The 55,781-nt window shown below is 66.2% G+C and carries 52 protein-coding genes and 2 riboswitches (1 of these 54 cut by a window edge); of the genes, 28 read left to right on the top strand and 24 right to left on the bottom strand.

Annotated features, from left to right (window positions below; translation table 11 throughout):
- Positions 1-122: 122 nt before the first annotated feature.
- The 6 genes from GPJ75_RS08680 to GPJ75_RS08655 form a co-directional block, all read right to left on the bottom strand.
- Positions 123-1,262, bottom strand: coding sequence for an anhydro-N-acetylmuramic acid kinase (locus tag GPJ75_RS08680; protein ID WP_163267177.1), 1,140 nt, complete (start codon positions 1,260-1,262; stop codon positions 123-125).
- An 88-nt stretch (positions 1,263-1,350) separates the two neighbouring features.
- Positions 1,351-2,448 (bottom strand): ABC transporter ATP-binding protein, encoded by a 1,098-nt coding sequence (locus GPJ75_RS08675; protein WP_163267175.1) that lies wholly within the window; start codon positions 2,446-2,448, stop codon positions 1,351-1,353.
- Positions 2,449-2,458: 10 nt separating this feature from the next.
- Positions 2,459-3,511 (bottom strand): carbohydrate ABC transporter permease, encoded by a 1,053-nt coding sequence (locus GPJ75_RS08670; protein ID WP_163267173.1) that lies wholly within the window; start codon positions 3,509-3,511, stop codon positions 2,459-2,461.
- The gene (locus GPJ75_RS08665; protein ID WP_163267171.1) at positions 3,508-4,539 is read right to left on the bottom strand and encodes a carbohydrate ABC transporter permease; all 1,032 of its coding nucleotides are present in this window, start codon (positions 4,537-4,539) and stop codon (positions 3,508-3,510) included. Before GPJ75_RS08665 ends, GPJ75_RS08670 begins: the two co-directional genes overlap by 4 nt.
- 77 nt (positions 4,540-4,616) lie before the next feature.
- Positions 4,617-5,894: an ABC transporter substrate-binding protein gene (locus GPJ75_RS08660; RefSeq protein WP_163267169.1), complete on the bottom strand. Its 1,278-nt coding sequence runs from the start codon at positions 5,892-5,894 to the stop codon at positions 4,617-4,619.
- A gap of 179 nt (positions 5,895-6,073) precedes the next feature.
- Positions 6,074-6,652, bottom strand: coding sequence for a transglycosylase SLT domain-containing protein (locus GPJ75_RS08655; protein ID WP_163267738.1), 579 nt, complete (start codon positions 6,650-6,652; stop codon positions 6,074-6,076).
- A gap of 242 nt (positions 6,653-6,894) precedes the next feature.
- Here GPJ75_RS08655 and GPJ75_RS08650 point away from each other — a divergent pair, with 242 nt between their 5' ends.
- Positions 6,895-7,587 carry a TetR/AcrR family transcriptional regulator gene (locus GPJ75_RS08650; RefSeq protein WP_163267167.1) on the top strand — a complete coding sequence of 231 codons (693 nt, stop codon included), beginning with the start codon at positions 6,895-6,897 and terminating at the stop codon, positions 7,585-7,587.
- 51 nt (positions 7,588-7,638) lie between these two features.
- Here GPJ75_RS08650 and GPJ75_RS08645 read toward each other — a convergent pair whose 3' ends face one another.
- Both GPJ75_RS08645 and cobD read right to left on the bottom strand, forming a co-directional pair.
- A complete protein-coding gene (locus GPJ75_RS08645) occupies positions 7,639-8,145 on the bottom strand; it encodes a tyrosine phosphatase family protein (protein ID WP_163267164.1) in 507 nt (168 codons plus the stop codon).
- A complete protein-coding gene (gene cobD, locus GPJ75_RS08640) occupies positions 8,142-9,188 on the bottom strand; it encodes a threonine-phosphate decarboxylase CobD (RefSeq protein ID WP_163267162.1) in 1,047 nt (348 codons plus the stop codon). Before cobD ends, GPJ75_RS08645 begins: the two co-directional genes overlap by 4 nt.
- Between cobD and cbiB the strand changes: the two genes are divergently transcribed.
- Positions 9,187-10,155: an adenosylcobinamide-phosphate synthase CbiB gene (cbiB, locus tag GPJ75_RS08635; protein WP_163267160.1), complete on the top strand. Its 969-nt coding sequence runs from the start codon at positions 9,187-9,189 to the stop codon at positions 10,153-10,155. The two genes, cobD and cbiB, sit on opposite strands and share 2 nt — an antisense overlap.
- Before the next feature lie 17 nt (positions 10,156-10,172).
- Here cbiB and cobO read toward each other — a convergent pair whose 3' ends face one another.
- The 4 genes from cobO to GPJ75_RS08615 all read right to left on the bottom strand — a co-directional run bounded on the left by cobO (position 10,173) and on the right by GPJ75_RS08615 (position 12,327).
- A complete protein-coding gene (gene cobO, locus GPJ75_RS08630) occupies positions 10,173-10,787 on the bottom strand; it encodes a cob(I)yrinic acid a,c-diamide adenosyltransferase (protein WP_163267158.1) in 615 nt (204 codons plus the stop codon).
- A gap of 1 nt (position 10,788) precedes the next feature.
- Positions 10,789-11,304 (bottom strand): bifunctional adenosylcobinamide kinase/adenosylcobinamide-phosphate guanylyltransferase, encoded by a 516-nt coding sequence (cobU, locus tag GPJ75_RS08625; protein WP_163267156.1) that lies wholly within the window; start codon positions 11,302-11,304, stop codon positions 10,789-10,791.
- Positions 11,297-12,031: a CbtA family protein gene (locus tag GPJ75_RS08620; RefSeq protein ID WP_163267154.1), complete on the bottom strand. Its 735-nt coding sequence runs from the start codon at positions 12,029-12,031 to the stop codon at positions 11,297-11,299. Before GPJ75_RS08620 ends, cobU begins: the two co-directional genes overlap by 8 nt.
- A gap of 119 nt (positions 12,032-12,150) precedes the next feature.
- A complete protein-coding gene (locus tag GPJ75_RS08615) occupies positions 12,151-12,327 on the bottom strand; it encodes a CbtB domain-containing protein (RefSeq protein ID WP_159588644.1) in 177 nt (58 codons plus the stop codon).
- A 36-nt stretch (positions 12,328-12,363) separates the two neighbouring features.
- A riboswitch (cobalamin riboswitch) is annotated at positions 12,364-12,563 on the bottom strand.
- 61 nt (positions 12,564-12,624) lie between these two features.
- Positions 12,625-12,829: riboswitch (cobalamin riboswitch) on the top strand.
- A 38-nt stretch (positions 12,830-12,867) separates the two neighbouring features.
- Here GPJ75_RS08615 and GPJ75_RS08610 point away from each other — a divergent pair.
- From GPJ75_RS08610 to GPJ75_RS08580, 7 genes are read left to right on the top strand one after another with little or no spacing between them, the layout of a single operon-like run.
- Positions 12,868-13,305, top strand: coding sequence for a DUF1636 family protein (locus GPJ75_RS08610; protein ID WP_163267152.1), 438 nt, complete (start codon positions 12,868-12,870; stop codon positions 13,303-13,305).
- The gene (gene cobW, locus GPJ75_RS08605; protein WP_163267150.1) at positions 13,302-14,339 is read left to right on the top strand and encodes a cobalamin biosynthesis protein CobW; all 1,038 of its coding nucleotides are present in this window, start codon (positions 13,302-13,304) and stop codon (positions 14,337-14,339) included. Before GPJ75_RS08610 ends, cobW begins: the two co-directional genes overlap by 4 nt.
- A gap of 4 nt (positions 14,340-14,343) precedes the next feature.
- Entirely contained in the window at positions 14,344-17,685 is a 3,342-nt protein-coding gene (cobN, locus tag GPJ75_RS08600) for a cobaltochelatase subunit CobN (protein WP_163267148.1), read from the top strand.
- Positions 17,682-18,935, top strand: coding sequence for a precorrin-3B synthase (gene cobG / locus GPJ75_RS08595; RefSeq protein WP_163267146.1), 1,254 nt, complete (start codon positions 17,682-17,684; stop codon positions 18,933-18,935). Before cobN ends, cobG begins: the two co-directional genes overlap by 4 nt.
- Positions 18,932-19,561, top strand: coding sequence for a precorrin-8X methylmutase (locus tag GPJ75_RS08590; RefSeq protein ID WP_163267144.1), 630 nt, complete (start codon positions 18,932-18,934; stop codon positions 19,559-19,561). The genes cobG and GPJ75_RS08590 overlap by 4 nt, the downstream gene beginning before the upstream one ends.
- Complete coding sequence (locus GPJ75_RS08585; RefSeq protein WP_163267142.1) at positions 19,558-20,283, top strand: precorrin-2 C(20)-methyltransferase; 726 nt, start codon at positions 19,558-19,560, stop codon at positions 20,281-20,283. Before GPJ75_RS08590 ends, GPJ75_RS08585 begins: the two co-directional genes overlap by 4 nt.
- Positions 20,280-21,044, top strand: coding sequence for a precorrin-3B C(17)-methyltransferase (locus GPJ75_RS08580; RefSeq protein WP_163267140.1), 765 nt, complete (start codon positions 20,280-20,282; stop codon positions 21,042-21,044). Before GPJ75_RS08585 ends, GPJ75_RS08580 begins: the two co-directional genes overlap by 4 nt.
- Here the strand turns inward: GPJ75_RS08580 and GPJ75_RS08575 are convergent.
- Complete coding sequence (locus tag GPJ75_RS08575; protein WP_163267138.1) at positions 21,008-21,778, bottom strand: cobalt-precorrin-6A reductase; 771 nt, start codon at positions 21,776-21,778, stop codon at positions 21,008-21,010. The two genes, GPJ75_RS08580 and GPJ75_RS08575, sit on opposite strands and share 37 nt — an antisense overlap.
- A gap of 1 nt (position 21,779) precedes the next feature.
- Here GPJ75_RS08575 and cbiE point away from each other — a divergent pair, with 1 nt between their 5' ends.
- The 10 genes from cbiE to GPJ75_RS08525 all read left to right on the top strand — a co-directional run bounded on the left by cbiE (position 21,780) and on the right by GPJ75_RS08525 (position 29,823).
- On the top strand, positions 21,780-23,021 hold the full coding sequence (gene cbiE, locus GPJ75_RS08570; protein ID WP_163267136.1) for a precorrin-6y C5,15-methyltransferase (decarboxylating) subunit CbiE: 1,242 nt from the start codon (positions 21,780-21,782) through the stop codon (positions 23,019-23,021).
- Complete coding sequence (locus GPJ75_RS08565; protein ID WP_163267134.1) at positions 23,018-23,422, top strand: cobalamin biosynthesis protein; 405 nt, start codon at positions 23,018-23,020, stop codon at positions 23,420-23,422. Before cbiE ends, GPJ75_RS08565 begins: the two co-directional genes overlap by 4 nt.
- A complete protein-coding gene (cobM, locus tag GPJ75_RS08560; protein WP_163267132.1) occupies positions 23,419-24,183 on the top strand; it encodes a precorrin-4 C(11)-methyltransferase in 765 nt (254 codons plus the stop codon). Before GPJ75_RS08565 ends, cobM begins: the two co-directional genes overlap by 4 nt.
- Positions 24,180-24,983: a uroporphyrinogen-III C-methyltransferase gene (cobA, locus tag GPJ75_RS08555; RefSeq protein WP_163267130.1), complete on the top strand. Its 804-nt coding sequence runs from the start codon at positions 24,180-24,182 to the stop codon at positions 24,981-24,983. The genes cobM and cobA overlap by 4 nt, the downstream gene beginning before the upstream one ends.
- Positions 24,980-26,299 carry a cobyrinic acid a,c-diamide synthase CobB gene (locus GPJ75_RS08550; protein WP_163267128.1) on the top strand — a complete coding sequence of 440 codons (1,320 nt, stop codon included), beginning with the start codon at positions 24,980-24,982 and terminating at the stop codon, positions 26,297-26,299. Before cobA ends, GPJ75_RS08550 begins: the two co-directional genes overlap by 4 nt.
- On the top strand, positions 26,296-27,063 hold the full coding sequence (gene cobS, locus GPJ75_RS08545; protein WP_163267126.1) for an adenosylcobinamide-GDP ribazoletransferase: 768 nt from the start codon (positions 26,296-26,298) through the stop codon (positions 27,061-27,063). Before GPJ75_RS08550 ends, cobS begins: the two co-directional genes overlap by 4 nt.
- Before the next feature lie 10 nt (positions 27,064-27,073).
- Positions 27,074-28,087, top strand: a complete 1,014-nt coding sequence (cobT, locus tag GPJ75_RS08540; protein WP_163267124.1) for a nicotinate-nucleotide--dimethylbenzimidazole phosphoribosyltransferase — start codon at positions 27,074-27,076, stop codon at positions 28,085-28,087.
- 11 nt (positions 28,088-28,098) lie between these two features.
- Positions 28,099-28,857: a precorrin-6A synthase (deacetylating) gene (gene cobF, locus GPJ75_RS08535; RefSeq protein WP_163267122.1), complete on the top strand. Its 759-nt coding sequence runs from the start codon at positions 28,099-28,101 to the stop codon at positions 28,855-28,857.
- Positions 28,858-28,958: 101 nt separating this feature from the next.
- On the top strand, positions 28,959-29,162 hold the full coding sequence (locus GPJ75_RS08530) for a dodecin family protein (RefSeq protein ID WP_163267120.1): 204 nt from the start codon (positions 28,959-28,961) through the stop codon (positions 29,160-29,162).
- A 214-nt stretch (positions 29,163-29,376) separates the two neighbouring features.
- Entirely contained in the window at positions 29,377-29,823 is a 447-nt protein-coding gene (locus tag GPJ75_RS08525; protein ID WP_163267118.1) for a hypothetical protein, read from the top strand.
- A 110-nt stretch (positions 29,824-29,933) separates the two neighbouring features.
- On the opposite strand, the gene GPJ75_RS08520 is transcribed toward GPJ75_RS08525, so the two are convergent.
- The 3 genes from GPJ75_RS08520 to GPJ75_RS08510 are packed head-to-tail and all read right to left on the bottom strand — an operon-like array spanning position 29,934 to position 34,727.
- The gene (locus GPJ75_RS08520; protein ID WP_163267116.1) at positions 29,934-33,029 is read right to left on the bottom strand and encodes an efflux RND transporter permease subunit; all 3,096 of its coding nucleotides are present in this window, start codon (positions 33,027-33,029) and stop codon (positions 29,934-29,936) included.
- A 47-nt stretch (positions 33,030-33,076) separates the two neighbouring features.
- A complete protein-coding gene (locus GPJ75_RS08515) occupies positions 33,077-34,135 on the bottom strand; it encodes an efflux RND transporter periplasmic adaptor subunit (protein WP_163267114.1) in 1,059 nt (352 codons plus the stop codon).
- 10 nt (positions 34,136-34,145) lie between these two features.
- Positions 34,146-34,727 carry a TetR/AcrR family transcriptional regulator gene (locus tag GPJ75_RS08510; RefSeq protein ID WP_163267112.1) on the bottom strand — a complete coding sequence of 194 codons (582 nt, stop codon included), beginning with the start codon at positions 34,725-34,727 and terminating at the stop codon, positions 34,146-34,148.
- Between the two features lie 339 nt (positions 34,728-35,066).
- Here GPJ75_RS08510 and GPJ75_RS08505 point away from each other — a divergent pair, with 339 nt between their 5' ends.
- From GPJ75_RS08505 to GPJ75_RS08495, 3 genes are all read left to right on the top strand, one after another.
- Positions 35,067-36,140, top strand: coding sequence for a C4-dicarboxylate TRAP transporter substrate-binding protein (locus GPJ75_RS08505; protein ID WP_163267110.1), 1,074 nt, complete (start codon positions 35,067-35,069; stop codon positions 36,138-36,140).
- 78 nt (positions 36,141-36,218) lie between these two features.
- The gene (locus tag GPJ75_RS08500) at positions 36,219-38,171 is read left to right on the top strand and encodes a TRAP transporter large permease subunit (protein ID WP_246248985.1); all 1,953 of its coding nucleotides are present in this window, start codon (positions 36,219-36,221) and stop codon (positions 38,169-38,171) included.
- Positions 38,172-38,185: 14 nt separating this feature from the next.
- On the top strand, positions 38,186-39,541 hold the full coding sequence (locus GPJ75_RS08495; RefSeq protein WP_163267108.1) for an amidohydrolase family protein: 1,356 nt from the start codon (positions 38,186-38,188) through the stop codon (positions 39,539-39,541).
- 33 nt (positions 39,542-39,574) lie between these two features.
- On the opposite strand, the gene GPJ75_RS08490 is transcribed toward GPJ75_RS08495, so the two are convergent.
- Together GPJ75_RS08490 and GPJ75_RS08485 are read right to left on the bottom strand one after the other, a co-directional pair.
- Positions 39,575-40,633, bottom strand: a complete 1,059-nt coding sequence (locus GPJ75_RS08490; RefSeq protein ID WP_163267106.1) for an alpha/beta hydrolase family protein — start codon at positions 40,631-40,633, stop codon at positions 39,575-39,577.
- A gap of 242 nt (positions 40,634-40,875) precedes the next feature.
- The gene (locus GPJ75_RS08485; RefSeq protein ID WP_163267104.1) at positions 40,876-41,967 is read right to left on the bottom strand and encodes a LacI family DNA-binding transcriptional regulator; all 1,092 of its coding nucleotides are present in this window, start codon (positions 41,965-41,967) and stop codon (positions 40,876-40,878) included.
- 299 nt (positions 41,968-42,266) lie between these two features.
- Here GPJ75_RS08485 and GPJ75_RS08480 point away from each other — a divergent pair, with 299 nt between their 5' ends.
- From GPJ75_RS08480 to GPJ75_RS08455, 6 genes are read left to right on the top strand one after another with little or no spacing between them, the layout of a single operon-like run.
- Positions 42,267-43,583 carry a M24 family metallopeptidase gene (locus GPJ75_RS08480; protein WP_163267102.1) on the top strand — a complete coding sequence of 439 codons (1,317 nt, stop codon included), beginning with the start codon at positions 42,267-42,269 and terminating at the stop codon, positions 43,581-43,583.
- A 39-nt stretch (positions 43,584-43,622) separates the two neighbouring features.
- Positions 43,623-44,648 carry a thiamine pyrophosphate-dependent dehydrogenase E1 component subunit alpha gene (locus tag GPJ75_RS08475; protein WP_163267100.1) on the top strand — a complete coding sequence of 342 codons (1,026 nt, stop codon included), beginning with the start codon at positions 43,623-43,625 and terminating at the stop codon, positions 44,646-44,648.
- Entirely contained in the window at positions 44,636-45,613 is a 978-nt protein-coding gene (locus GPJ75_RS08470) for an alpha-ketoacid dehydrogenase subunit beta (RefSeq protein WP_163267098.1), read from the top strand. Before GPJ75_RS08475 ends, GPJ75_RS08470 begins: the two co-directional genes overlap by 13 nt.
- Positions 45,614-45,631: 18 nt before the next feature.
- On the top strand, positions 45,632-47,080 hold the full coding sequence (locus GPJ75_RS08465) for an NAD-dependent succinate-semialdehyde dehydrogenase (RefSeq protein WP_163267096.1): 1,449 nt from the start codon (positions 45,632-45,634) through the stop codon (positions 47,078-47,080).
- A 9-nt stretch (positions 47,081-47,089) separates the two neighbouring features.
- Positions 47,090-48,418 (top strand): dihydrolipoamide acetyltransferase family protein, encoded by a 1,329-nt coding sequence (locus tag GPJ75_RS08460; RefSeq protein WP_163267094.1) that lies wholly within the window; start codon positions 47,090-47,092, stop codon positions 48,416-48,418.
- Positions 48,419-48,427: 9 nt separating this feature from the next.
- Complete coding sequence (locus GPJ75_RS08455; protein ID WP_163267092.1) at positions 48,428-49,444, top strand: NAD(P)-dependent oxidoreductase; 1,017 nt, start codon at positions 48,428-48,430, stop codon at positions 49,442-49,444.
- A 664-nt stretch (positions 49,445-50,108) separates the two neighbouring features.
- Here GPJ75_RS08455 and GPJ75_RS08450 read toward each other — a convergent pair.
- The 6 genes from GPJ75_RS08450 to GPJ75_RS08425 all read right to left on the bottom strand — a co-directional run.
- Positions 50,109-50,882: a glutathione S-transferase family protein gene (locus GPJ75_RS08450; protein ID WP_163267090.1), complete on the bottom strand. Its 774-nt coding sequence runs from the start codon at positions 50,880-50,882 to the stop codon at positions 50,109-50,111.
- Positions 50,883-50,946: 64 nt separating this feature from the next.
- Positions 50,947-51,981, bottom strand: a complete 1,035-nt coding sequence (locus tag GPJ75_RS08445) for a branched-chain amino acid ABC transporter permease (RefSeq protein ID WP_163267088.1) — start codon at positions 51,979-51,981, stop codon at positions 50,947-50,949.
- A gap of 2 nt (positions 51,982-51,983) precedes the next feature.
- Positions 51,984-52,865 carry a branched-chain amino acid ABC transporter permease gene (locus GPJ75_RS08440; RefSeq protein WP_163267086.1) on the bottom strand — a complete coding sequence of 294 codons (882 nt, stop codon included), beginning with the start codon at positions 52,863-52,865 and terminating at the stop codon, positions 51,984-51,986.
- A gap of 16 nt (positions 52,866-52,881) precedes the next feature.
- Positions 52,882-53,607: an ABC transporter ATP-binding protein gene (locus GPJ75_RS08435; protein WP_163267084.1), complete on the bottom strand. Its 726-nt coding sequence runs from the start codon at positions 53,605-53,607 to the stop codon at positions 52,882-52,884.
- Positions 53,600-54,349, bottom strand: a complete 750-nt coding sequence (locus GPJ75_RS08430; protein ID WP_163267082.1) for an ABC transporter ATP-binding protein — start codon at positions 54,347-54,349, stop codon at positions 53,600-53,602. Before GPJ75_RS08430 ends, GPJ75_RS08435 begins: the two co-directional genes overlap by 8 nt.
- Before the next feature lie 86 nt (positions 54,350-54,435).
- On the bottom strand, positions 54,436-55,781 hold the 3' portion of the coding sequence (locus tag GPJ75_RS08425; RefSeq protein ID WP_163267080.1) for an amino acid ABC transporter substrate-binding protein. The gene runs 1 nt beyond the window's last position; the window shows 1,346 of its 1,347 coding nt (coding positions 2-1,347); only part of the start codon is in view: it crosses the right edge, with 2 bases visible at positions 55,780-55,781; it ends in the stop codon at positions 54,436-54,438.

The raw sequence follows: 55,781 nt of genomic DNA, 5'->3' as shown, positions 1-55,781 counted from the left end.
AATTAGGAAAACCTTTTCCTTTTATGAAGGTGGCATGAGACAAGGCCGATTGCAAGGGACCTGGCGAGGCTTTTCCGGAAGTGTTTCCACAAGGGCTGGGAGGCCCCTTGAAAGGGGACTGTTCAGGTGGAGCCGGTGCTGACTGGCGCCGCCGGCGCCAGAACGCCGCCGGACTGCGGCGCGCGCACGCCGGTCGTCTGTGGAAAACTGTATGGCAGCCCGCGCAGGGAGCGGACCGCCAGATAGGCAAAGCACTCCGCCTCCACCGCGTCGCCGCGCAGGCCAACGCTCTCCGCTGGGAGCGCCTCCACGCCGGCCCGCCTGCCGATCTCCCGCATCATGAGCGGGTTCCTGCGGCCGCCGCCGCAAACGACGAGCCGCTCGGGCCTCCGCGGCAACAGGTCGAGCGCCTTGCCGACGGCGCCGGCGGTGAAGGCCGTCAGCGTTGCCGCGCCATCGGCAAGCGTGAGCCCGTCGGCCATCGCGGCTGGAAAGTCGAACCGGTCAAGCGACTTCGGAAAGGGGGCGGCAAGGAACGGATGCTCCAGGAGCGCCCGCAGCCGCTCCTCGTCCACCGTGCCGCCGGCGGCGATTTTTCCGTCCCGGTCCATGGCGCCTGCATCGTGCCGGGCGATCCAGTCGTTGAGCGGGGCGCTGGCCGGTCCGGTGTCGAAGGCGACCAGCCGCTCGCCGTCGCACCAGGTGATGTTCGCCACGCCGCCGAGGTTGAGGATGGCGGTATCGGGCCCCGCGCCGATCTTCTCGAGCATTGCCTTGTGGTAGATCGGCGCAAGCGGTGCCCCATGGCCGCCGACCGCCACGTCGGCGGAGCGGAAATCGTAGACCACGTCGGTGCCGACGATCGCCGCCATCCGCGCGCCGTCCCCCAATTGCCGTGTCCGCCCGGGCCTGCCGCCCTCCGGCGCAACATGCAGAACGGTCTGCCCGTGAAAGCCCACCGCCGCGATGTCGGCGGGCTGAAAGCCGTGCTCTTCCAGAAACGCCTTCACTGCATGAGCCTGCGCCTCGCTGAGCACGATCTCCGCCTCGCGGAAGATCGCCGGCTCCGGTCCCTCGAAGCCCCACGCACGGGCGGCTTGCAGCGTTTCGGCCAGCAATTCGCGCATTCCGGCGGGGTAGGGCGCGAGCGCCCACGGCCCGAACGCCTCGATCCGTTCGCCATCCGTCTTGATCGCCGCGATGTCGATGTTGCCGTCGAGAACGGTTCCGGTCATCAGGCCGATGGCCCACACTGGCTGCATCTGTCCGTTTCTCCTTTTGTGCGAGATTTTGGCGAGGAGCTTAGCGGCTTTCCCTATCGGGAGCGATGCGGTGGTGGGGGTAACCCACTCACATCTCTTCAGCCACCTCACCCTCCGTCACACGCCTGCCATCGGCATCGAAGGCATGAAGAAACCGCTCGTCGAGGGCAAGCGAAACCGTGTCGCCGCTGGTGATCGCCCGCTGCCCCGCAAGCGCTGCGACGATGCGCGGCTGGCCTTCCGCCTCGGCATGGATGACGGTCTCCGGGCCGAGGGCCTCGACCAGGGTCACCGTGGCGGGGATGCGTGCCTGCCCGCCTTGCGTCTCTATGTGGTGCGGCCGTACGCCGATGGTGATGGGCTCGCCCTCGGGGCGCACCGGAATGCGCAGCGACAGCATGTGCCCGCCGTCGAGCTCGATGCGGGCGGCGCCCGCTTCGCCGCCCGCAAAGCGGCCTTCCAGGAAGTTCATGTGCGGGGCGCCGATGAAGCCGGCGACGAAACGGTTGGCCGGGCGGTTGTAGAGTTCGAGCGGTGTGCCGATCTGCTCCACCCGCCCGTCGCGCAGGACGACGATGCGGTCTGCCAGGGTCATGGCTTCCGTCTGGTCGTGGGTAACGTAGATCATGGTGGCGTCGAGCCGCTTGTGGAGCGCGGCGAGCTCGGCGCGCATCGTCACGCGCAGCTCTGCGTCGAGGTTCGACAAAGGCTCGTCTAGCAGGAAGACGCCCGGCCGGCGCACCATGGCACGGCCGATGGCCACGCGCTGGCGCTGGCCGCCGGAGAGCTGCCGCGGCTTGCGCTCCAGAAGCTCCTCGATCCTCAGCATGCGGGCGATTTCGGCGACGCGCGCCTCGATCTTGTCCCGCGGCGTCTTCGTGTTCTCCAGCCCGAAGGAGAGGTTCTGGCGCACGCTCATATGCGGATAGAGCGCGTAGGACTGGAACACCATGGCAAGCCCGCGGTCGGCGGCCGCCAGATGGTTCACCACCTCGCCGTCGAGCACCACGTCGCCCGAGGTCGCCTTCTCCAGGCCGGCGATGATGCGCAGCAGCGTGGACTTGCCACAGCCGGACGGGCCGACGAAGACGACGAACTCCCTATCCTTCACCTCGATGTCGACGTGGTGGAGCACGCCGACCGGGCCGAAGGACTTGCTGACGTTTTTCAGTTCGAGATGGCTCATGTGCCGCGGCCTATTTGATGCCCGTCGATGCGATACCGGAGGTGATGAAGCGCTGCAGGAAGGCGAAGATCACCACGACCGGCAGCATGCTGACCACCGTCATCGCCAGGACGTAGTGCCATTGCACGTTAAGTTCGCCCTGGAAGGAGTTGAGGCCCACCTGCAGGGTGTAGAGCTCCTGGTCGGACAGCACGATCAGCGGCCAGAGAAAGTCGTTCCACCGCCACATGACCGAGAAGATGGCAAGCACGGCCACCGCCGGCATGGCGAGCGGCAGGACGATGCGCCAGTAGATCTTCCATTCGGAGGCATGATCCATGCGAGCGGCCTCCAATAGCTCATCGGGGATGGTCAGCATGTATTGGCGCAGAAGGAAGACGCCGGTGGGGGTGGCCACCGTGGGCAGGATCACGCCCCACAGGCTGTTGAAGAGGTTGAGCCCGTTGATGACCGAGAACAGCGGGATGATGATCACCGAAAGCGGCACCATCAGCGTGGCAAGGATGATGGCGAGCACGGCCGTGCGGCCCTTGAACTCGTATTTGGACAGCGCGAAGGCGGCCATGGAGTTGAAGATGAGCGTGATGATCGTCGCCACCACCGTCACGAAGACGGAGTTGTAGAAATAGCGCAGGAAGTTGTAGCGCTTGAACGGGGTCGAATAGTTTTCCGTCGCAAGCTTGATCTCGCGCACCGGCTGGCGGGCGGCAAGCGGCACGCGGATGATCTCCTCGGGCGCTTCCGGATCCGCCATTTGCGCCACCGTGCCGATGCGGCGGACCTGAACCAGCAGGCGCTCCTCGCCGTCCTCCATCATCACCCGGTAGAGCGGCAGCGGCTCGTCGAAGCCTTCGACGTGCACCATCGCCGTCTCGTAGGGCAGCAGCGTCGGCGGGAACTCGCTCAAGGCCGCGCGGGTCTTGAAGGAGGAAAGGCCGAGCCAGACGACCGGCCCGAACATCAGCAGAAGCCCGGCCACAAGCCAGATCCAGGCCAGCACGTCGGTGAAGTGCCAGGAAGCGCCACCGCGCCGGCGGGTGAGGAAGGTGGCAATCCCGCTCATCGCTGCTCCTTCCGCTCGCGCCAGGCCGAGGCAAGAAGCTGGATCAGCGTCAGCACGATCAGCACGACGGCCATGAGGATGGAGGCGGCGGAGGCCAGCCCCAGATTGCGCACCTGCTGGGCAAGGCCGGTCTCGTAGATGTACTGGACCAGGAAGAGGGTCGCCGTGCCGGGGCCGCCGCCGGTGAGCACAAAGACCTCGTCGAAGACCTGCACGGCGCGGATCAGCGCCAGCAGAATGACGACGACCATGTTGGGCCACAGAAGCGGCAGCGTGATGCGGGTGAGCACCCGCCAGCGCGGCGCGCCGTCCATCTCGGCCGCCTCGTAGAGGTCGCGCGGGATCGCCTGCAGGCCGGCGAGCAGAATGAGCGTGTAGAAGCCGAGATGCGCCCAGATGGACAGGAAAATGGCCCAGAACATCGCCCAGCCGCGGTTGACCAGCCACAGGACCGGCTCGAAGCCCAGCTCTAAAAGGGCAGCATTCAGGAGGCCGTTCCTCTGCAGGATCCACTTCCAGATCAGCGCCACGACCACCGGCGACAGGAGCACGGGGAAGAAGAAGACAGCGCGCCAGAAGCCGCGCGCCCGCATCTCGCGGTTGAGCACGAGGGCCGTGGCAAGCGAGACCAGCACAAGTGCGGTCACCTGCACGACGACGAAAAAGCCGGTGTTGCCGACGGCGCGCCAGAAGCGATCCTCGCGGCAGGAGGCGGCGTCGAGAAAATCGCGGCAGGCAAGCAGCGTCTCGTATTGCAGCGTACCGACGAAAACCCGGTTGTTGAGGAACAGCGCTCCGCCGCCGGTGAAGGAGTAGGCGACGTTGAGCGTCATCGGGAACAGCACGAAGATGCCGAAGACAAGCATATTGGGCGCGAGAAACGTGGCCGCCACGCCGCCGAGCCCAAAGCGCCGCTGCACAAAGCTCATCGGGCGGTCTATGAGGTTCATCGCCCAGCGGAGGGGTGCGAGCAGCAAACTGGCAAAATGCCCGCCGCCGGCGATCCCTTGGCGCGTTTCGACTGTCATAGCTTCAAGGGGGCCCAGGCCGAACCTGCAGGAGAGGGGGCCAAACCGCGATCACGCCTCGATACACCCGGCCGTCCTTACCGCTGCGCCTCCTCGATCTGTTGCGCGATGTCATCCTCGATGCGGCTATACGCATCCTCCAGCGAAAGCTCGCCGGCGACCACCTGGCCGAGGCGGCCGATGATGGCGAAGTAGGTGACGTTCGCCCACTCCCAGGCCGGCATGCGATTGGCGAGCGGCGCAAGGTTGCCGACAGCGCCGACGAAGGTATCGAGCGATTCCTTCACGTTCGGATTATCGGACTGGTAGTCCAGACCGGCTTCGGTGAGCCCTGCATGGCCGGGCAGGAAGAGCGTGCGCTCGTAAAACTCTTTCAGCACCGGCTCGCTCGCCAGCCAGTCCATGAGGCGGGCGACCTCTTCGGGATGCTCCGTGTACTTGATGCCGACCACACCGGCGCCGCCGGGAAGGCCGGTGCAGGCCGCCGGGCCGCAGGGGTTCGGAACGGCTGCCCAGTCGAAGGCGTCGCCGATGGTTTCGGCGAACTGGCCGATCTGCCAGGAGCCGGAGTAGTACATGACGACTTCGGCGTTGGCGAACTCCTCGTTGGCGCCGCGATAGGTCGTGCCCGACACGCTGCCCCAGATCTCCGGCGACATGGTGCCGTCCTCGTGCCACTGGGCGATCCGCTCGGCCATGGCTTTGAAACCGTCGTCGATGACTGCCGGCATGCCGTCCTCGCCGATGAACCCTGCTCCCATGGAGATGGCCGGCCCGGTGAAGCGGTGGCCGGAGCGGTCCATGGCGAGCGGGATCGGGATGTCCTGGTCCTCGGCGACCTTCTTGACCGCTTCGGCCCATTCGTCCCAGGTGGCGTCCTCGCCCGGCAGCTCCACGCCCGCCTGCTCGAAAAGCGTGCGGTTGACGAAGGGCCCGGTGACGGTGAGTTGCGTCATATAGCCAGGGATCATGTCGCTGCCTTGCGGCCGCATCCAGTCGAGATAATTGCCGAAATTCTCCTCCCAATAGGAGGGGTCCTCAACGAGGTCGCGCAGGTCGAGCCAGTGCGGGGCAAGGTCCTTCAGCGTGGTGACGCGCGCCAGATCCGGTCCCTGGCCCGCCTCCAACTGCACGGGAAGCTGGTCGCGGATGACGGCGTAGGCGACGTTGTCGAGCACGACCTTGATGTCCGGGTTCTCCTCCTCGAACCGGGACAGAAGATCGGCCATGACATCGCCTTCGTTGCCGTCGGAGTACCACATGAAGCGAAGCTCTACGGGGTCCTGCGCGTAGGCTACGGCACTGAACGATGCCGCCGCGGCAAGCGCGGCCGCCAGGGTCGTCTTCCTCAACATCGAAATCTCCTCCCTTTCCCGACTACCTCTTTACCGGGTCCTGTGTATGTGTCCGTTTGCATGTTGCCCTCTTCGCACCCCGTCGTCCACCTGCCCAAGGCGGGAAGGGGTGGTGAAAAGGGGCGAATGCCCCCTCGATTGGATGTGAAGGTGACCGCGGCTTTCGAATGCGGCCGCGCCTACCGTCCGCAGCGTTGCATCTGGTAGGCGTAGTCGTTCGCCTTGGCGGCCGCCCTGCCGGCGGCTTTCTTCATGTGTGCGTTGTTGCGCCAGGCGCCGCGGGAGTAGCCGGCGTGACCGGCGTAGTATGCCAGATAGAGATTGTAGGTGTCGTCGAGCGCGATGCCGTTCTTGTGGTGGCTCTGGCGGTGGTACCAGCCGACGAAGTCCACCGCGTCGGCGAAATCACCACGGCGGGCGCCCCGCCTGCCGGTTTCGCGCCGATAGCGATCCCAGGTGCCGTCGAGGGCCTGGGAGTAGCCATAGGCGCTGGAGGGGCGCTTCCAGGGAACGAAGCCGAGCAGCTTTTTACGCGGGGGCCTGGCATTGGCCTTGAAGCCGGACTCGGTGCGGATGGTTGCCATCAGCACGGGAACCGGCACGCCGTACTGGCGCTCGGCGCGTTTGGCGTCGCTATACCAGCCGCCGAACCAACCATCCTTCTGGTCGAACACGGAACAGAGATTGTTGATGTTTCCTGGCGTGGAGGCACAGCCGCCAAGCGCCAGAAGCACAACGGCGATCATTATGGCACGCATCATGCGCTGGCCATAACCCGTAAAATTCTAACAATTTCTAACCGCGGCACCGGAATCGGCTGGAAGAGGCCGACACGCGGATAGGCACCTGGGTGACGGAAGCGGTGGGTACCGGGCTTTTGCCGATCGCACAGGCATCCCGTGCAGGCATCTAGCGCTTGCATAGGGATGGTAAAAATGACATCCATCCACGCAGGGTTGTGCATTGCACGGGGTGTAATGCGCTTGGGGGTGAGAAGATATTGAAAACGCCACGGAAGCGATCAAGTCGCCGTCGTGCGCCTGTTCGCAAAGCCACGCAGCTCGAGGCCAAGCTGCAACCGTCGCAGAAGCGCGCGAAAAGCACGTTCGAGACCATTCTCGACGTGACTGGCTGGCTGCTGGGTGAGGTGGGGGTCGAGCGGCTTTCGACCAACATGATCTGCGAACGGGCGGGGATGACGCCACCGGCGCTTTACCGCTGGTTTCCCAACAAATACGCCATCCTTGCGGAACTTGCCCGCCGGTTGACGACGGCGCAGCTGGAAGCGGTGGAAGGGTTGTGGCAGGAGCGGGCGGATGCCGATGAGGCTTTTCCCGAGGCGGCGGGCGAGATCGCCGAGGTTCTGAAGCAGCTGAACAAGATCACGCAGGGCAGGCCCGGGGGGATCTGGATCATGCGGGCCATGCGCGCCGTGCCGATGCTGCGCGACATCCGTATGACGTTTCGGACGCGGCTCGCCGCTATTATCCGCGACGGCCTGCGCGGACGGGGGGTGCACGCGGCGCCGGAGGAGGAACTCGAAATTGCCGCGCATCTGATCGCCGAGGCTATTTTGGCGGCCGACGAGATGGCGACGGAAGGCCCGGCCTCCAACGTCGATGCCATCGCCCGGGAGGCCGGGTGGATGGTCGAGCTTTATGCCCGCAAACGCTGGGCGCCACCGCAGGAATAGCCCCCCTTCAAGCCTCGATTGCGGCGGGCGCCTGACCGGCATCGGCGTCCATCAACGGATATCCAAGAGGAAAGGCGTTCCCTCGTAGGCTTCCGCACCCCGGCCGATGGCGCGGATTGCTTCGACCATGCGGCCGCGCCGGCCAAGGATCTGGTCGGCGAAGGAGACGATGCGGATGTTGGGCGTGGCGGACGGCGCGCGGCGGCGGAGTTCCCGGGCAAGCTCCATCTCGTCATGGTCGGGCTGGAGTGCAGCGGCGATGGAATAGGCGGCGGCTGTCGAGCGGCTGATACCGGCATGGCAATGCACCACCATCGGCGCCGTGCGGTCCCAGGAATGGGCGAAGTCGAGGAGCGTTTCAACATGCGCCCGCGACGGCGCGACCAGCCCCGGCATTTCCTCGACAATATCGTGCATGGCGATGTGCAGGCAGCAGGACGGGTCGAGATGGGCGGGCCGCGGAGGCTCGGCCTCAAGGGAAAGAAGCGAGATGAGATGGGTCGCGTTGGTCGCTTCCAGCGTTGCTGCAAGCTGGGAAAGGGGCGTGACGTGGATCATTGCTGTTGTCCTGCGGCTTTCCGCCAGCGGTGGAGCGATTGCGCCAGCCGGTCGAATTCTCCGTCCCCTCCCGGCAATCCTATACGCAGTGCGTGTGGATCAGCACGGAAATTGCGCACCAGGATCCCATCCTCACCGAGCGACCGGAAGAGGCTTGCCGCCTGAACCGTCCGCAGGAAACGGAAGAGCGGCGTGCCGCCGGCAGCGGCGAGGCCGTTTTCAGCCAGCAGCGTATCGAGATCCAATGCTTGCCGGGCGAGGCGCTCGCGCATTTCCGCCTGCCATGGGAGATCGGCAAGGGCGCGCTGGCCGATTTTAAGCGCCGGCCCGCTGACCGCCCAGGGGCCGAGGCGGGCTCGCAGGATGTCGGCGATGGGCTGGGCGGCAAGGGCAAAGCCGAGCCTGATGCCGGCGAGCCCGAAGAACTTGCCGAAGGAGCGCAGAACGACAAAGGCGCCGGCCTCAAGGTCGCCGTCGAGTGCCTCCGTGCGCGGCCCGACATCCATGAAGGCCTCGTCGACCACCAGAAGGCCGCCCTTCGCCCGCATATGCGCGGCCAGATACAGGAGCTCGGTGCGCGTGATGATCCGGCCGTCGGGATTGTTCGGGTTGACGACGACGGCGAGGTCAGCGTCGTAGAGTGCCGTGAAATCGGAGACCTCGGCCACATCGTGCCCGGCAATGGCAGAAGCGCGCCTGTGCTCGGCATAGGTGGGCGACAGCACGGCCGCCTTGCCCCCGGCGATGAGGCCCGCCACCAAAGGCAGAAGGATCTGCGTGCCAGGTGCGGCGACGACGTTCATAGCGTCAGGCGCGCCGTAGGCTTCGGCGGCGGCATCCACGAGGGCTTGCAGCTGCGCTTGCTCCGGCAGGCGCTGGAAGGCGCTGGCGGATATATCTGAAAGCGGATAGGGATGCGGATTGATGCCCGTGGAAAGATCGAGCCAGGGCTTCGGTGCGCCGGGGAAAAGCGCCTCCGCGCGCAAAAGACTGCCGCCGTGATCGGTCACTTCCTTTGCGGGATCGTCCTTCAGCAATGCCATGTTCGTTCTTCTAGCCTTCCTGTCGCTCGTGATCGAACTGGCGCTCGGTTATCCGGATCGCCTGTTTCGAGCGGTCGGCCATCCGGTAACGTGGGTGGGCCGGCTGATCGGCATTCTCGACCGGACGCTCAACCGGCAGGATTGGAGGTTGCGAAGCCGCCGTGCCGGTGGCGTGGTGGCTCTCTGCGTCCTGGTGGCGGTCGCGGGTGGGGTTGGGTGGGCGCTGCAATCGCTGCTGGGCGCCGGTGCCGGCCTCCTTGTCACTGCGCTCTTGGCCAGTTCGCTCATCGCCCAGCGCAGCCTTGCCTCGCACGTTGCGGCCGTTGCATCGGCGCTCGAGACCGGGGGGCTGGAAGCCGGGCGCCAGGCAGTCTCGATGATCGTCGGCCGCGACACTGCGGTGCTTGATGAGGCAGGTGTCTCCCGCGCGGCCATCGAGAGCCTTGCCGAAAACTTCTCCGACGGCGTGGTGGCGCCGGCTTTCTGGCTGGCGGTTTTTGGGCTGCCGGGCGTGCTCTCCTACAAGGCCGTCAACACCGCCGACAGCATGATCGGCCATCGCACGCCGCGGCACGAGGCCTTTGGCTGGGCGGCGGCGCGCTTCGACGACCTTGTAAACTTGCCCGCTTCGCGTCTGTCGGCACTGCTGATCGTGGCAGCGGCGTGGGTTACGGGGGCGGGTTCTCCGGCGAAGGCGTGGAGCGCCGTGCGGCACGACGCGGGGCGGCACCGTTCGCCCAACGCCGGGTGGCCGGAGGCCGCCATGGCCGGTGCGCTGGGGCTGGCACTCGCGGGGCCGCGCAACTATGGTGGTGTGCTGGTCGACGACGCGCTGATGGGTGAGGGCGGGCGGCGCGAGGCCATGGCAGCCGACATCCGCCGCGCGCTGCGCCTCTATTGGGCTGCCGATGCAATTCTGATCGCGCTCTTGGGCGTCGTGGCGGGGCTTCTCTTCCTGCATGGCTGATGAGCCTGTGGGGGTGGCTAGAACTCGACACCCTTCTGCGCCTTCACGCCGGCGGAGAAGTGGTGCTTCACCTGTCCCATCTCGGTCACCAGATCGGCGGCTTCGACGAGTTGGGGCTTGGCGTTGCGGCCGGTCACCACCACGTGGAGACCCGCTCTTCGCCCCTTGAGTGCCGCCACCACCGCGTCCAGATCGAGATAGTCGTAGCGCAGCGCGATGTTGAGCTCGTCGAGGATGACGAGGCCGAAAGAGGGCTCCGCCATCAGTTCCAGCGCCTTCTGCCACGCCCGCTTCGCGGCCGCGATGTCACGCTTGAGATCCTGCGTTTCCCAGGTGAAGCCTTCGCCCATCGAATGCCACTCCACCTGATCGCCGAAGCGCTTGAGCGCGTCCTTCTCGCCGGTATGCCAGGCGCCCTTGATGAACTGCACGATGCCGACGCGCCGGCCGTGGCCGAGCATACGGAGCGCCAGGCCGAAGGCGGCGGTGGACTTGCCCTTGCCGGGGCCTGTATTGACGATCAGGAGACCCTTTTCGACGTTTTTGTCCGCCACCTCGGCATCCTGCACGGCCTTGCGTTTGGCCATCTTGGCCTTATGGCGTTCGGCTTCACGGTCTTCGATCTCGCGCATGTCACTTCACCTTCATCGGTAGGCCGGCAACCATGAAGACGACGCTGTCGGCCTCTGCCGCCACCATCTGGTTGAGTTTGCCCGCCGCGTCCCGGAATTGCCTCGCCATCGCATTGTCCGGTACGATGCCAAGGCCGACCTCATTGGAAACGAGGACCCAGGGCCCGCGCGGGCGCTTGAGAACCTTGGCCAGCTGCCGGCATTTCGCCTCTATGTCATCTCCAGCGAGCATCACGTTGGTCAGCCACAGCGTCAGGCAATCCACCAGAACCGGCTCTCCCTCAGCGGTTCCTGCAAGAGCCTCCGCAAGCTCCAGCGGCGCTTCGAGCACCGTCCAGCGCTCGTCGCGCCGGGCGCGATGCTCGGCGATCCGCGCCTGCATTTCCGCGTCGAAGGCCTCTGCCGTGGCGATGTAGGTCCACGGCGGCGCAGAGGCTGCCACCAGCGCCTCGGCGTGGCGGCTCTTGCCGGAGCGCGTCCCGCCGAGGACGAAGGTCAATTGGCGGCCGTCAGGCAAGGCTGTTCTGCGGTGTGCCGATGGGGCCGGAAAACCGTGCGCGCACGAAGCCCATTGCGGCACCAAGCACCAGCCAGAACAGGAGGTTGGTGACCGTCACGGCCACCACGAAGCGCTGGTGCAGGTCTGCCGGAACCGGCGTCTCGTGGGTTCCCGGCTGTGGTGCGCCGACGGCGTGCGGCGCCACGATCAACGCAACGCCCAGCACGGCGAGCAACACCGAACGGCCGAACACGATCAGGGCAAGTCCGGCCGCCGTGGCGCCGACCGTGGCGATCCACCATACCTGCCTCGCGAAAAGGTCGGCCGCCGGCATGGCGGGGAGTTCCGGAGGCAGGCCGAGCCCCGGCGCCAGCGTGAAGACGGCAAAGCCGGCAAAGCCCCAGAGGACGCCTTGCCGCCAGCCCGCAATGCCGCCGGCCATCTCAGAGACGGCGACAAGCAGCAGACCGAAGCCGATACCCGTCACAACGTTGGCAAGGACGGTGTAGAAGGTGCGCTCCGCTCCGTCAGCCGGCGCCCAGGCCTCTTCGTCGTGGTGGTGGTCGGCAGCTACGCCTTCGCCGTGATCGTGGGCGCCGTGATCATGGGCGGGCGCGGCGGCTTCGTAGGTTTCGGCCTGAAGGATCAGTGGAACGGTGAAGAAGCTTTGCAGCCCCGTCATGACGATGCCGGCGAAAAGCCCGGCGATGGCGGCAAGGAACATCGCGTTTCTGAAAATTGACATGGATTCGACCTCTGCTTGAAGTTTTTGGTCCGAAAGGCGGCGGCCTTTCGGTCATGGATCATGCAAGTCGTGACCAGACGAATCGCGGCAGCGAAACAGCGGTCAGCAGGGGGCGTGATCTAGTGGCAGGGGAAAGCCATGGAGTGGCGATAGTCGTGTCCGGCGTTGTGGACGACGTCCATCTGCGCAAAGCCGGAAACGGCGATGATGAAGACGCCGAGCAGCCCGGTCATGAGAAGCGGGAGAACGCGCGATTTTGCGGATTCGAGCGCGCCAAAGGTCGTGGATGTGGTCATGTTCAGATCCTCTGCCCTCCACCCGAGGGCTCTTGCGGTTTCGTCTCGTCGTAGGCAGGTCTCCTGGCTCGCGGGTCTTCACTTGGCCCGCCTTCCCGAAGCGAAATGCTTCAGTGGCTCTTGGGCGCAAGCTCGCCGCTCACAGTTGCGGGGGCAGCCGCGGATCGGGGCAAAAAAAGCCCTTACCACGTTCCCTCTTTTCGTCCCCGAAGGGAACCGACGACAGGGCCGACCTTAAACGAAATGCGCGCCGGGACAAGACGAAATTATCCTGCGTTGACAGCATAGCCGCTGCCCCTCTAAATGGTCGGCGACGGTCTTCCATCCGCCAGGGTGGGAGCTAAGAGGGAATGCGGTGCGCCTTCGGGCAATTCCGCAGCTGTCCCCGCAACTGTAGTCGGAGAGCTCTCCGCCACACGCCACTGAAGCCGGGTGCTTCGGGAAGGCGGCGGCAGGGCGACGATCCGTAAGCCAGGAGACCTGCCGTCACGAAACTTAATCCTGACCGCCCGGCGGGTGACCCGGGCAAAGGACGTGACCTTGGCTGACGGCTTACCAGATCGGGCGGACTCCCTCTCAATAGACGCTTCCGGCGATGCCGACCGAATCAGTCCGGTCACCGTCGTCGTGTGCAGTTCCTGCCGCCGCCCCACCGATCCCGAAGACCTGCCGCGTCCCGGCGCATTGCTTGCCAGGAGCACGGTGGAAGCCGCGGAAGGCGCCGGTGTGCGCGTGCGCCAGGTCGCCTGCCTCGGCAACTGCAAGCGGGGCTTAAGCGCGGCGATCCTGCGCGAGGGCTCGTGGAGCTATGTCTTCGGCGAGCTTGAGCCTCACAGCGGGCCGGATCTTGTCGCCGGGGCCGAACTCTTCGCCAATTCGAGCGACGGTTTCATGCCGTTTCGGCAGCGGCCGGAGTCGCTGAAGCGCGGCCTCATCGCCCGCATCCCCACAACCGACAGCCTGAAGGAGGTCCCATGACCGTTTCGTTCGACCGCGTTCCCTGTACCGTCGTGACCGGCTTTCTGGGGGCCGGCAAGACGACCCTTATCCGCAACGTGCTGGAGCGTGCGAACGGGAAGCGCATCGCCATCATCGTCAACGAGTTCGGCGACGTCGGCATCGACGGTGAGATCCTGAGGAACTGCGGCATCGAAGGCTGTGCGGACGATGACGTCGTTGAACTCGCCAACGGCTGCATCTGCTGCACGGTAGCCGACGATTTCGTGCCGGCGCTCGACAAGATCCTGTCGCGCGAGCCCAAGGTCGATCACATCCTGATCGAGACCTCCGGCCTGGCGCTGCCCAAGCCGCTGGTGCAGGCCTTCAACTGGCCGAACGTGAAAAACCGCGTCACCGTCGACGGCGTGGTGGCGGTCGTGGATGGGTCAGCGCTGGCGGGCGGAAAGGTTGCGGCCGATATGGAGGCGCTGGAGCGGCAGCGCGCCGCCGACGCGTCGCTCGACCACGACGACCCGGTCGAGGAGGTGTTCGAGGATCAGGTCGCCTGCGCCGATCTCGTCATCCTGTCCAAGGCGGATCTTCTGGACGAGCAGGCGCTTGCCCGGGCCATGGGCGCGATGGCCGAGCACCTCTCGGATGCCGTCAAGGTCGTGCACGGGATGAACGGCAATGTCGATCCGGGCGTCCTTCTCGGCCTCGGCCTTGCCGTCGAGGACGATATCGAGAACCGCAAGACCCATCATGACGGCGTGCTCGACCACGAACATGACGATTTCGACAGTTTCGTCATCGAGCTGCCGGCGGTCGCCAATCCCGATGAGTTGGCGCGCAAGGTGGCTCTCGCGGCGGAAGCGGAAAACGTGCTGCGCCTGAAGGGCTTCGCGCATGTGGAAGGCAAGCCGATGCGGCTTCTCGTCCAGGCGGTCGGCCCGCGCGTGACGCATCACTACGACCGCCCCTGGAAGGCTGAGGAAACGCCGTCGACGCGCCTCGTCGTCATCGGCCTCAAGGGCCTCGACAGGGCGGCGGTCGAGAAGCTTCTGGCGGCATGAAACGATGCATATCCTCGCCACCAGTTCCGCCTCGCTCGAAGATCTGATCGAGCCGGTAGACCTTCGCCAGACGCCGGCGGAGATGGTCGCGCTGTCGTTTACCGACAGCGACCTGGCGGGGATTGCGGCGGCGTGGAAGGCGGGCCGGGAAACGTTGCCCTCGCTGCGGCTCGCCGCGCTCGGCGACCTGCGCCACCCCATGTCGGTCGATCTGTGGGTCGACGGCGTGGCTTCCCAGGCGAAGGTCGTGGCGGCGCGCGTCCTCGGCGGCTACGACTGGTGGCGCTACGGCTGCGACAGGCTGGCGGCGGTTGCGCGCGAGCGTGGCATTGCGCTCATTCTGCTCCCCGGCGAATGCCGCGAGGGCGACGAGCGGCTTGCCGCGCTTTCGACGGTTCGCGGGGAGACTTACGAAACCCTGCTCGGCCTGTTCCGTGAGGGCGGGCCCGAGAACATGGCGCTTTTCGTGCGCCATATGGCGCGTCTTGCCGGCCGCGACATTGCGGTGGGCGAGGCGCGGCCGCTGGCGCGCGCAGGATACTATGCGCCGGGCCAAGGTGTCACCGGGTTGGCGCACTATCGGTCGCTGGCGGCGTCGGGCCGGCCGGTCGTGCCGGTGCTTTTCTACCGCTCCATGCTGCTGGCCAACGATGTGGCGCCAATCGATGCGCTTGTCCGTGCGCTGGACGAGAAGGGCGTTCTGGCGGTACCGGTTTTCGTCTCCACGCTGCGCGATGCGTCCGCCCGGCAGCTTCTGGACGAGGCGGTAGAGGCGTTGCGGCCCGCAGCTCTCATCACGACCACCGCCTTTGCGAGCGGCATTGAAGGCGAGGAAGAAAGCCTCTTCGAGCGGCTCGGCCTGCCGGTCTTCCAGGTAGCCGTCGCGACAACCCGGCGCGAGGCCTGGGAGGGCGGCCAGCGTGGCATGGCGCCCGCCGATCTCGCCATGCATGTGGTGCTGCCGGAGCTCGACGGCCGCATCCTGGCCGGGGCGATCTCCTTCAAGGACAGACAGGCGCTGGACCCGGCATTGGCGGTCAGCCTGCAGGTCAACCGGCCGGAGCCGGATCGGGTGGCGCAGGTGGCCGAACGGCTAGCTGCATTTCTGAGACTGCAATCCACGCCACGCGCGGGGCGGCGCATCGCCATCATCCTGCCGGATTATCCGGCCGCAACGGGGCGCAGCGGCTATGCGGTCGGGCTCGACGTACCGCAAAGCGCCATTGCCATGCTGCACGACCTGAAGGCGGAAGGGTATCGGGTGGAGGATATTCCCGAGACGCCGCGCGCCCTGATGCGCCTTCTGGAGCGTGAGAAGGCCGGCATTACCGCCGAAGATTATGCCGCCGCCTTCGCACACCTGCCGCGGGAGGCGCGCAACGCGGTGGAGAGCGCCTGGGGCGTGCCGGGGGGCGAGGATTTTTGTTTCCGCGCGGCGCGCTTCGGCAACGTCACCATCGCTTTTGCACCCGATCGTGGCCGCTCCGCGGATCGCAGGGCGGACTATCACGATCCGGTGCTGCCGCCCGGCCATCCGCTTATCGCTTTCGGTCTGTGGCTGCGCGAGGAGCTGGGCTGCCACGCCCTTGTCCATCTGGGCGCGCATGGGACGCTGGAATGGCTGCCGGGCAAGGCAGTGGCCTTGAGCGGCGCTTGTTTCCCTGAGCTCGTGGCTGGTCCGCTGCCGGTGGTCTACCCCTTCATCGTCAGCAATCCGGGCGAGGCGGCGCAGGCAAAGCGGCGGATCGCCGCCGTGACGCTGGGTCACCTGACGCCGCCGCTGGTCGGTGCCGGCTTGAGCGATGAGCAGCAGGCGTTGGAGCGCCTGGTCGACGAATATGCGCAGGCCGACGGCCTCGACCGCCGCCGCCGCGGCCGGCTGGCAGGGTTGATCGTTGAGACGGCGCGGAACACCGGTCTCGCCCGCGAGGCCGGTGTCGACGAGGGGGACGACCCGGAAGCAGCGCTGCTGCGCATCGATGCGTGGCTCTGCGACCTCAAGGATTTCGCTATCAAGGACGGGCTTCACATCTACGGCCGTGCGGCCGACGGCGAAGCCGATCCGCTGCGGGTCGAGAGCGCGGAACGCGAACGTAACGCCTTCATCGCCGCGCTGGACGGCAAGCGGGTGCCGCCGGGACCGTCGGGCGCGCCGTCGCGCGGCCGGACCGATGTGCTGCCCACGGGCCGCAACCTTTTCACCGCCGACCCGCGCACGCTGCCGACGCCTACCGCCGTGGCGCTCGGCACGACCGCCGCCGACGAGATCGTGCGGGCATATTTGCAGGAGCATGGCGACTATCCGCGCGCGCTGGTGCTCGACCTGTGGGGCAGCGCCAGCCTGCGCACGGGGGGCGAAGAGATCGCGCAAGGCCTGGCGCTGATGGGCTGCCGCCCGCAATGGGACGCCGCCACCGGGCGCGTGACCGGCATCGAGGTGCTGCCGCCTGCCGCCATCGGTCGCCCGCGCATCGATGTTACCTGGCGCATCTCAGGGCTGTTCCGCGACATGTTCCCGACACAGATCACCTTGATCGATGCCGCCGTTGCCGCCGTCGCCGCACGCGACGAGGCGCAGGACGAAAACCCGCTTGCTGCCGCCGGCCGCAGCGAGGGGAGGGTGCCGGCGCGTATTTTCGGCTCCGCCCCCGGCACTTACGGCGCGGGTATCGAGGAGCGTCTTGCACGTGGCGACTGGCAGGACCGTTCGGAACTTGGCGAGGCCTATCTCGAAGCCGCCTCCCACGTTTTCGGCGGGGCGGAAGGAGAGGGGCGGGCGGCGCCCGGTGCCTTCGCGGAGCGCGTCGGCGGGGCCGATCTTCTGGTGCATACAGGCGACGATCCTGGCCGCGACATCCTTGAGGGTTCCGCCGACGTGGCCTTCATCGGCGGCTTTTCCGCGGCACTTGCAGCACTTGGCGGCAAGGCAGATCTCGTCGTGCTCGATACGACGGATCCCGAGCGTCCGCGCGCCCGCTCGCTGGCGTCCGCCGTTACGCGCGCCGTGCGGGCCCGCGCGCTCAACCCGCGCTTCATCGCAGGCCAGTTACGGCATGGGCCGCGTGGGGCGGCCGAGTTTGCCGAGACCGTCGATCGCCTCGTCGGCTTCGCCGAGACGACGAACGCGATCCCCGGCGCACTGATCGAGGCGGTTCACGCCGCCTATCTGGAAGACGAACGGGTGCGCGACTTCCTCTTCCGGGAAAACCCAACCGCGCTTCGCGCCATTGCCGAGCGCTTTGCCGATGCGCGCCGGCGCGGCCTCTGGCACCCGCGCCGCAATGCAGTGGACGACGGCCTTGCGGAATTGATCGCCGAAGCACGCAGGCAGGAGGAAGTCGCGTGAGCCTTCGCCGCGGCGCCTGCCCCTCGCTTTCCGCGCCGATGCAGACCGGCGACGGCCTGCTCGCCCGTCTCAACCCGGTGGGAGGCCATCTTTCCGGGCGCCAACTGGCGGGGCTTGCACGAGCGGCGGAGAGGCTCGGCAACGGTATTCTGGAGATCACCGCGCGCGGCAGCCTGCAGGTGCGGGGACTGACGGAGGAGAGCGCGGTCGCGCTTGGCGTCGCGGTGGAGGCGCTGGGGATAAAGGTGCGCTCGGGACTGCCGATCGATATCAGCCCACTTGCCGGGCTGGAGGTGAGCGGAGTTGCCGACCCGCGTGGGCTTGCCCGCGAGATTTGGGCGCGATGTGAATCGCTGGGGCTGAGTCAGCGGCTGGGGCCGAAGGTTTCGGTGACCGTCGATGGTGGTGGAGTCCTGGGGCTTCGCGAGATGCTTGCGGATGTGAAGTTGGAAGCTGTGGCTGGTGCAGAGGTTTCCGGTGAGGCAGCTTTCTCTGAAGAGAGTGCCGTCACATGGCTCCTTCGCGTTGGCGGTACTTCTGCCACCGCGCGCGAACTGGGCCGTTTCGCGCAGGCCGATGCAGTTGATACTGCCGTCCGTATCCTGGAAGCCGTTGCCGAACGCGGCGTCGAAGCGCGGGCGCGCGATCTCTCCGATGCGGTGTTGGCAAAGGTTGCGGGCCGCGAACCGGTGCCCGGCGTTGTGCCAATGGAACCCATGCACTCGCCGGTGGGCCGGTTCGCGCTTGTCGGCGGGGGGTGGGCGAGGGGGTTCGCACTGGCCTATGGGCAGATCGAAGGTGGCGCACTTTCCGCCTTTGCAGAAGTCCTCGGCGAAGAGAGAGACGTGTGCCTCGCGCGCGGCAGGGGCCTGATCGTCCCGGGCGTGTGGGAACATGAGGACTCGGCGCTTTTTACCGCCGCCGAACGCTTGGGTCTCATCGCCAAGCCCGGCGATCCGCGCCTTTCCATCGCCGTTTGCGCGGGTAAACCCGCCTGTGCCTCTGCTCATCTGGCCACAAGGCACCTCGCCGACAGGATCGTCGCAAGCCGGCCGGACCTGCTCGGCGGCGACTACCAACTGCATCTTTCGGGCTGCGGCAAGCAGTGCGCCCGCCCCTCCCGCGCTTCGGTGACGCTGATGGGTGTCGAGGGCGGCTTTGAGATCAGCGCCGACGGCACCGCCATCCCATCCGATCTCAAGGCCCTGCTTTCCGAGCTGGCCGAGGAACAATTCAGGCAACGCCCATGACAACCGACTACATCCGCGACGGCACGGCCATCTACGAGAAATCCTTCGCCATTATCCGGGCGGAGGCGGACCTTTCGCGCTTTTCCGTGGCGCAGGCGGATGTGGCGGTGCGCATGATCCATGCCTGCGGGCTGGTCGAGGCTGCGCGCGATTTCGCCTTCTCTCCGGACTTCGTGGAGGCGGCGCGGGCAGCGCTGGCGGCCGGCGCACCGATCTTTTGCGATGCCGAAATGGTGGTGCACGGCATCACGCGCGCGCGCCTGCCGGCCGGGAACGAGGTGCTTTGCACGCTGCGTGATCCGCGCACGCCCGAGATTGCCGGTAGGATCGGCAATACGCGCTCGGCCGCTGCACTCGAACTTTGGCGGGAGCGTCTCGAAGGCGCGGTGGTCGCCATCGGCAATGCGCCGACGGCGCTTTTCCACCTGCTCGACATGCTCGAAGCGGGGGCGCCGAGGCCTGCGGCGATTATCGGTATGCCGGTCGGCTTCGTGGGTGCGGCGGAATCGAAGGAGGCGCTGGCGGCAGGCGGCCACGGCGTTCCCTTCGCCATCGTGCGGGGGCGGCTCGGCGGCAGTGCCATGACGGCGGCGGCGGTGAATGCGTTGGCGAGGGCGGGTATATGAGCGGGCGGTTGATCGGCGTCGGCACCGGGCCGGGCGATCCGGAGCTTCTTACGCTGAAGGCGGTGAAGGCGCTCCGCGCGGCTGACGTGGTGGCGCATTTCGCAAAGCGCGGCAACGGCAGCAATGCGCGCGCCATCGTCGCCGCGCATATGCGCGCGGATGTGGTCGAATTGCCGCTGCTTTACCCCGTGACGACCGAAATTGCGAAAAGTGCACCGGCCTATGGCGAGGCCATCTCCTGCTTCTATGAGGAGGCGGCGGAGGCCGTGGAGGCGCATCTGGCGGCCGGGCGCACCGTTGCCGTCCTGAGCGAGGGCGACCCGCTGTTTTACGGCTCCTATATGCATCTGCATGTGCGGCTGGCCGGCCGCTATCCGACGGAGGTGATCGCCGGCATTACGGCAATGTCGGGCTGCTGGTCGGCCGTGGGCCTGCCCATCGTGCAAGGCGACGACGTGCTTTCGGTATTGCCGGGAACGCTGCCGGAGACCGAGCTTCAGCGCCGGCTCGATGATGCTGAGGCCTGCGTCATCATGAAGGTGGGGCGAAATCTCGCAAAGATCCGCCGCGCGCTTCAGGCGACGGGCAGGCTCGGCGAAGCCATCTTCGTGGAGCGCGGCACCATGGCGGCCATGGCTACGGTGCGGCTTGCGGACAAGGTGGACGACGAGGCCGCCTATTTCTCCATCGTATTGGTTCCGGGCTGGAGGGATAGGCCATGAGCGGCAGGATCGTGGTGGTGGGCCTCGGCCCCGGCAGCCCGGACCAGATGACGCCGGAGGCGCGCGCCGCCCTTATAGAGGCGAGCGACTTCTTCGGCTACGCGCCCTATCTCGACCGGCTCGAGCTTGCGCCCGGCCAGACGCGCCATGCTTCCGACAACCGGGAGGAGCTTTCGCGCGCCGGCGCGGCGCTCGATATGGCGGCATCCGGCCGGAGTGTGGCCGTGGTCTCGGGAGGGGATGCCGGTATCTTTGCCATGGCCGCTGCCGTTTGCGAGGCGATCGAAGCAGGCCCTCTCGCATGGCGCGAGATCGAGTTTCGCGTGGTGCCCGGCGTCACGGCCATGCTCGCCGTAGCCGCTCGCACGGGCGCGCCGCTCGGCCATGACTTCTGCGCCATGTCCCTGTCGGACAACCTGAAGCCGTGGGAGCTGATCGAGGCGCGGCTGCGGGCCGCGGCGGGAGCGGGTTTCGTGCTCGCCTTCTACAACCCCGTGAGCCGTGCGCGGCCGTGGCAGCTCGGGCGGGCGTTCGAGATCTTGCGGGAAATTCTTGCTCCAGCCACGCCCGTCATCTTCGGCCGTGCCGCCGGCCGGCCCGATGAACGCATGACGGTCACGACGCTGGGCGAGGCGCGCTCCGATCAGGCGGACATGGCGACGTGTGTCATCGTGGGCTCGGCGGAGACGCGTGTCGTTGCGCGCGAGGGCCGGCCGCCGCTCGTCTATTCCCCACGCTCGGCCGGGAGGCAGGCGAGATGACGGATGCGCTCCATCGCTTCTTCCACAGTGGCCACCGCGCCGCTTGCAGGCGGGCGCGGGCGGCGCACCATGACGATCGGCAGGCCCAGCGACCGCGCGGCAGCGATCTTGCCGTAGGTCGCATCGCCGCCGCTGTTCTTGGCAACGACGATCTCGACGCCGTTGTTCTCAAGCAACGCTCGCTCAGCCGCCTCGTCGAAGGGGCCGCGCTCGTGGATGAAGCGCGCGTTGGCGGGCGCGGCGGCGGGCTCCACGGGATCGACGCTGCGCACGATGTAGGAGTGCTGGGGACGCGCCGCGAAGGGAGCGAGTTCCTGCCGGCCGATGGCGAGGAACACCGTGCGCGGCTCTTCCCCGAGGAGCTTGGCTGCCTCGGCAGTGTTTCCAGCCTCGATCCAATGGTCGCCCTCGACGGCATGCCAAGGGGGGCGCTCCAGGGAAACGAGCGGTACCGCCGCCCGCTTCGCCGCACGCGCGGCGTTCTCCGAAATGCGGGCGGCGAAGGGATGCGTGGCGTCGAGCAGGATGCCGATGCCGTTTTTGCGGATATACCGCGCAAGACCCTCCGCCCCGCCGAAGCCGCCGCGGCGCACGTCGCCGGCCTGCATAAGCGGGCTGGCGGTGCGGCCGGCCAGCGAGAGGGTAACGCGCAGCTCGCCTTCCTGAACGAGCGTTTCGGCGAGCCGGCGCGCTTCGCCGGTGCCACCGAGAATGAGAACGTGCCGAGGGTTCATCATGCCATCTAGGGAAGGGACGGCACCTGGCGCAACGGGAAAGTGGCTTGCAATCGTCGGCATCGGCGAGGACGGGGCGGAGGGGCTGAGCCCGGTGGCGCGGCAGCTCGTTGCCAAGGCCGAATTCGTTTTCGGCGGGCGGCGGCATCTCGATCTGGGGCGGGAACTGATATGCGGCGAGGCGCGGCCATGGCCCGTGCCTTTCGATAGCGCGATGACGGATATCGTTCGCCTGCGCGGCCGCAGGGTCTGCGTTCTTGCCTCGGGCGACCCGTTCCATTTCGGCGTGGGGGCGACGCTTGCGCGCCATGTCGATGCCGATGAGATGCAGGTGGTGCCCGCGCCATCGGCCTTCAGCCTCGCAGCGTCCCGGCTCGGATGGGCGCTTCAGGAGGTCGAGACCGTCTCGCTGCATGGCCGGCCGGTGGAACTGATCCTGCCGCTCCTTCATCCCGGCCGCCGCATAATCGCGCTCACTTCCGATGGCGACGGCCCGAAGGCGGTTGCCGCCCTCCTTGCGCGTGAAGGCTTCGGCACCTCGCGTATCCATGTGTTAGAGGCGCTGGGCGGGCGGCGGGAGTGGTCCGGCACCTTCCTGGCCGAGGCGATGGGGGATGCTTCCTTCAATCCGCTAAACGTCGTGGCGATAGAGGTATCTGCTTCGGAAGATGCGCGCGTCCTGCCGCTTTCGGCCAGCCTTCCCGATGCGGCTTTCGAGCATGACGGGCAGATCACCAAGCGCGAAATCCGGGCGTTGACGCTTTCGGCACTTGCGCCGCGGCGTGGGGAGATGCTGTGGGACATCGGCGCCGGCTCGGGCTCGATTGCCATCGCATGGATGCTGGCCCATTCCTCCATGCGCGCCATCGCCGTCGAGGCGGTTCCGGAGCGCGCCGAGCGTCTCTGCCGCAATTCCCGCGCGCTCGGTGTGCCGGACCTTCGCATCGTCGAAGGCATGGCGCCGGCGGCGCTCGGCGGGTTGCCTGCACCGGATGCGATCTTCATCGGCGGTGGCGGAAGTGACGCGGGCGTGGCGGATGCCGCCATCGCGGCGCTCGATCCTGGCGGACGGCTGATCGCCAACGCTGTGACGCTGGAGATGGAAGCCGTGCTCCTGCGGCTTCATGCGCGCCTCGGTGGGGATCTAACGAGGATTGCGCTCTCCCGCGCTGCCCCCATCGGCGGTATGACCGGGTGGCGCCCGGCCATCCCTGTGACCCAGTGGAGATGGGTGAAGCCATGAGGGTGGCGGGCATCGGGTGCAGGACGGGTGTTGCGGCGGGCGAGGTTCTTGCGGCCGTGGAGGCATGCTCCGCCTCATTCCTGCAGGGGTGGTGTGGGGAGGCGGACACGCCGAGGCTCGATGCCCTCGCCACCGCCGCCTTCAAGGTGGACGAGGCGGGTATCGTTGCGGCTGCGAAGGCGCTCAGCATCCCTCTTATCGCTGTTCCGCGAGACGATTTGAAACGCGCCTCGGCAGGCTGCCTCACGCGCTCCGACGCCTCGCTCGCGGCAACGGGTGTCGCCTCCGTTTCGGAGGCTGCGGCCTTGGCGGCGGCCGGCAAGGGTAGCCGGCTCTTGGGCCCGCGCATCGCAACCGGCAATGTCACATGCGCCATCGCGCAAAGTAAGGACCAGGTATGACAGTACATTTCATCGGCGCCGGCCCCGGTGCCGCCGACCTCATCACGGTCAGGGGACGCGATCTTCTCGCCCGTTGCCCTGTCTGCCTTTATGCCGGCTCTATCGTGCCGGCGGAGCTTCTTTCCCACTGCTCGCGCGATGCGCGCCTCATCGACACCGCGCCCATGTCGCTCGACGAGATCGAGGCCGAGTACTTGGCCGCTCATGAAGCCGGGCTCGAGGCGACGCGGCTCCACTCGGGCGATCTGTCGGTCTGGAGTGCGGTGGCCGAGCAGATCAGGCGGCTGGAGCGGCATGGCATTCCCTATACGCTTACGCCGGGTGTGCCGGCCTTCGCCGCCGCCGCCGCCGCACTCGGGCGCGAGCTCACCATTCCGGAAGTCGCGCAGAGCCTGGTGCTGACGCGCATTTCCGGCCGCGCCTCCAGGATGCCCGAAGGGGAGCGGTTGGAGGCGTTCGGGCGCACGGGCGCCACACTCGCCATTCATCTGGCCATCCACGCGCTCGACCGTATCGTGGAAGAGCTTGCTCCGCTCTATGGACCGGATTGCCCGGTGGTCATCGTGGCGCGCGCGACCTGGCCGGACGAGCGCATCGTGCGCGGCACCCTAGCCACGATCGAGGCGGAAGTGGCGAAGGATCCCATCGACCGCACGGCGATGGTGTTCGTGGGGCGGGGCCTTTCGGCGGAGGGTTTTCGCGAAAGCGCGCTCTACGACGCCCATTACCAGCGACGTTTCCGGGGGCGCGACCCTTCATGAGCCTTGCCGATGCCATAACGCGGCTGCCTTTCGAGCCGATGCCTTTCGAGCCGGGTCATGTCTGGCTCGCGGGCGCGGGGCCGGGAGGGCTCGGCTGTCTGACGTTGGAGGTGATCTCGGCCCTCAGCCTCGCGGATGTCGTGATCTACGATGCGCTGATCGATCCCGCCGCGCTTCGGGCGGCAGGGGAGGCGGAGCATTTCTTCGTCGGCAAGCGTGGGGGTAAACCCTCCACGCCGCAGGAGGAGATCAATCGCCTGATGATCGGCGAGGCCCGGTCGGGCCGGCGCGTGCTTCGCCTCAAGGGCGGTGATCCCAATACGTTCGGACGTGGCGGCGAGGAGGCGTTGGCGCTCGCCCATGCGGGTGTCCCCTTTCGCTTCCTTCCAGGTGTCACCTCGGCCTTCGGCGCGCTGGCGGCGGCACGCATCCCGGCAACGCTGCGCGGTGTCAACAAGGCGGTGATCCTTGCCACCGGCCATGCCGCCGGCACGCCGGACGATCTCGACTGGGCGACACTGGCAAGGACCGGGCAGCCGATCGTCATCTACATGGGCATGAGCAATCTCGACAGGATCGCAGCGGCGCTCATTGCGGGCGGTCTTGATGCAAGCACTCCCGCCGCCGTTCTCATGTCGGCGACGACCGCCGATGAAAAGGCGCTCGTCGGCACGCTTGGCGATATTCCGCGGCGGGCGCGGGAGGAGGACTTCGGTTCTCCGGCACTGATCGTGGTGGGGGACATCGTCACCGTTCGTGAAACGCTGCTCAGGCCGCGCGGGGAAGGAACGACGGTATGACCGCCCGCGGCCTCATCATCGGCGCTCCGCGCTCCGGCTCCGGCAAGACCAGCGTGACCATCGGGCTCATGCGGGCGCTGAGGCGCCGTGGGCTCGCTGTCGCGGGCGCCAAGTCCGGTCCCGACTACATCGACCCCGGCTTCCATGCCGCCGCCACGGGCAGGGCAGGGGTCAATCTCGATAGCTGGGCGATGGCGCCCGGCCTGCTCGACAGCCTGCTGGCAAGGCAGGCGGAGGACGCCGACATGCTCCTCATCGAAAGCGCCATGGGCCTGTTCGATGGCGTGCGTACCCCCGCCGGCCGCACGGGTGCTGCCGCCGATCTCGCCCGGCGCTATGGTCTGCCCGTTCTGCTGGTGCTCGACGTTTCGGGCCAGTCGCAAACCGCTGCCGCCGTTGCCCATGGCTTTGCCACCTTCGATGCCGGCGTGCGCATTGCGGGTGTCGTGCTCAACCAGGCGGCAAGCGAGCGGCACGAGCGGCAGGCGCGGGAGGCGATCGAGGCAAGGGCTATCCCGGTTCTCGGCGCGATCCATCGCAACCCGGACATGGCGCTGCCGGAACGGCATCTGGGGCTGGTGCAGGCAAGCGAACACGCGGCTCTGGAAGGCTTCATCGAGCGGCTGGCCGACATCATGGAGAAGTCTCTGGATCTCGATGCGATCCTGCAGACGGTATCCCCCGTAGAGGTGGCACCGGGTGCAACCGGGTATCACCTCCCGCCGCCCGGCCAGCGTATCGCCATTGCCCAGGATGCAGCCTTCTCCTTCGTCTATCCTCATGTCGCGCGGCAATGGCGCGGGGCGGGTGCAGAGCTTGTCGCCTTCTCACCTCTGGCCGACGAAGGCCCGGATCCTTCTTGCGACGCCTGCTGGCTACCGGGTGGCTATCCCGAGCTCCACGCGGGCAGGCTGACCGCTGCGTCTGGCTTCAAGCAGGCACTCCGCCGGTTCGCGGAAACCGGACCGGTCCATGGAGAATGCGGCGGCTACATGGTTCTGGGCAAGGTGCTGGAGGATGCGGACGGCGCCAGCCATGAAATGATCGGACTGCTCGGCCATGGGACGAGCTTCGCGCGGCGCAAGATCAATCTGGGCTACCGGGAGGCGCGGCTCCTCTCCGACTGTCCTCTAGGGCAAGCCGGAGAGACGGTGCGCGGGCACGAGTTCCACTATTCCCGGCTGATCGAACATGGCGCGGACGAGCCGCTGGCCGAGCTTGCCGATGCGATCGGAAATGCGCTCGGACCTTCCGGCGGCCGGCGTGGCCTTGTCACCGGCACCTATTTCCATGCCATCGCGCGGGGCGGCGCATGAAGGGCGAAGCAGCCCACACGCGGAGGCTTGCCGCCGACGCCAAGGCTTGCATCGGCTTCTATACGCGCCTGCCGTTTTCCGCGACGGTCGCCTCGTTTGCCGCCGCGCAATGGGCGGCGCCCGTTGCGGGTGCGGTCGTAGGGTTGGTTTCCGGCGGGGTCTTGTGGACGGTCGTTTTGGCCGGAGCTCCGGCCCCGGTCGCGGCGGCTGCCGCGCTGGGTGCCGGAATGCTGGCAACGGGAGCGCTGCACGAGGATGGGCTTGCCGATGTGGCGGACGGCTTCGGCGGTGGAAGGAACCGCGACGAGAAGCTCGACATCATGCGCGACTCGCGTGTCGGCACCTACGGAGTGCTGGTCCTGATCGTCACCGTGCTTGCGCGCTGGGCCGCACTTGCTGCGCTTGTGGGCGCTGGGAGCTTTGCCGCGCTTCTGGTGCTGGTGGCCGCCCATGCCGCTTCGCGGGCGCTGATGCCGCTTTTCATGATGCGCGTGCCGCCCGCGCGCGGGGACGGCCTTTCCGCAAGGATTGGCCGTGTCGAGGCGCCGGTTGCCTTCGCGGCGCTTGCGATCGGCGGCTTCTTTCTCGTTCTTACTGGACCGTTCCTCGCGTTGCTGTCGGCCGTGCTTCTCGCGGTCTGGTTCCTGGTTCTGGAGCGGCTCTGCCGCCGCCAGATCGGCGGCCAGACCGGAGACGTGCTGGGCGCGCTTCAGCAAGGGGGCGAGGCCGCCGTCCTCGTAACCGCTTCCGCAATGCTCGTCTGAAGGAGAAAAGATGACGGACCTCTCGTCGACCGATGCAATCCGCGCCGCCTGCCGGGGGCTGCCGGACGGCGATGTGGACGCCGCGCGCGCCGCCGCCGAAAGGCAGGGTACGCTGACGAAGCCGCCCGGCAGCCTTGGCCGCCTGGAGGAGATCGCGGTTTTCCTCGCGCAATGGCAGGGCCGCGCCCAACCCGCACTCAAGACGGTGGATATCCTCGTCTTCGCGGGATCGCACGGTGTCGTGGCGCGCGGGGTTTCCGCCTTCCCCAGCGAGGTCACGCAGCAGATGGTCGCCAATTTCGCCGCCGGTGGCGCGGCGATCAACCAGCTTGCCCAAGCCGCCGGCGCGAGGCTGAGCGTCGTGCCGCTCGAGGTCGACCGTCCGACCGGCGATTTCACCTGCGAGCCCGCCATGTCGGATGCCGAATTCGCGGACGCCGTGCGGACGGGATACCAGGCGGTGCCCGCCGAGGCAGACCTCGTCTGCCTCGGTGAGATGGGCATCGGCAACACCACGGCGGCAGCGGCGGTGGTGGCCGCGCTGTTCGGCGGCGGTGGCGCGCGGTGGGTGGGACGCGGCAGCGGTGTCGACGATGCCGGGGTGAAAAGGAAGGCCGATGCGGTGGATGCGGCACTTGCCTGCCACGCGGGCGCACTGGCCGACCCGCTGTCCGCGCTGCGCCTCGTTGGCGGCCGCGAGCTTGCGGCGATGTTCGGTGCCGCACTCGGTGCGCGCCGCAAACGCATTCCCCTCCTGATCGATGGCTTTGTCTGCACCGCGGCGGTTGCGCCGCTGGCCAGGCTGGAGACCGGTGGGCTGGCGCACGCGCTTGCCGGCCACGTCTCGGCCGAGGCGGCGCACGGAAAGGTGCTGGCGGAGCTCGGCCTTCGCCCGCTGCTCGACCTCGGCATGCGCCTCGGGGAGGGATCCGGTGCCGCCGTGGCGATTTCCATCCTGCGCGCCGCACTCGCCTGCCACAACGGCATGGCGACCTTTGCCGAGGCAGGCGTATCCGGGGGATGAGGAACACGACCATGCGGAAGCTTCTCGTCATCGGCATCGGTACCGGCAACCCCGAGCACATGACCGTGCAGGCGATCAACGCGCTCAACCGCGCCGACATCGTGCTGGTGCCGCGCAAGGGCGCCGCCAAGGAAGATCTCGCCGAGCTGCGGCGTGATATCTGCCGGCGGTATCTTTCCAATCCTGAGACGAGGCTGGTCGAGTTCGACCTGCCGGTCCGCGACGAAAAGGAACCGTCCTATGAGAAGCGCGTTGCCGACTGGCACAGCGCGATCGCCGCGACCTATCGCGACCTGATCCTCGAGCACACGGGCGAGGCTGGCACCGTCGCCTTCCTCGTCTGGGGCGATCCTTCGCTCTACGACAGCACGCTGCGCATCCTCGACCGCCTGGGCGATACGGCTGGATTTCCCTTCGAGCGCGAGGTTATTCCCGGGATCACCAGCATTCAGGCGCTTACGGCGAGCCACGGCATCGCGCTGAACACGGTGGGCAACCCGGTCCACGTCACCACCGGGCGCAGGCTCAAAGACGGCTTTCCCGAAAACGCGGACAGTGCTGTCGTCGTGCTCGACGGCGACATGGCCTTCCGCACACTCGATCAGGATAAGTTCAGCATCTTCTGGGGTGCCTATCTCGGCTCACAAGACGAAATCATCATCGCCGGCGCCCTGTCCGAGGTGGGCGACCGCATTGTCGAGACACGCGAGGATGCGCGTTTGCGCAAAGGGTGGATCATGGACACCTATCTGCTGAGGCGAAACGCCTGATCGGCATTCTCACCCGATGAGGCGCATGCCCGCGGGAAGGCGCCGGAACAATCGCATGATGCCGGCGTTCTCCACGGATCATCTTACCGTGGGAGGACAGCATGAGCATTGCGCGCGTTACCGAAATATCAGCGACCTCTTCCAACAGCTTCGACGATGCAGTGAAACAGGGTATCGAGCGAGCCTCCAAGACACTGCGCAACATCGAAAGCGCCTGGGTGAAAGATCAGAACGTCGAGATCCAGAACGGCAAGGTGGCCGCATATCGGGTCAACCTGCTCGTCACGTTCGTACTGGAGGATTAGTGCTTCACCGGCTCCGGCCGGCGAGGCATTTTCACCTGTCGGGTCTGCTTCTGCGCCTACCGGTCAACCCGGTCGGGGGAGCCCACGATCTCCACACTGGATCGGCTGACATAAAACGTGATCGCGGCCGCGCCGGGCGGGCATCTGTCGGAGCACGAACAGCGCTCTAACTGCGATGTTCTAGGGCGTGGTTGATCATCGTACGGAGGAAACCATGAAACACCAGACTCCGCAGGAAATCGCGGCTGCCGCCAAGGTATATCCGATGCTGCAGAAGCCGTGCATGTCGCGGCGAGAGCGTATCGAGCGCTGGGCCGCGCTTCTCGAAAGCCATGGCGGGCCATTAAACGCTTTAAGACAGATCGAATATCTGTCTCCGGCGGCGCGCAGGGACTACAGGGACGTGAATACGCCACTGACCATTGCGTTCAATGACCAGGTACTGCGCGAAGAGGGGCTGAAGAGCGACGGGCTCGGCGATGCCATGGATTTCTTTGGCCTGAGCGAGTTCGAGGCGCATCGCCTTCTTTGCGATTGCCACTATCTTGGAAGGATGACCGGCAGGGCCGTGGCCAGAGGTCTGCGCCGCTGTGTGGCACGGAAGGAAACCGGTGTAAGTGTGAGGCAGGCGATCTGGCGTTTGTTTGGCTTTACTGCATGAGAAGATGCATGGCCCCGCTTGGCTCGGGCAAGCGGGGCTTCATGTAATCGGGGTTGCGACGGATCATTGCGGTGATGCGGCGGTTCCTTGTTGCCGCTTCACGCCAAGCCCTAGGCTGCCTCTCCGACGATAAGTGCTTCGCTTTCCACTTCCTCCCCCTTCGGCGCACTGCCGAGGCGGATGCGGAAGAATAGCGCGTAGAGCACCGGCACGGCGATCAAGGTGAGCAAGGTGGCAAAGGCAAGCCCGCCCATGATGGTCACCGCCATGGACGCGAAGAAGGCGTCGGGCAGAAGCGGGATCATGCCAAGCACGGTGGTGACGGCCGCCAGGAAGACGGGCCGCAGACGGCTCACGCTGGCATCCACGACTGCCGTTTCCGGCACGATGCCCGAGGCGATCTGCGCATCGATCTCGTCGACGAGCACGATGCCGTTCTTCATCAGCATGCCCGACAGGCTCAAAAGTCCGAGCAGCGCGGTGAAGCTGAATGGCAGGCCGGTGAACAGAAGGCCGGCGACCACGCCGCACACGGCCATCGGCACGACCAGCCAGATGATGAGCGGCTGGCGGATCTTGCCGAACAGCAATACCGAAATGACCAGCATGACGAGGAAGCTGAGCGGCAGCTGGCTGCCCAGCGACTGCTGCGCGTCGCGCGAATTCTCGTACTCTCCGCCCCATTCGAGCTGGTAGCCGGTGGGCAGGGGCAGAGCCTCGATCGATGCGCGCACGCTGCCCAGCGCGTCGGTCGGCGTCAGGCCGGCTATCGGCTCGGCCTGGACGGTGAGCGTGCGCACCCGGTTGCGGCGGCGAATGAGCACCTCCTGCGGAACGGTCTCGAAGCTGGTGACGATCTGGGTGATCGGCACATAGGCGTTTTCGCCGGAGCTCCATACCAGCCGGTCCTGCAGGCGCCCGACATCGAGCCGCTCCTCGGCCGGCGGGCGCGCCACGATGGGGATCGCCCGATCGCTTTCGCGATAGGTGCCGGCCTGGACGCCGGTTGTGGCGAAGGCAAGCGTCTCGGCCACATCGGCTCGGCTGACACCGGAAATACGCGCGCGCTCCTCGTTGATCTCGGGCGCGATGACGAGTTCGCGCTGACGCCAGTTGTGACGGATGTCCATGAGCGTGCCGCTGCGGTGCATGATAGCGATGGCCTCGTCGGCGAGGCGGCGCAGCACGGCCGGATCGTTGCCCGAGAAGCGCGCTTCCACCTTGGCCCCACCGCCGGGGCCGAAGACCAGCCGCTCGGTGCGGATCTCGGCGCTCGGGTATTTCTGCCCCAGCTCCTCGCGCAGCTCGGCAGCCAACGCGTCGATCTGGTCGCGTTCCTCCATCTCGACGATGAACTGGCCATAGGCCGTGTTGGGCTGCTCGGGCGCATAGGTGAGCATGAAGCGGCTGGCGCCCCGGCCGATGAAGCTGGCGACGGCCGTCACGCCGGGCTTGTCCTTGATGATCTCTTCGATCTCGTCCATGTCGCGCGCCGTGGCGCGGATGTCGGAGCCCTGCGGCAGGACGTAGTTGACGTAGAAGAGCGGCGTGTTGGAATCGGGGAAGAACTGTTGCTTCACCAGGCCGAAACCGTAGAAGGACGCGCCCGTCAGAAGGATGAGTGCAACGACGGTGAGCCCGCGCACGCGCAGAGCGCCCCGCAGGACAGCGCGGTAGGCGCCGTAGATCGGCCCGCGATAAGGGTCGTCGTCGGCCGAGCCCGTTCCGGTCTTCAGCAGGTAATGGCCGAAGAGCGGCGTGACCGTGATGGCGAGAATCCAGCTCAACAAAAGCGATATGCCGATGACGGCAAAAAGAGAGAAGAGGAACTCGCCCGTGGCGTCGGGGGACAGCCCTATGCCGGCGAAGGCCATGATGCCGATGACGGTGGCGCCCAGGAGTGGAATCTGCGTGCGCTTGGCGGCATCGTCGGCGGCAGCTTCGGCGTTCATGCCCCTTTGCATGTTGATGAGCATACCTTCGGCGATCACGATGGCGTTGTCGACCAGCATGCCCATGGCGATGATGAGGGCGCCGAGCGAGATGCGCTCCATCTCGATGCCGAAGACGCCCATGAAAAACACCGTCCCCAGCACCGTCAGGAGCAGCGTGCCGCCGACGACGATGCCGACGCGCCAGCCCATGAAGATGCACAGCACGCCGATGACGATGGCGACCGACATGGCCAGGTTCACCATGAAATCATTGATGGCCTGGTCCACCACGACATGTTGCTGATAGATGGGATTGATCTCGACGCCGAGCGGAATGCGCGCGGAGAGCTCGGCAAGCTTTGCATCGACTGCCTGGCCGATCTCGACGATATTGGCGTCGGCCACGCCGGCGACAGCGAGCGTAAAGGCCTCCTCGCCGTGGAAGCGGATCAGCTCGTCGGGCACCTCGGTGGGCGCGCGTACCACCTTCGCCACGTCGAGCAGGCTGATCTGCTCGGTCGTGCCGGGCCGGCCGACCCTGAGCGCCTCGATCGCCGCTACAGAATCGAAGGAAGGCTGCATGGAGATGCGCACGTGGCGGTCGCCTATCCGCACCGCACCGGCATTTTCCACGGCATTCTCGCTCTGGATGGTGGAAAGCACCTGGGAAACGGGAATGCCGAAACGGGCAAGGCGCTCGTTGGATATCTCGATATAGATCGTCTCCGTCGGCTCGCCCGCCGTCGTGACCTTTGCCACGTTGGCTACGGTCAGAAGCTCGCGACGCAGGAAGGTTGCGATGTCGCGCCTGTCGGCGTCGGAGAAGCCAGGCGCGGTGACGGCGTAGAAGAGGCCGAACACATCGCCGAAATCGTCATTGACGACCGAAGGACCGGCCCCGCTCGGCAGCGAGGAACGGGCGTCGTTGATCTTGCGGCGCAACTCGTCCCAGATCTGCGGGATTTCGGAGCCATCGTAGGTCGACTTGATCTCCACCTCGAGCTGGGACATGCCGGGCGTCGACTTCGACGTCACGAAATCGAGCTGCGGCATCTGTTGGACGGCCGATTCGAGAACCTCGGTGACTTCCTGCTCGACCTCCTCTGCGGTGGCACCCGGATAAGGCGTCACGACGACAGCCTGCTTGATGGTGAAGGCCGGGTCCTCCAGGCGGCCGACGCTGCTCAGGCCCCAGAGCCCGCCCAGGAGGCAGAGGAGGACGATCATCCAGGTATAGATCGGGCGTGCGATGGCGAGACGCGCAATGTTCATGGCGTGAATTCTTTAATTGTATGAAAGGTTTGGGGTGGCTCTGTCCGTCAGAACGCGCCCATCGGATGTACGATCATGCCCTCGCGCAGGAGCTGCCCGCCTGCGGCCACGACGAATTCGCCGATATTGAGGCCCGAAAGTACCGGCACGCGGTCGCTGACGAGCGTCCCGATCTCCACTTCGCGCGGACTGACCGCGCCAGTTTCAGTGTTGTAGACCCAGACGCGAAAGGCGCCGTCAGCACGGGTGTCGACCGCGGCGATGGGCACGGAATAGACCTCTTGGGATTGCGGCGCCACGCTGTTGACGGCGACGGAGACGGTCATCCCGGGCAGGAGATTGACGTCGCTCGGCGGTGCCATGCCGAAGGTTACCTCGTAGGTCTGGGCGACGGCGTCGGCCTCGGTGTTATGCTCGCGATATTCGAGCGGGTAGCGCTTGTCCGTCCCAGGGATCGCCGCCTCGGCCTCGATAAGGTCGGGATCGTTGACCAGCCGGAGAACGTCTTCCGGCACGGAAATCTTGACGCGGAACTCGCTGATGTCCTGGATGCGCAGGACCTCCTGGCCGGCTTGCACGTTGGTGTAGGCGTCGGTCAGGCGGCGCGTGATCAGCGCATCGAAGGGGGCTTCGATCGTGGTATCGGAAAGATCGCGCAATGCGTTCTCGGCTGCCACCTTCTTCAACTCATAGTCGGTCTCCGATTGGTCGAAGACGGAACGCGAAATGGAATTGCTGCCAAGCAGCTTTTCCTTGCGCTCGAAATCTGCCTTGGCGAGTTCGGCGGAGAGCTTTGCCTGGCGCAGTGCAAGCTCGTAATCGGTTGGGTCGAGGGCGGCCAGAAGGGCGCCCTTCTCGATCTTCGTGCCTTCGCTGACCGGCATCTCGATCAGTTCACCGCCGACGCGGAAGGAGACGTCCACCGTGCTGACCGGCGCCAGCCGGCCGACGAAATTGCGCGCGCCGAGCGCGGCGGATTGTGAGACCGGCTCGATCGCCACGGTCTGGACCGGCGGTTCCGCGGCCTTGTTGGCCTCGCTTTCCGAGCAGGCGGCAAGAATAAGGGCGGCCAGCGCAAGCGCGCCGGAACGATTAAATGCGGACATGGGACCTATCCTACTTAAGGGTGGTTGCAGCCAGTTCGTCGAGTTTTTCGAGAAGTTCGGCCCGCTTTTCCGGCGGGAAGACGCCGATATCGAGAAGAGCGTGGAACATGAGACCGTCGGCCGCGGCCCACAAAAGGGCAGCCATGTCCCGATCCGTGCACTCCTGTCGAACCTGTTCCCAACGCTTCGCAAGTTCTGCCTGGAGGGGAGCGATCATTTCGGGGTCTTCCGCCGCCACGGCCAGGATGGCTCTGTTTAGGGCCGGATCGAGACACTCCTTATTCGCCGTTGTCTTGATGATGGCCCTCAGCGTGGGATTGGGGCAATCGGCGAATTCTTCGCGAAAGGCCTCAATCAGCGCGATCGAGTTCTCAAGCATCCGGTCGAGCATGCCCTTGAGCAGGCGTTCCTTGTTGGGGAAATTGTAGAGCACGCCGCCCTTGCTGAGGCCCGCTTCGCGCGCCACGCCGTCGATCGTCAGATGGGCGGCGCCGTCGCGCTTCACGATGCGTTGCGCTGCGTCCAGGATCTCCTCGCGGGAATTCGAGGTGCGCTTGTCTGTCCGCGTCGTCGTGGTGGTCGGTTCGCTCATCATTTCACTCATCATTCCGTGTGCCCGTCCGGGAATGCGGCCAATGTCAGGTGCCGCATTCCCGGAATGCAAAAGACTTGGGAGGTCAATTCGGCGCTGGTTCTTACTTAACCGTCCAGACGGTACATATACCGTCCAGTTGGTACAGTCAAGAGGTATGTTGCGATGCAATAGAGGATGCCGCTGCCACCCCGTGACGGTCGATCCCGATGCCGCGCTTTGCGCAAGTGAATGCAAACGATTGCATTTCAATAACTCGTGCGGTAGAAGGTTCTTGGGGAGCGCTTGCTCGATCGGAGGAGGCTCGTTGCATAGCAGCAGCAGCCAGGGAGGAGACCGATGCTGATTTCCAGACGCACCATTCTGATTACCGCCGCAGCCGCCGCACTGCCGGCACGCGCGGCTTTCGGGCAGGAGGTCATCAATCTGACGATCTCCTCCAGCCATCCGCTGGCCATCCCCTGGGTGGCGCCGCTCAAGACTGTGATCGTGGAACGCTCGAACCGGATGCTGGAGGAGCGGGGGAGCAGCCATCGGATCAACTGGACCGAGGCCTTCGGCGGCTCGCTCTACGGCTTCGAGGACACGCTGGAAGCCGTTAGCCAGCAATTGACCGACATGGGCTGGATCGGGGCTTTGTGGGAACCATCCGCCCTGCCGCTGCAGAACATCATGTACTCGACGCCATTTGCCACCAGCGGCGTGCAGCAGGCGGTGGACGTGATGAACGAGCTCAATGCCAAGAATGCGGCCATGAAGGCCGAGTGGGAGGCCAACGGCATCGTCTTTCTCGGGGCGTGCGTTTCGGACGGCTATCACCTCTTCACCAAGAAGCCGATCGAGCAGCTTTCCGATCTCAAGGGCCTGAAGATCCTCGGCGTTCCGGTCTGTGCGCCCTGGATCGAGCCGACCGGCGCCACCCTCGTCTCGACGGGCCTGCCGGCGCAGTATTCGCAGCTCCAGACCGGCGTCGGCGACGGTTCCATCCTGATCGCCACCGGCGCCTATCCACTCAAGATCCACGAGGTTGCGCCGTTCGTGACGCTGGTGGATACGGGCCCGCTCACCTTCGGAGGCTTCGGCGTGAGCCGAGCCACCTGGGACACGCTGCCACAGGATGTTCAGGAGGTGCTGACCGAACTCGGCATGGAGTATTCCACCGAGAACGCCCGGCTGATCGAGGAGCGCCAGGCGAGTGCCATCCAGGCGATGAAGGAGGAAGGCGCCACGATTGCCAAGATGCCGCAGGAGCAGCGGCTGGAGTGGGTGAGCATGATGCCCGATCTCGGCCGCAACTGGGTCGAGGCCGGTGAGGCCGACGGCATCCCGGCGCGCGAGATCATGAAGGAGTTCATGGCTACCGTCCGCGCCAGAGGCGGCAAGCCGCTGCGCGACTGGGACGGCAATATCTAGAACTGCCGCCGAAAGCACTCGCGTGATCCGGCCGTGCCCGGTCGGATCGCGAACCCCGCCTACAGCGAGCCGAAGCGCATGGCCGAAAACACAGCGACAGAACGAGCCGCCGCCCCTTCTGTTTTCGGGCGCACCTGGCAGGCCGTCCCGCTCGTGCTTTCCGCCGTCGCCTCCTCGGCCCTGGTCGGGCTGATGCTTCTGATCGTGGCCGACATCGGCATGCGTTTTTTCTTGTTAAGGCCGATCAACGGTGTGAGCGATATCGTGGCGCTCACCATCGTGGCGTGCGTGTTCCTCCAGCTTGGCAGCACCATCGGCGGCGGGCGGCTGGTGCGGGCGGATTTCCTCATCGGCGCCTGGCAGGAAAAGCGGCCTCATCTGGCGCGCACGATGGAGCTGGTCTTCTTCGCCGCGGCGGCCGCGATCCTTGCCGCAGCGCTCTCCTGGCTGTGGCGCTATCTCGTGAAGTCCTATCATTCGGGTGAGTTCAGCGGCGCCGTCGGCGCCTATCAAATCACGGTCTGGCCCTTCAAGTTCGCCGTGGTGGCCGGCTGTGCCGTGGCATTCGTCGAGGCCGGCCGGCGGGCTCTCCTGTCCGGTTCTGGCCTTTTGGGCGCCCTGCGGCGGCCGGCGCCGGGGGAGCCGGCGTTGTCGCGCGATCTCCTGCCGATCGCGATTTTCGTCGGTGCCGTCGCTGCCTTTCTCATCCTGAATTTCACCCTGACCCTGTCGCCGGTCTGGATCGGCATCGTCTCGCTCGCCGGCCTTCTGGTGGCGGTCACGCTCGGCATGCCGATCGCCTTTGCGCTTCTGGCGCTTTCCTTTCTCGGCCTGTGGCTGGTGCGGCACAACCCGGCCATCGCCCAGAATGCGCTCGGGATTGCCGCCGGCGGCGCGATCCGTTCCTACGAGTTCGGGGTGGTGCCGCTCTTCGTGCTGATGGGGCTGGTGCTCGACCGGGCCGATGCCGGCCGCGACGCCTTCCAGGTCGCCGTCCACCTCCTGCGGCGGGTGCGCGGCGGGCTCGGCATGGCCACCGTCGCCGCCAACGCCATCTTTGCCTCGATCACCGGCAGCTCGATCGCGTCCGCGGCGGTCTTCAGCCGCATCGCCGTGCCGCCGATGATCGAGAGCGGATATACGCCGCGTTTCGCGGTCGGCGTGGTGACGGGAAGCTCGGTCTTGGGGATGCTCATCCCGCCGAGCCTGCTTCTCATCATCTACGGGCTCCTGGCGGAGGTCTCGGTCGGCAAGCTGTTCATCGCGGCGATCGTGCCGGGGCTTCTTCTCGCCTCGGCCTTCGCGGCGCTCAACGTGGCGCTGGCTACCTGGTTTCCCCGCTTTGTCGGAACGCCCAAGCCGGTTGCGGCGGAGGGCATGCCGGCGGCGGAGATGGCGCGGCGGCTGGCGCCCGTGGTGGCCATCGTCGCTGTCGTGATGGGCGGGATCTATGCCGGCGTTTTTACCGCGACGGAGGCGGGGGCCGTAGGTGCCCTCGGCGCCTTCATCGTCGGCTTTGCCCGGCGCAAGCTCGGCCTGAAGGAGATCGGCCGGGTCGTGCTGGAGACGGGCTACATCGCCGCCGGCATCCTGTTCCTGATCATCGCCGCCAATCTCTATGGCCGCATGCTGACACTTTCCACCATCCCCATGCAGATGACCGCCGCCCTTGCCGCCCTTAATCTCGGCTTCATGGGCTTCCTCGTCGTCTATCTCGTGATCCTGATCCTGCTCGGCATGATCCTGGATTCGGTCTCCATCATGCTGATCATCCTGCCCATCGTGCTGCCGGTGGTGGCGGCCTTCGGCGGCGATCCGGTCTGGTTCGGCGTGGTCACGGTGATCGGCGTGGAGATCGGGCTTCTGACGCCGCCCTTCGGGCTTTCCGTCTTCGTGGTGAAGGGCACGCTGCCGCCCGGCTTCGCGTCCCTTCATGATATCTTCACCGGCGCCTTCCCCTTCGTGATCGTCATGGTGGCGGTCACGCTCATCCTGATGGCCTTCCCCGCCATCGCGCTCTTCCTTCTTTAGCCGGAGGCCCATCCATGTCCCGCATTCTCATCAAGGGCGGCACAATCGTCACCATGGACGAGAAGGGAAGGATACTGGCGCCCGGAGACCTTCTGGTGGAGCGGGGCCGCATTGCCGCCCTCGCACCAAGGCTGGAGGTGGAAGAGGTGGGCGAGGTGATCGATGCCGCCGGCATGATCGTCATGCCGGGCTTCGTCAACGCGCACTTGCACACCTGGCAGACGGGATTGCGCGGGATCGCCGCCGACTGGACGATCAAGGAATATCTGCGGGCCATGCATGCGGGGCTGGCCACGCATTTCCGGCCGCAGGACATCTACATCGCCAATCTCATGGGCGCCCATGCCCAGCTCAACGCGGGCACCACGACGCTTGTCGACTGGTGCCACAACAATCCCACACCCGAGCACACGGATGCCGCCATCGATGCGCTTCGGAATAGCGGCATCCGCGCACTTTTCCTGCACGGCTCGCCCAAGCCCGATCCCAAGACCGGCCAGAGACATTTCAGCGAGATCCCGCTGCCGCGCGCGGAGGTCGAGCGGGTGCGCCGTGAGCGGCTTTCAAGCGACGATGGGCTGGTCACCCTCGGGCTTGCCATCCTCGGTCCCGGCATGTCGGTGCACGAGGTCTGCCTCGCAGACTTCCGGCTCGCCCGCGAACTCGGCCTTGTCGCCAGCATGCATGTGAGCGGCGGCTTCATGGTCCCGGACGGTTTCGAGCGGCTGGCGGCGGAGGGGCTGCTGGGGCGCCATATCAATGTCGTTCACGCCAACATCCTCAGCGACGAACAGCTTTCCCTCCTCGTCTCCAACGGCGTCTCCTTCACGGTGACGGCGGAGGTGGAGATGCAGATGGGCTTCGGCCGGCCGCTGACGGGGCGGCTGCGGGCGCTTGGCGCGCCGGTCTCGATCGGCTCCGACATCGAGTCGGCCATGTCGAGCGACATGTTCACCGTGGCGCGCATGACACTGCAATGCCAGCGCCTGCTCGACAACCTCGATGCTATCGCGGCCATGGGGGCCGGGCCGGAGGCAATCACCGTCTCCAGTGCCGAGGCGCTGCGCTGGGCGACGATCGATGGCGCCCGCATGGCCGGCATGGACCACCGCGTCGGCTCGCTCGTACCGGGTAAGGCGGCCGACATCGCGCTGCTCGATACGCGCGCCCATGGGCTATATCCAGTCAACGACCCGGTCGCCTCCATCGTGTTGCAGGCCGGACCGGCCAATGTCGACACGGTCATGGTGGACGGCGTTGTCCGCAAGCGGGCAGGGCGGCTGCTTGCGGCCGACCTTGACCGCCGCGCGGACGAGCTTGCCGCTTCCGGTGCGCGAATTCTCACCGAATTCCGCGGTGCCCAAAGCTGAAGAGGGGCGTAATGGAGCGCAAGAGGCGGCTGGTCAGGTCAGTTTCTCGGCAGCAAAGTCGGCGGCCATAGGGCGATAGGCCCAAGCAATATTGTTGCAGACGTGATTGCCATCCGGGTAAATCACGAGCTCCGCACCGCCCGCCCAGGCAGCGCAGCGCTCGGCTTCTCCCGGTGGAAAGATGCGGTCCTTGCCGCCGTGGATGACGAGCATCGGGCAGGAGGCTGGAAGGGTGCCCGCAAGGGTGAAGGCGCGCGCCCGCTCCGCCGCCTCTTCCATGTCGGCGGCGCCGAGTGCGTAGGTCATGTTGTCACGGTAGACCGGCGGGAAACCTGGCCACATGGCCGCCAGATCGTGAAAGCCGTTGATGGAGACCACGGCCTTCAGGCCGGGTACGGCACCGGCAGCTCGCAGCGCCAGGTGGCCGCCGAAGGCCATGCCCACCAGCGCGATGCCGTCGGCAATTCCGGGCACGCCATGAACGTGTTCGACAACGGCGGCGAGCGCGGGGCCGATATCCGCCCTGAGCGGCCCGAGGCTGCGGCCTTCGCCCTGACCCGGCCCGTCGACCGACAGCGTCGCAAGGCCGCGTTTCAGGAAATGCGCTTCGAGCGCCGGAAACTCCTCCTTCGTGGAGTCGGAGCCGGGGATGAGAATGGCGAGAGGGTAGGGTGCGGTGCCGCGCACCGGCTTGCGTAGCGCCGCCCGGATGACACCGCCTTCGAAAGGGATCGACAGAATTTCGCCCGGCGGATCGAGCATCGGCAATGCCCGCGCATAGGCTTCGCACTTTGCGCGGGCTGCCGCGTTCTTCTGGGCGATGTCGTCGAAGAACATGAATTGTGCGAAGTGATAGAACAAGCTCGCGCGGGCAAAGGCCTCGCCCGCTGTCACGCGACGGCCGAGAGACAGGGCTTCTTCTCCAGCGGCCCGGTGGCGTTCGCCTTCAGCGGTCCAGGCGCGGCACCAATTCTCCCAGGTGCCGGCAGCCTCCATCACTGCCTTCGCCGTGGTCGAGGGGATGCCGGCCACCTCCATGCGCGGCAGCCAGTGGCCGGCGACTTCCATGAGGCGGTTTTCCGTAGCGGCCATGGGAGGGTTCCTGTTGCCGAGCTAGATCATTTCACCATTTCATGGAAACGGCGAAACGATCTAACCTTTTATCTTGCCGCAATTCCGGACGGAAAACCGGTTCCCACTTTTCCTGGAATTGCTTCTAGTGGTCTGACCCAAACAGATGGTACCCATCTGTTTGGATAAGTCAGCCCACAAGCTATTGATCTGGTGGGGCGATTTGCCCTGACAGATGGGTACCATCTGTCAGGATCGCACCACTAGAGGGGGCGGACGCGCGGTTTAGCCGTGTCCCCGTCTTGCCCGTTCGGGGCGTGGATGGCGCGGGTCGAGCCGCGGACGATCAGTTCGATGGGGAGCACGATATGTTCCGCCACGTATTCGCCGGGCGGGCGCTCGATCATCTGCACCAGAAGCTGTCCTGCCTCGAAGCCGACCTTGTTGGACTGGATGCGGATGGTGGTGAGGGGTGGCTGCATCCGCTCCACCATCGGCATGTCGTTGTAGCCGGTCACCGACACATCCTCCGGGCAGCGCCGGCCGTGCCGGGAAAGCGCGGCGATGGCGCCGACCGCCAGCCGGTCGTTCGAGCAGACAATGGCCGTGAACTCGGCGCCGCTCGCCAAAAGCTCCTCCACGCAGCGCTCACCCTCCGCCTCGTTGAAGGCGTTGGCGAAAACGACGAGGCCGCGATCGTCGGCAAGCCCCATCGGCCCGCGGTACTTTTCGAAGCCGGCATAACGCGCGGCGCCCGTCGACAGGGACTGGGGGCCCGCGATGTTGGCCACCCGCCGGTGGCCGAGCGAGACGAGATGGGTGAGCACCCGGCGGATGCCTTCCGCCTCGTCGTTGACGACGGAGGCCACGGTGCTGTCGTCCACCCGCCGGTTGACGGTGATGACCGGCAACCCCTCGGCGGCCAGCTTGGAGACGGCGGCGTCCTCGCGCTCGACGCTCGCCAGGATCAGCCCGTCGACGCCGCGCGAGCGGAAGGTTTCGACAAGGCCGGTCTCGCGGCGCATGTCGCCATCGGTGTTGCCGAGGATGGCGACGTAGCCGCGGCTTGCCAGCGCATCCTCCACACCGCGGATGATCGGCGGGAACACGGGGTTGGTGATGTCGGGCACGACGACGCCGATGGTGCGCGTGCGATTGGTCTTGAGCGAATAGGCGGCCGCGTTCTGGCGGTAGTCGAGCCGCTCGCTCGCTTTCAATATCTGCTCGGCCACCTCCGGCGTGATGAGATGCCGCGTGCGCGGATCGAGCGCGCGGGAAACCGTCGAGACATGGACCCCTACCGCATTGGCAACGTCCTTGAGCGTCACGCGTTTCTTGATGGACGTCTTCTGCATGGTGGCTGGTGCGGCTCCGGAATCAAACGAACTCCGGCCAGAATACCGTTTCGTGCAAACGTTTTCAAATGCACGGAGCGGGGGTGCGTCGGTTGGGCCCAATCCGGAAGAGCGGGCCTCTCGACGGCGGGAAAGGCGAACGTGAGCCGCATGTCCGATCTTGCGATTGACACCGTGCATCGATGATGGTTATGTGCAAACGATTGCACCAGCCACACAGTGCTGGGAAAAGACATCAGCGGCACGCATCACCGGTGACGGCCATACCTCAATGAACGCCGAACCGGGAGGAGGAGGCGATGAACGAACATATCCTGCAACCGCGTGAGATCGATGTGGGAGCTGCGCTGAGAGAGGCGCTGGCGCCCAACTGGCGCTGGGACCGGGCGATCCCCGCTCCCGGCCATATGAGCGTCGACTTCGAGGTGCGCGTCGACCACCGCCGCATGCATGCCTATCGGCTGGCCAGGGCGCGTCAGGCGTTGAAGAATTCAAAGTGCGGCGCGCTGCTGCTCTTCGACGTCAACAATATCCGCTACGTGACCTCCACCAAGATCGGCGAATGGGAGCGCGACAAGCTGTGCCGCTTCGCTCTGCTCGCCGGCGACAATGAACCGGTGCTGTGGGATTTCGGCTCGGCCGCGGTGCATCACCGGCTCTATTGCGACTGGATGCCTGAAAGCCACTTCCGCGCCGGCATGCTGGGCATGCGCGGCACGGTGCCGCCCGCGGTGGGGCTGATGAAGGCACATGCGGAGGAGATCGCGGACCTCCTGCGCCAGGCCGGCGTGGCGGATTTGCCCGTCGGTGTGGATATCACTGAGACGGCGATGCTCTTCGAGCTGCAGAGAGCGGGGCTCGACGTCGTCGACGGCCAGCAGGTCATGCTGGACGCGCGCGAGATCAAGAACATCGATGAGATCGTGCTCTTGAACCAAGCCGCCGCGATGGTGGACGGCGTCTATCATATGATCTGGGAGGAGCTGAAGCCGGGCGTGCGCGAGAACGACATCGTGGCTGCGGCCAACAAGATGCTCTACGAGATGGGCTCGGACGACGTTGAGGCGATCAACGCGATCGCCGGCGAGCGCTGCAATCCGCATCCGCACAATTTCACCGACCGGCTGATCCGCCCCGGCGACCAGGCCTTCTTCGACATCCTGCAGTCGTACCAGGGCTACCGCACCTGCTACTACCGCACCTTCAATGTCGGCCGTGCGACGCCGGTGCAGCGGGATGCCTATGTGAAGTGCCGGGAGTGGCTGGACGCGGCGATCGCGCTCATCAGGCCGGGTGTTTCCACCGACACCGTGGCGAATGTCTGGCCGAAGGCGGAGGAATTCGGCTTCCCCTCCGAGATGGCTGCATTCGGATTGCAGTTCGGCCACGGGCTTGGGCTGGCGCTGCACGAGCGGCCCATCATCTCCCGCCTCGTCTCGCTGGACAACCCGATGGAGATCAAGACCGGCATGGTCTTCGCGCTGGAGACCTACTGCCCGGCCACCGACGGCTATTCGGCGGCGCGCATCGAGGAGGAGGTGGTGGTGACCGATACGGGGTGCGAGGTGATCTCCCGCTTCCCCGCCGAGGAACTGCCCATCGCCAACCGCTACTGAAGCCGGACGGCCTGCTTTGAAGAACGAGGAGAGCGCCCGATGAATGTGCGCCAGAAGCCAGGCGCGGCCGCCCGCGTCAACGACGATATCGCGCCCGAGACGCGGCTCGATCTTTACCGGCGCCAGGTGGAGATCCGCGATTTCGAGAAGCGGGCCTACGACCTGTTCCTGCAGAACCTCGTCAAGGGGACGAGCCACCTGTCGCTCGGCCAGGAGGCGATTGCGGCGGGGTTCGCGGTGGCCATGAAGGAAGGGGACAAGTCGTTCTGCACCTATCGCGGACATGCGCACACACTGGCGCGTGGCGTCGACATGGAGGCGGTGCTGGGCGAGCTCATGCAGCGCGACAACGGGCTGATGCGCGGCAAGGGCGGGTCGATGCACCTGACCTCCGTCGACCACGGCGTGATGGGCTCCTACGCCATCATCGGCGCGCATCTGCCGATTGCCTGTGGAGCGGCGTGGCGGGCGCAGTATCTCGGCCATGACGATGTGTCGGTCTGCTTCTTCGGTGATGGGACGACCAATATCGGTGCCTTTCACGAGGCGCTGAACTTCGCCGCCGTCTGGAAGCTGCCGGTGGTCTTTTGCTGCGAGAACAACCTCTACATGGAATACACGCCCATCGGCGAGGTGACGGCGGTGGAGAATCCGGCCGCCGACCGCGCCTCCGCCTACGGGCTTGAAAGCATCCTGGTCGACGGCAACGACGCGGACGCGGTCTATCGCGCGGCTGAGGCCGCCTTTGCCAGGGCACGGGCCGGCGAGGGGCCGTCGCTGATCGAGTGCAAGACCTACCGCCACTCAGGCCATTCGCGCGCCGACCCCGGCAAATATCGGCCGGAAGGGGAGCTGGAGAAATGGCTGGAGCGGGATCCGGTGAAAGTCTACCGGGCGCGGCTTTCCGAGTTCGGCTTTTCCGAAAAAGAGATCGCCGCCATCGAGCGGGAGAGCAAGGCGAAGGTGGACGCCGCGACGGAGGCCTGCAAGGCCGCACCGCCGCCGCCGGATGAGATTCTTGCGACCGACGTTTATGCCGACGGGGGCTGGGCATGGCGGAACTGACCTATCGAGAAGCGGTGGCGCGCGGCATCGCGCAGGAGCTGGAGCGGGACGAACGGGTCGTCTTCCTGGGCGAGGACGTCGCCAAGGCCGGCGGGGTGTTCAAGGCGACGGTGGGGCTTTACGAGCAGTTCGGGCCGAAACGCGTGCGCGATACGCCGATCTCCGAGCAGGCGATCCTGGGCGCGGCCATGGGGGCGGCGATGACGGGGCTGCGGCCGATTGCGGAGATCATGTTCTCCGACTTCCTTGCCGTGTGCTTCGACTATATCGCCAACGAGTTCCCGAAGTCCCGCTACATGTCGAATGGCCAGCTCCAGTGTCCGCTGGTGGTGCGGACCGGCAATGGCGCAGGCTCGCGCTTCGGCGCGCAGCACTCCCAGTCCGTCGAGAACTGGGCGATGATGATCCCGGGGCTGAAGGTGGTCGCGCCTTCTTCGCCAGTGGACGTGATCGGGCTTCTGGCGGCGGCGGTGCGCGATCCCGATCCGGTGATCTTCTTCGAGCACAAGTCGCTCTACGGCTCGAAGGGGGAGGTGCCGGACGGGGAGATCCTCGACCGGCTCGGCACGGCGAAGGTGGTGCGTGCGGGCAGCAATGCCACCATCCTGGCGCTGGCGCTGATGGTGCCGCGCGCGCTTGAGGCTGCCGAAAGGCTGAAGGCCGAGCATGGCATCGATGCCGAGGTGATCGACGTGCGCTCGCTCGTGCCGCTCGACACACGGACCATTCTTTCTTCGGTGGCGAAGACGGGGCGGCTCTTCACCGTCGAGGAGAACCCGCGTCTGTGCGGGTGGGGGGCGGAGATCGCCTCCATCGTGGCCGACGAGGCGTTCTACGATCTCGACGGCCCGGTGGTGCGCATCACGACGCCGCATATCCCGCTGCCGGCGGCCGACAATCTGGAAGACATCGTCCTGCCGACGCCCGAGCGCATCGCCGAGCGCGTGCGCCGGGCAATGGCGTGAGGACGGAGGAGGTTCACGATGAAGCATGAAATCCCCTCCAGCCTCGCGAGCGGGCTCTACATCGGCGGCCAATGGCGCGAGGCTTCCGACGGGGGCACCTTTCCGGTCTACGATCCCGCACGGGAAGAAAAGATTGCCGATGTCGCCAACGGCACGGTGGAGGACGCGATCGCGGCGGTCGAGGCGGCCAGTGCGGCCTTTGCCGGATGGGCGGCGAGGAAGCCGCGCGAGCGTGCGGAAATCCTGCGCCGGGCCTTCGACATACTGACCCGCGAGAAGGGGCGTTTCGCCCGGCTGATGACGCTCGAGAACGGCAAGTCGCTCGCCGATTCCCTGGGCGAGATGGCCTATGCGGCGGAGTTCTTCCGCTGGTACGCGGAAGAAGCGGTGCGCAACATCGGTCAGGTGATGCATGCGCCGGCCTCCGGCGCGCGCATCCTGGCGCATCACAAGCCGGCGGGCGTGGCGCTTCTCATCACGCCGTGGAACTTCCCGGCTGCCATGGGCACGCGGAAGATCGGGCCGGCGCTGGCGGCGGGATGCACCGTCGTCATCAAGCCGGCCTCGGAAACGCCGCTCACCATGCTGGCGCTGATGGAGGTGCTGGAGGAGGCGGGGGTGCCGGCGGGTGTCGTCAACGCGCTTCCCTCGCGCGCTTCGGGCGCCGTGGCCGATGCCATGCTGCACGACCCGCGGGTGCGGGTGGTCTCGTTCACCGGTTCGACGGCGGTCGGCCGCACGCTTTTGAAGAGCGCTGCCGACAATATCGTCAAGCCGGCGATGGAGCTGGGGGGCAACGCGCCCTTCATCGTCTGCGCCGATGGGGATATCGACGCGGCGGTTGAGGGGGCGCTCGTCGCCAAGATGCGCAATATGGGCGAGGCCTGCACGGCGGCGAACCGCTTCTACGTGCATGACAGCGTGCACGATGAATTCGCCGAGAAGCTTGCCGCACGCATGGGCGCCATGAGGATGGGCCACGGGCTGGAAGGCGCTGAGGTGGGCGCGCTGGTCAATGCCGATACGCGCGACAAGGTGGCCGGTTTCGTGGAGGACGCGGTCGCCAGGGGTGCCCGCGCGCTCTGCGGAGGCAGGCGGCACGAGGGCAGGGGCTTCTTCTATCCGCCGACGGTGCTTGTCGACGTTCCCGATACGGCGAAGCTCTTGTGCGACGAGATCTTCGGTCCGGTGGCCGCCCTCCAGCGTTTTTCCGACGAGGATGAGGTGGTGCGTAAGGCCAACGACACCGAATACGGCCTCGTCGCCTACATCTATACGCGCGACCAGAAGCGCGGGCTCGGCCTCGCCGAACGGCTCGAATTCGGGATGATCGGGCTTAATCGCGGCCTCGTCTCCGATGCGGCCGCGCCCTTCGGCGGTGTCAAGCAGTCCGGCCTCGGACGCGAGGGCGGGCACGAGGGGCTGATGGAATTCCTGGAGACGCAATATGTCTCCGCGGAATGGTGAGGTGAAGTGATGGACGTCGTCATGCCGCAACTCGGCGAGACCGTGAGCGAGGGCACCATCAGCACCTGGTTCAAGGCCGAGGGCGATGTGGTCTGCGAAGGCGATGTGCTGTTCGAGATCGAGACCGACAAGGTGTCGATGGAGGTGCAGGCCGTGGGCGCCGGTGTTCTTGAGAAGATCCATGTCGGTGCGGGCGCGACAGCGCCCGTGGGCGCCGTGGTGGCGGTCATCGCCGGCGAAAAAGAGCCGGCGGGCAAGGGGGACGCGACCGCCGCCACGGCAGACCCGCGGGCGGCGGAGACCAAGCCTGCCGAGGCGCCCGCCCCGGCATCGGAGCCGGCGGCAAGGATGAACGGGCATAGCGGGCCCGATCCCTTCTTCGAGGTGCGCACGCCGGAGCGCAATTACGGCAAGGCCGAGGCCGCGAACGGGGTGAAGATAACGCCGCTCGCCCGCCGGCTGATCGCCGAGGCCGGGCTCGATGCCGTGATGCTGGCCGAGGAGGCGGCAAGGCAGGGCAGGCGCCGCGTCGTCAAGGCGGATGTGGAGGCGGCGCGCGTGCCCGTGCCGGCAAGGCCAGTCGAGACACGGGAGCCGAAGCCTGAGCCGGGGCAAGCCGAGACCGGCCCGGATATCGATGTCGTCCCGCTCAACCGTATCCGCAAGCGCTCGGCGGAGCATCTGGCGGATGCCTGGCGTGCCGTTCCGCATGTGGTGCAGGCGGTCGAGGCGGATTTCACGCGGCTCGACCGGGTGCGCGGCAGGGCCAATGAGGCGAACGCGGAGCGCTGGGGCTTTCGGCTCTCCTATCTGCCCTTCATCGCGCGTGCGACCTGCCTTGCCATCCGCGACTATCCTCAGGTGAATGCGCGGCTCGACGGCGACCGCCTGCTGGTCGCCCGGCGCGTTCATCTCGGCATCGCGGTCGATCTCGACCATGACGGACTTGTGGTGCCGGTCGTCAGGGGCGCCGACGACTTGACGCTGGTGGGTCTTGGCCGGGCGATCAACGAGGCGGTGGCGCGGGCGCGGGCAGGGAGGCTGACCGCCGACGACCTTTTCGGGGCCACCTATTCGCTCTCCAATTCCGGCACGTTCGGCACGCTGTTCACGGCGCCGATCATCAACGCGCCGCAGGTGGCGATCCTTTCCACCGACGGCGTGAAGAAGAAGCCGGTGGTCGTATCGGACGAGGACGGCGACCGCATCGGCGTCGGCCTGATCGGCATCCTGGCGCAATCCTTCGACCACCGTGCCTTCGACGGCGCCTATTCGGCAGCCTTCCTCGGGCGCTTGCGCGCAATCATCGAAACCCGCGACTGGTCCCAGGAAATATGACCGGCGCGCATGCAGGAACGATCCCGACATGAAGACTTTGACGGAGGGTCTATGACAATGCAGGAAAACAAACACAGGCTGGGCTGGATCGGTCTCGGCCGCATGGGCTTTCCGATGGCCGAGCGCCTGGTGAAGCGCGGCTACGAGGTCCATGTCTGGAACCGCACAAGGGCCAAGGCCGAGCCGCTGGCCGAGAAGGGCGCCCGGCTCGTCGACCGTCCCGCCGATCTTGCGGACGTCGATATCCTGTTCACCATGGTCTCGACGGGGGACGATCTGGATCAGGTCTATTTCGGCGAGAACGGCGTGATCGACGGTGCAGCACGCCCGGTGCCGCGCATCCTCGTCGACTGCTCCTCCATCGGCGTGGACCAGTCGGAGGAAATCCGCGCACGCGTCGATAAGGCGGGCGCGGCGTTCCTGGTGGCACCCGTGTCCGGCAACGGCAAGTGCGTCAAGGCGGGCAAGCTCAGCCAGGTGGTCTCGGGCGACCGGGACGTCTTCGAGACGGTGCGGCCTTATCTGGAGACGATTGCCGGCAACGGTGTGGCCTATGTGGGCGAGGGGGAACTGGCACGCATCTGCAAGATCGCCCACAATGTGCTGCTCGGCGTTGTCACGCAGAACCTCGCCGAGATCACGATCCTGGCGGAGAAAGCCGGCGTGCCGCGCCATGCCTTTCTGGAGTTCATCAACAACTCGGTGATGGGCTCGATCTTCACCCGCTACAAGACGCCGGCGCTGGTCAATCTCGACTGGACGACGACCTTCACGCCGGAGCTTTTGCGGAAGGATCTGGATCTCGGTCTGAAGGCCGGGCGCGAGATGGGCGTGGCGATGCCGGTGACGGCGACGACGCGGGAGGCGCTGCAGAGCCATTTCGGGGCTGCGATGTTGCAGGAGGACCCGGAGGCCTATCTGCAGAAGGATTTCGCGGCGCTGATCGAGACGGTGGCGCTGGCTTCGGGGCATAAGCTTGTGAGCGAGGACAAGCCGGTGAAGACGGGGCTGGAGGTGGAGGAGTAGGTTTTCCATCGGGGATAAGATCGCCCTTGGCTGTTGGCGCGCGCATCATCCTCGCCACGCCCGGTTTTCACCGTCTGGCCATTGACCCTTCGACTGTGCGACAAGCTCACAGCTCAGGGTGGGAAGCGGGGCGCGTCTTCGGCACCGCACGAGGCGCTTTGGGGGCACCTCAAATTAGGCGCGTCCAACGCGCCCCGCCGGAGTCTGTCCCGACGGTCGGCCGGTCACTCGGGCCTTTCTCCTTCCCGGCCGCACCCAATTGGGGGTGAGCCGGGCCGAACAAAAGCCCTTGCGGCTTCTCCGCAATGCCGGCAACGCAGGCTGTCACCCAGCGCTCCCGGCACCGCCGGCCTGTCGCGGGCCCTCTTGCCTGTGGGCACCGGCAGCCCGCAGGGAGAGGTCTCCGCCGCCCTCCCCGTGTCCCCGGTCCGGACCAAGGTTCCCGTGAGGGCGATGGGGTGGATTTTAAGGGTGAGCTGGGGAGGGGGGATAGATTCCCGCGAAAAAAGTTTGCAGGTTGTTTGGTATCAATGGGTTGGCGGCTTCCGACCGCAGATTTTATCCCCGTTTGGAGGCTGGCGCCATTTCCCCCTCACCGACCCGCTTCGCGGCCCACCTCTCCCCCATTTTGATGGGGGAGAGGAGTGGCGCTCGGCATTGCGGCCTAAGCCCTCTCCTTCTTGAGCTTCGCCAGATGCGGGTATTTCTCCGTCAGAAGCGCGCCATGGTAGAAGGTGGGGCGGAAGGCCGGGTGGGCGCGGATCGCGTCGAGCCAGCGCTGGATCGAGGGGCGGTCCTGCCACATCGTGTTGAGGTCGATGTCGTCCATGCGGACGATCACCGGCATGACGGCGATGTCGGGGAGGGTGAGGGGTTCGCCCATCAGGAAGGGACCGCCGGAGGCGGCGATGGTTTCGTCCATGCGCTGGACCGCGCGGGCGAGGCGGTCGAGGGCGGCGGTCATCTCCTTTTCCGGAAAGCCGGTGCGGCCCATGGCGAGCAGGAACTCCTTGCGCAGGGGCTTCGATTCGGCGAGCGCCAGGAACTCCTCTTCGCTCATGGCCTTAAAGTGCGGCAGGAAGGCGAGGTTGTAGGAGGGGACGCGGATCGCCGGGGTCGGCACCTCGTCGATATAGCGCATCAGGGAGCGCATGCGGGCGATGCCGTAGAGGGAGGAGGGGCGGAAGGGGGCGGGCTCGGGATAGAGCTCGTCCAGATATTCCATGATGACAGCGGAATCGGTGACCGGGCGGCCGTCATGCACCAGCGCTGGGACGACGCCGTTGGGATTGATCGCCAGATAGTCGGGCTTTAGCTGGTCGCCGGCGAAGAGGTCGAGCCTGATCTCCTCGAAGGGGAGGCCCTTGGCGTTGAGCACGAAGCGCACGCGCTGGCTGCAGGTCGATTGCGGGGCGTTGTAGAGGATGAACTCGGCCATTGGCGTACCTTTGTTTGCCGCATTTGTGCGGGCGCCAAGTGTTCCCACTTGGCTACAAAATGCTTCAGTCCCAGTCGAGAACGCGCGGCAGGCGGCGCTTCCTGGCAAGGGTGCCGACGATGCCGGCGGGGAAGAATTTCAGCGCCAGCACCATGACGAGGCCGGTGATCAGGAGGTTGATCTCGCTGGCGCCGAAGAAGGTTACGGATAGCTCGTTGAAGGCGATGAGCACGACGGCGCCGACGATGGGGCCGGCCACCGTGCCCTTGCCGCCGAGGATGCACATCAGCACCATGTTGGCGGCGACGAGGATGATCAGAAAGATGTTGGGCCGGAGATACGTGATGTACTCGCCCCAGATGGCGCCGGCCATGCCGACGAAGAAGGCGGAAATGGCGAAGGCCAGCACCTTGTAGAAACGCGTGTCGATGCCGGCGCTCTCGGCCTTCACCTCGTCCTGGCTGATGGCGCGCAGGCCGAGGCCGAACTTGGAATGCTTGATGCGGTAGGAGGCCCAGACGGTGAGCGCGCAGACGACCATCATGCCGTAATAGTAGGGCAGCTTGGCCCATTGGGCGGGGATGTCCATCTGCGGCAGGGTCACGCCGTTGGAGCCGCCGACGAACTGCCAGTGATCGAACAGGATGCGGGCGACCATGAGGAGCGCGATGGAGGAGATGATGAAGGTGGGGCCGCGCATCTTGAGCGTGATGAGGCCGACGGCGAAGCCGACGACGGCGGCCGTAAGGCCGGCGAGGGGGGCGGTGATGAGCGAGGTGATGCCGAAATAGGCGAGGATCATGCCGGAGACGTAGCCGCCGATGCAGAAGAAGACGTTGTGGCCGAGCGAGATGTAGCCGGTGTAGCCGCCGAGGATGTTCCAGCTCGAGGCCATGGCCGCATACATCATCGCGTAGAGCACGAGATGGAGCGTGTAGTTGTGGCCGCCGGTGATCTGCAGCGCGGGCAGGAGTACCAGCAGTGTCAGGAGGGCGAGCGGGAACCAGGTGGCGCGCTCGCGCCGGCCGGCGGAGGCGAGGGTGGCGTTATAATCCTTGCGCGCTTGCAGAACGTCGCTGACGCCGAGCTCGGTTGCCATTCTCAAGCCTCTTCTTGTCTGTCGCCCAGAAGCCCCTGCGGTCTCACCAGCAGGATCACGAAGAGGGCGAGGAAAAAGGTCATGGTCGACCAGGTGGAGCCGAAATAGGTGCCGACGAAGGCGGCTATGACGGAAAGCAGGAAGGCGCTGAGGATCGCGCCCATGAGCTTGCCCATGCCGCCGAGCACGACCAGCGACATGAGGATGGCGATCCACTCCCAGTGCTTGGCTGGAAAGAATGAGAAGAGGAAGCTGACCAGCGCGCCGGCCGCCCCCGCAAGCGCGATGCCGATGCCGAAGGTGATCAGCGAGACGCGCCCGACATTGACGCCCATGAGCTGGGCGGCAGCCCGGTTCTGCGTGGTGGCGCGGATCGCCGTGCCGAAGCGCGAGAAATTGAGGAAGGCGAGGAGGGCGCCAATGACCAGAAGCGATATGGCGCCGGCATAGGCTTGGCCCTTGGGGATGAAGACGGTGCCGAAGATGAAGGCGTCCGTGGCATAGGCGGGCGTGGTCACGCGCTGGGTATTGGAAAAGAGGGCGCCGAGCAGGCCGTCGGCGCACAGCGCCACTGCGAAGGTGAGCAGCACCGTCATCTCGGAGTATTTCGCGCTTGCCGCCTCCTTTTCGAAGACGAGCTTGTAGAGCACGACGCCGATGACGAAGAGGACGCTTGCCGCGATGGGCATGGCCAGGATCGGGTCGAGGCCGTAGAGCCGGAAGAGCCAGTAGGCGACGAAGGCGCCGGCGATGATCATGATGGGATGCGCCAGGTTGACGATGCGCATGACGCCGAAGATGAGGGTGAGGCCGGAGGCCATCAGCGCGTAGACGCCGCCGAGCGCGAGGCCGAGGATGAGAACCTGGAGCGTGGATGCGAGCATTGGTGTTCGGTCTCCCTCAGGCGGCGGCCTTGCCGAGATAGAGTTCGCGCACGCGCGGATCTTTCAGGATGTCCCGCGCCGGCCCGCTGAAGAGCGTGCGGCCGAGGTCGAGCACGGTGCCCCGGTCGGCGTTCTTCAACCCCACGACGGCGTTCTGCTCGACCAGGAGGACGGTCATGCCGGAATCGCGGAGTTGGCGCATGATGTCGAACATCTGCTGGACGATCATGGGCGCGAGCCCCAGCGAGGGCTCGTCGAGCATGACGATCTTCGGCCGCACGATGAGCGTGCGCGCCATGGCAAGCATCTGCTGCTGGCCGCCGGACATGGTGCCCGCGTGCTGGCTCGCGCGCTCGCTGAGGATGGGGAAGCGGTGAAGCACGTCATCGATGCGCCGTTTCAGTTCCCTCTCGTCGCGGATGGTGTAGCCGCCCATGCGCAGGTTCTCGCGCACGGACATCCGGGGAAAAAGCGCACGCTCCTGCGGCACGAAGGCGATGCCTTTTTGCAGGATCTGGTCGGGCCTCAGCCTGTCGATACGCTCGCCCATGAGGCGGATTTCGCCGGAGCGGATGGGCAGAAGCCCCGTGATCGCCTTCATCAGCGTCGACTTGCCGGCGCCGTTGGGGCCGATGATGCACTGGATCTCGCCCGGTGAAACGTGGAGATCGGCGCCGTTGAGAATGGCCGGGCCGGAGCCGTAGCCGGCGACGACGTTCCTGACTTCCAGAAGCTCAGGCATGGGCAGGCTCCGCATTGGCGCCGCCGAGATAGGCTTCGAGCACCTTGGGGTCGGACTGGACCGCCTTCGGCGGGCCTTCGGCGATGATCTCGCCATGGGCCATCACCACCACCTTGTCGGACAGGCTCATGACCAGCTCCATATTGTGCTCGACGATGAGCACGGTGAGCCCACGCCTGTTGAGCGCGCGGATGTGCTCGACGATCTCGGCAAGCAGGCTCGGATTGACGCCGCCGGCGGGCTCGTCGAGCAGGATGATCTTGGGGTCGGACATTAGAAGCGCGCCGAAATCCATCAGCTTCTTCTGCCCGTAGGAGAGGTTGCGCGTCTCCTCGTATGCCAGCCGCGTGATGTTGAGGAAGGCGAGGATTTCCTCGGCCTTCTGCAGCTCCTCCTTCGTGATCGCCGGCTCAAAGAGCGCGCGCCAGCCATGGACCTTGGACTGGACGACGAGGTTTTCGAGAACGGTCAGGTCCTCCAGGTTGCGGGTGATCTGGAAGGTGCGCGAGAGGCCCCTGCGGGTCACCTGATGGGGCTTCAAGTGGTCGATGCGCTCGCCGTCGAGAAGGATTTCGCCGGCTGTCGGGGCCATTGTGCGGCTGATGCAGTTGAAGGCGGTTGTCTTGCCGGCACCGTTGGGGCCGATGAGGGCGGTGATCTTTCCGGTCTCGGCGGTGAACGAGCAATTGTCGACGGCCTTGATGCCGCCGAAATGCTTGGCCAGTGCGCGCACTTCGAGCATGCAGCGCCTCCTCCCTTCAGCCTCTGTTTTCCCGTTTTGGCAGCGAATGGGCGGGACCGCCAGAGCGGCCCCGCCCCCGTGACCGATCACCACTCGGGCTTCGGGAACTGGAGTTCGGCCACGCCTTCGAACTCGTTGGTCGGGTAGATGAAACGGAGTTCGCCGTCCTGCCACTGCGCCATCAGGAAGGTACGGTCCTTGGGCAGGCCCCGCTCGTCCCAGGAGAAGGGGCCGAGGACGGTGCGGACCGGCTCTTCGGGCGTGCGCGCGTGCAGCCACTCCGACAGTTTCTGATTGTCGGTGGACTCGGTGCCGCGGATCGCCTGCTCGACGCCCTGGCAGAGCGCGAAGGGGATCGCCGAGTCCTCGTCGGGCGTGTAGTTGTAGGCATCTTCGAAGGCGGCGATGAAGTCCTGGTTGGAGAACGGCTCGCCGGCGAGCTCTCCCTTGAAGGGTACCGCCGGGTGCCACGAGGTGTGGACGATGACGCCTTCGGAGGCCTCGCCCATGCCCTCTAGGAACTCGGCCTGGGTGCCCTGGCTGAGATAGAGAACGCCCGGATTGACCTTGAGCGTCTGCAGGGCGCGGGAAAGCTGCACCGCCTCCTCGGCCGAGGCCGTAAGGCCGATGACGAGATCGGGATTGGCCTGCTTGATCGAGTTGGCAAGGTTCAGCCAGTCGGAGAAGCCCTCCTCCGGCCAGCGCTCTTCCATAACCACTTCGATGTCGAGCTCGGCGAGGTAGCCGGGCGCGAGATCGGCGATGACGCCTTTGCCCGGCTCCTCCACCTTGCCGCCGAGGAAGCCCGCGGCGATGCCGTTGGCGAAAAAGTCGTCGGCGTGGACGAGGGCGGCTGTCTTCGGGCGGCCTGCTTCATCGACCAGGTCGCGCAGAACGCCGCGCAGGCCCGTGCCGACCAGCTCCGCGGCGTTCTGCTGGAAGTAGAAGGCGTGCTTCAGACCCTGCTCCCAGATGCGCAGGGCGCCGCCGGCGGGAACCGGATGGACCATTCCGTAACGCTCCACCACCGAGGAGACCGGGAAGGTGAGCTTGGAGGAGAAGGTGCCGAAGACGATGTCGGCATCCTCGACATTGATCAGGCGCTCGTACTGGTTGATGGCGGTCTCGGTGTCGGAGCGATTGTCGCTGATGATCAGCTCGACCTTGCGGCCGAGAACACCGCCGGCCTGGTTGATCAAGTCGACGCAGAGTTGATAGCCCTGCTCATGCTTCTCGCCGCTGACGGAAAAGTTTCCGGTGAGCGGCAGCGAGGCGCCGACGCGGATCGGCTCTGCATCCTGAGCGTAGGCCGGCTGAACCAACGCGGTGGCGCCTGCCAAGGCGCCGACAACGAAGGCCGCGGACAGTTGCAACGGCAATAGACGCCCGGCCGCCGTCCTTTCGGCGTTCGGCGCTTCTTGTGCTCTCTTCA

The organism is Chelativorans alearensis, from assembly GCF_010993735.1.
Classification (GTDB): domain Bacteria; phylum Pseudomonadota; class Alphaproteobacteria; order Rhizobiales; family Rhizobiaceae; genus Chelativorans; species Chelativorans alearense.
This window is presented reverse-complemented; position numbering and strand designations above follow the sequence as displayed.

Bases quoted from the DNA above. Each gene is read 5' to 3' on its own strand.
- cobT (WP_163267124.1), top strand. From the start codon at position 27,074: ATGACGGACCTCTCGTCGACCGATGCAATCCGCGCCGCCTGCCGGGGG.
- GPJ75_RS08520 (WP_163267116.1), bottom strand. From the start codon at position 33,029: ATGAACATTGCGCGTCTCGCCATCGCACGCCCGATCTATACCTGGATG.
- GPJ75_RS08430 (WP_163267082.1), bottom strand. From the start codon at position 54,349: ATGCTCGAAGTGCGCGCACTGGCCAAGCATTTCGGCGGCATCAAGGCC.
- cobF (WP_163267122.1), top strand. From the start codon at position 28,099: ATGCGGAAGCTTCTCGTCATCGGCATCGGTACCGGCAACCCCGAGCAC.
- GPJ75_RS08525 (WP_163267118.1), top strand. From the start codon at position 29,377: ATGAAACACCAGACTCCGCAGGAAATCGCGGCTGCCGCCAAGGTATAT.
- cobW (WP_163267150.1), top strand. From the start codon at position 13,302: ATGACCGTTTCGTTCGACCGCGTTCCCTGTACCGTCGTGACCGGCTTT.
- GPJ75_RS08665 (WP_163267171.1), bottom strand. From the start codon at position 4,539: ATGACAGTCGAAACGCGCCAAGGGATCGCCGGCGGCGGGCATTTTGCC.
- GPJ75_RS08450 (WP_163267090.1), bottom strand. From the start codon at position 50,882: ATGGCCGAGTTCATCCTCTACAACGCCCCGCAATCGACCTGCAGCCAG.
- GPJ75_RS08675 (WP_163267175.1), bottom strand. From the start codon at position 2,448: ATGAGCCATCTCGAACTGAAAAACGTCAGCAAGTCCTTCGGCCCGGTC.
- GPJ75_RS08575 (WP_163267138.1), bottom strand. From the start codon at position 21,778: ATGAACCCTCGGCACGTTCTCATTCTCGGTGGCACCGGCGAAGCGCGC.
- GPJ75_RS08495 (WP_163267108.1), top strand. From the start codon at position 38,186: ATGTCCCGCATTCTCATCAAGGGCGGCACAATCGTCACCATGGACGAG.
- cobM (WP_163267132.1), top strand. From the start codon at position 23,419: ATGACAGTACATTTCATCGGCGCCGGCCCCGGTGCCGCCGACCTCATC.
- GPJ75_RS08440 (WP_163267086.1), bottom strand. From the start codon at position 52,865: ATGCTCGCATCCACGCTCCAGGTTCTCATCCTCGGCCTCGCGCTCGGC.
- GPJ75_RS08490 (WP_163267106.1), bottom strand. From the start codon at position 40,633: ATGGCCGCTACGGAAAACCGCCTCATGGAAGTCGCCGGCCACTGGCTG.
- GPJ75_RS08435 (WP_163267084.1), bottom strand. From the start codon at position 53,607: ATGCCTGAGCTTCTGGAAGTCAGGAACGTCGTCGCCGGCTACGGCTCC.
- cobO (WP_163267158.1), bottom strand. From the start codon at position 10,787: ATGCGCGAGATCGAAGACCGTGAAGCCGAACGCCATAAGGCCAAGATG.
- GPJ75_RS08645 (WP_163267164.1), bottom strand. From the start codon at position 8,145: ATGATCCACGTCACGCCCCTTTCCCAGCTTGCAGCAACGCTGGAAGCG.
- cobA (WP_163267130.1), top strand. From the start codon at position 24,180: ATGAGCCTTGCCGATGCCATAACGCGGCTGCCTTTCGAGCCGATGCCT.
- cobD (WP_163267162.1), bottom strand. From the start codon at position 9,188: ATGGCATTGCTGAAGGACGATCCCGCAAAGGAAGTGACCGATCACGGC.
- GPJ75_RS08670 (WP_163267173.1), bottom strand. From the start codon at position 3,511: ATGAGCGGGATTGCCACCTTCCTCACCCGCCGGCGCGGTGGCGCTTCC.
- GPJ75_RS08500 (WP_246248985.1), top strand. From the start codon at position 36,219: ATGGCCGAAAACACAGCGACAGAACGAGCCGCCGCCCCTTCTGTTTTC.
- GPJ75_RS08470 (WP_163267098.1), top strand. From the start codon at position 44,636: ATGGCGGAACTGACCTATCGAGAAGCGGTGGCGCGCGGCATCGCGCAG.
- GPJ75_RS08475 (WP_163267100.1), top strand. From the start codon at position 43,623: ATGAATGTGCGCCAGAAGCCAGGCGCGGCCGCCCGCGTCAACGACGAT.
- GPJ75_RS08550 (WP_163267128.1), top strand. From the start codon at position 24,980: ATGACCGCCCGCGGCCTCATCATCGGCGCTCCGCGCTCCGGCTCCGGC.
- GPJ75_RS08680 (WP_163267177.1), bottom strand. From the start codon at position 1,262: ATGCAGCCAGTGTGGGCCATCGGCCTGATGACCGGAACCGTTCTCGAC.
- GPJ75_RS08620 (WP_163267154.1), bottom strand. From the start codon at position 12,031: ATGTCAATTTTCAGAAACGCGATGTTCCTTGCCGCCATCGCCGGGCTT.
- cbiB (WP_163267160.1), top strand. From the start codon at position 9,187: ATGTTCGTTCTTCTAGCCTTCCTGTCGCTCGTGATCGAACTGGCGCTC.
- GPJ75_RS08455 (WP_163267092.1), top strand. From the start codon at position 48,428: ATGCAGGAACGATCCCGACATGAAGACTTTGACGGAGGGTCTATGACA.
- cobN (WP_163267148.1), top strand. From the start codon at position 14,344: ATGCATATCCTCGCCACCAGTTCCGCCTCGCTCGAAGATCTGATCGAG.
- GPJ75_RS08615 (WP_159588644.1), bottom strand. From the start codon at position 12,327: ATGACCACATCCACGACCTTTGGCGCGCTCGAATCCGCAAAATCGCGC.
- GPJ75_RS08460 (WP_163267094.1), top strand. From the start codon at position 47,090: ATGGACGTCGTCATGCCGCAACTCGGCGAGACCGTGAGCGAGGGCACC.
- GPJ75_RS08580 (WP_163267140.1), top strand. From the start codon at position 20,280: ATGAGCGGCAGGATCGTGGTGGTGGGCCTCGGCCCCGGCAGCCCGGAC.
- GPJ75_RS08465 (WP_163267096.1), top strand. From the start codon at position 45,632: ATGAAGCATGAAATCCCCTCCAGCCTCGCGAGCGGGCTCTACATCGGC.
- cbiE (WP_163267136.1), top strand. From the start codon at position 21,780: ATGCCATCTAGGGAAGGGACGGCACCTGGCGCAACGGGAAAGTGGCTT.
- GPJ75_RS08485 (WP_163267104.1), bottom strand. From the start codon at position 41,967: ATGCAGAAGACGTCCATCAAGAAACGCGTGACGCTCAAGGACGTTGCC.
- GPJ75_RS08660 (WP_163267169.1), bottom strand. From the start codon at position 5,894: ATGTTGAGGAAGACGACCCTGGCGGCCGCGCTTGCCGCGGCGGCATCG.
- GPJ75_RS08505 (WP_163267110.1), top strand. From the start codon at position 35,067: ATGCTGATTTCCAGACGCACCATTCTGATTACCGCCGCAGCCGCCGCA.
- GPJ75_RS08565 (WP_163267134.1), top strand. From the start codon at position 23,018: ATGAGGGTGGCGGGCATCGGGTGCAGGACGGGTGTTGCGGCGGGCGAG.
- GPJ75_RS08480 (WP_163267102.1), top strand. From the start codon at position 42,267: ATGAACGAACATATCCTGCAACCGCGTGAGATCGATGTGGGAGCTGCG.
- GPJ75_RS08655 (WP_163267738.1), bottom strand. From the start codon at position 6,652: ATGCGTGCCATAATGATCGCCGTTGTGCTTCTGGCGCTTGGCGGCTGT.
- cobS (WP_163267126.1), top strand. From the start codon at position 26,296: ATGAAGGGCGAAGCAGCCCACACGCGGAGGCTTGCCGCCGACGCCAAG.
- GPJ75_RS08585 (WP_163267142.1), top strand. From the start codon at position 19,558: ATGAGCGGGCGGTTGATCGGCGTCGGCACCGGGCCGGGCGATCCGGAG.
- GPJ75_RS08510 (WP_163267112.1), bottom strand. From the start codon at position 34,727: ATGAGCGAACCGACCACCACGACGACGCGGACAGACAAGCGCACCTCG.
- GPJ75_RS08445 (WP_163267088.1), bottom strand. From the start codon at position 51,981: ATGGCAACCGAGCTCGGCGTCAGCGACGTTCTGCAAGCGCGCAAGGAT.
- GPJ75_RS08590 (WP_163267144.1), top strand. From the start codon at position 18,932: ATGACAACCGACTACATCCGCGACGGCACGGCCATCTACGAGAAATCC.
- GPJ75_RS08530 (WP_163267120.1), top strand. From the start codon at position 28,959: ATGAGCATTGCGCGCGTTACCGAAATATCAGCGACCTCTTCCAACAGC.
- GPJ75_RS08515 (WP_163267114.1), bottom strand. From the start codon at position 34,135: ATGTCCGCATTTAATCGTTCCGGCGCGCTTGCGCTGGCCGCCCTTATT.